This is a genomic window from Prevotella sp. P3-122 (genome assembly GCF_002251365.1).
GTDB lineage: Bacteria > Bacteroidota > Bacteroidia > Bacteroidales > Bacteroidaceae > Prevotella.
In genome coordinates this window covers 1-57,671 of the sequence record NZ_NPJH01000007.1, presented here as the reverse complement: position 1 = coordinate 57,671, position 57,671 = coordinate 1, and the positions used below count along the sequence as shown (strand labels likewise).

Annotated in this window: 54 protein-coding genes, 1 pseudogene and 1 other annotated feature (1 of these 56 running past the window's edge); of the genes and pseudogenes, 33 read left to right on the top strand and 22 right to left on the bottom strand. The window is 45.8% G+C overall.

Features of this window, described 5'->3' with window-relative positions; translation table 11 throughout:
* The 4 genes from serC to CIL02_RS01470 all read right to left on the bottom strand — a co-directional run.
* Positions 1 to 45 carry the 5' portion of a 3-phosphoserine/phosphohydroxythreonine transaminase gene (gene serC / locus CIL02_RS01485; protein WP_094398712.1) on the bottom strand. Its footprint begins 1,029 nt before the window's first position, so 45 of the gene's 1,074 nt are visible here — the first part of the coding sequence; its start codon is at positions 43 to 45; its stop codon lies beyond the left edge, outside the window.
* Between the two features lie 222 nt (positions 46 to 267).
* Complete coding sequence (locus tag CIL02_RS01480) at positions 268 to 1,593, bottom strand: DEAD/DEAH box helicase (protein WP_094398757.1); 1,326 nt, start codon at positions 1,591 to 1,593, stop codon at positions 268 to 270.
* A gap of 5 nt (positions 1,594 to 1,598) precedes the next feature.
* On the bottom strand, positions 1,599 to 2,789 hold the full coding sequence (locus CIL02_RS01475; RefSeq protein WP_094398711.1) for a lipopolysaccharide assembly protein LapB: 1,191 nt from the start codon (positions 2,787 to 2,789) through the stop codon (positions 1,599 to 1,601).
* Positions 2,786 to 3,934 (bottom strand): hypothetical protein, encoded by a 1,149-nt coding sequence (locus CIL02_RS01470; RefSeq protein ID WP_141210078.1) that lies wholly within the window; start codon positions 3,932 to 3,934, stop codon positions 2,786 to 2,788. Before CIL02_RS01470 ends, CIL02_RS01475 begins: the two co-directional genes overlap by 4 nt.
* 578 nt (positions 3,935 to 4,512) lie before the next feature.
* Between CIL02_RS01470 and CIL02_RS01465 the strand changes: the two genes are divergently transcribed.
* From CIL02_RS01465 to CIL02_RS01400, 15 genes are all read left to right on the top strand, one after another.
* A complete protein-coding gene (locus CIL02_RS01465; RefSeq protein ID WP_094398709.1) occupies positions 4,513 to 6,699 on the top strand; it encodes a Tex family protein in 2,187 nt (728 codons plus the stop codon).
* Positions 6,700 to 6,829: 130 nt separating this feature from the next.
* The gene (gene serS, locus CIL02_RS01460; protein ID WP_094398708.1) at positions 6,830 to 8,146 is read left to right on the top strand and encodes a serine--tRNA ligase; all 1,317 of its coding nucleotides are present in this window, start codon (positions 6,830 to 6,832) and stop codon (positions 8,144 to 8,146) included.
* 13 nt (positions 8,147 to 8,159) lie between these two features.
* The gene (locus tag CIL02_RS01455) at positions 8,160 to 10,517 is read left to right on the top strand and encodes a bifunctional dihydroorotate dehydrogenase B NAD binding subunit/NADPH-dependent glutamate synthase (protein WP_094398707.1); all 2,358 of its coding nucleotides are present in this window, start codon (positions 8,160 to 8,162) and stop codon (positions 10,515 to 10,517) included.
* A complete protein-coding gene (locus CIL02_RS01450; protein WP_094398706.1) occupies positions 10,514 to 10,876 on the top strand; it encodes a DMT family protein in 363 nt (120 codons plus the stop codon). Before CIL02_RS01455 ends, CIL02_RS01450 begins: the two co-directional genes overlap by 4 nt.
* 730 nt (positions 10,877 to 11,606) lie before the next feature.
* The gene (locus CIL02_RS01440) at positions 11,607 to 12,650 is read left to right on the top strand and encodes a hypothetical protein (protein WP_094398704.1); all 1,044 of its coding nucleotides are present in this window, start codon (positions 11,607 to 11,609) and stop codon (positions 12,648 to 12,650) included.
* Positions 12,651 to 12,718: 68 nt separating this feature from the next.
* Complete coding sequence (locus CIL02_RS01435) at positions 12,719 to 13,600, top strand: nucleoside phosphorylase (RefSeq protein WP_094398703.1); 882 nt, start codon at positions 12,719 to 12,721, stop codon at positions 13,598 to 13,600.
* A 30-nt stretch (positions 13,601 to 13,630) separates the two neighbouring features.
* Complete coding sequence (gene mnmE, locus CIL02_RS01430) at positions 13,631 to 14,986, top strand: tRNA uridine-5-carboxymethylaminomethyl(34) synthesis GTPase MnmE (protein ID WP_094398702.1); 1,356 nt, start codon at positions 13,631 to 13,633, stop codon at positions 14,984 to 14,986.
* A 353-nt stretch (positions 14,987 to 15,339) separates the two neighbouring features.
* Positions 15,340 to 15,639, top strand: coding sequence for a hypothetical protein (locus CIL02_RS01425; protein WP_094398701.1), 300 nt, complete (start codon positions 15,340 to 15,342; stop codon positions 15,637 to 15,639).
* Between the two features lie 10 nt (positions 15,640 to 15,649).
* Positions 15,650 to 16,090 carry a DUF4494 domain-containing protein gene (locus CIL02_RS01420; protein ID WP_141210077.1) on the top strand — a complete coding sequence of 147 codons (441 nt, stop codon included), beginning with the start codon at positions 15,650 to 15,652 and terminating at the stop codon, positions 16,088 to 16,090.
* Positions 16,091 to 16,134: 44 nt separating this feature from the next.
* On the top strand, positions 16,135 to 16,398 hold the full coding sequence (locus CIL02_RS16615) for an ArdC-like ssDNA-binding domain-containing protein (protein WP_240513490.1): 264 nt from the start codon (positions 16,135 to 16,137) through the stop codon (positions 16,396 to 16,398).
* A 156-nt stretch (positions 16,399 to 16,554) separates the two neighbouring features.
* Complete coding sequence (locus tag CIL02_RS16610) at positions 16,555 to 17,274, top strand: zincin-like metallopeptidase domain-containing protein (RefSeq protein WP_240513489.1); 720 nt, start codon at positions 16,555 to 16,557, stop codon at positions 17,272 to 17,274.
* A 36-nt stretch (positions 17,275 to 17,310) separates the two neighbouring features.
* Positions 17,311 to 18,534, top strand: coding sequence for a hypothetical protein (locus CIL02_RS16605; protein ID WP_240513488.1), 1,224 nt, complete (start codon positions 17,311 to 17,313; stop codon positions 18,532 to 18,534).
* Between the two features lie 13 nt (positions 18,535 to 18,547).
* Positions 18,548 to 20,134, top strand: coding sequence for a glucosaminidase domain-containing protein (locus tag CIL02_RS01410; protein WP_094398699.1), 1,587 nt, complete (start codon positions 18,548 to 18,550; stop codon positions 20,132 to 20,134).
* Positions 20,135 to 20,158: 24 nt separating this feature from the next.
* Positions 20,159 to 20,770 carry a hypothetical protein gene (locus CIL02_RS01405; protein ID WP_094398698.1) on the top strand — a complete coding sequence of 204 codons (612 nt, stop codon included), beginning with the start codon at positions 20,159 to 20,161 and terminating at the stop codon, positions 20,768 to 20,770.
* 11 nt (positions 20,771 to 20,781) lie between these two features.
* Positions 20,782 to 22,731 carry an ArdC family protein gene (locus CIL02_RS01400; protein WP_094398697.1) on the top strand — a complete coding sequence of 650 codons (1,950 nt, stop codon included), beginning with the start codon at positions 20,782 to 20,784 and terminating at the stop codon, positions 22,729 to 22,731.
* Positions 22,732 to 22,792: 61 nt separating this feature from the next.
* Here the strand turns inward: CIL02_RS01400 and CIL02_RS01395 are convergent, their stop codons facing one another.
* The 16 genes from CIL02_RS01395 to CIL02_RS01320 all read right to left on the bottom strand — a co-directional run bounded on the left by CIL02_RS01395 (position 22,793) and on the right by CIL02_RS01320 (position 39,088).
* On the bottom strand, positions 22,793 to 24,205 hold the full coding sequence (locus CIL02_RS01395; protein ID WP_094398696.1) for a serpin family protein: 1,413 nt from the start codon (positions 24,203 to 24,205) through the stop codon (positions 22,793 to 22,795).
* A 96-nt stretch (positions 24,206 to 24,301) separates the two neighbouring features.
* The gene (locus CIL02_RS01390) at positions 24,302 to 25,741 is read right to left on the bottom strand and encodes a transposase (RefSeq protein ID WP_094398695.1); all 1,440 of its coding nucleotides are present in this window, start codon (positions 25,739 to 25,741) and stop codon (positions 24,302 to 24,304) included.
* A gap of 141 nt (positions 25,742 to 25,882) precedes the next feature.
* Positions 25,883 to 26,500 (bottom strand): radical SAM protein, encoded by a 618-nt coding sequence (locus tag CIL02_RS01385; protein ID WP_094398694.1) that lies wholly within the window; start codon positions 26,498 to 26,500, stop codon positions 25,883 to 25,885.
* A 4-nt stretch (positions 26,501 to 26,504) separates the two neighbouring features.
* Entirely contained in the window at positions 26,505 to 27,116 is a 612-nt protein-coding gene (locus CIL02_RS01380) for a hypothetical protein (RefSeq protein WP_094398693.1), read from the bottom strand.
* A 41-nt stretch (positions 27,117 to 27,157) separates the two neighbouring features.
* Positions 27,158 to 28,120, bottom strand: coding sequence for an agmatine deiminase family protein (locus tag CIL02_RS01375; RefSeq protein WP_094398692.1), 963 nt, complete (start codon positions 28,118 to 28,120; stop codon positions 27,158 to 27,160).
* Positions 28,121 to 28,360: 240 nt separating this feature from the next.
* Positions 28,361 to 29,983, bottom strand: coding sequence for an ADP-ribosylglycohydrolase family protein (locus CIL02_RS16600; protein ID WP_240513487.1), 1,623 nt, complete (start codon positions 29,981 to 29,983; stop codon positions 28,361 to 28,363).
* A complete protein-coding gene (locus CIL02_RS01365; protein ID WP_141210076.1) occupies positions 29,976 to 31,103 on the bottom strand; it encodes a hypothetical protein in 1,128 nt (375 codons plus the stop codon). The genes CIL02_RS16600 and CIL02_RS01365 overlap by 8 nt, the downstream gene beginning before the upstream one ends.
* A 198-nt stretch (positions 31,104 to 31,301) precedes the next feature.
* The gene (locus CIL02_RS01360) at positions 31,302 to 32,039 is read right to left on the bottom strand and encodes an NUDIX hydrolase (RefSeq protein ID WP_094398690.1); all 738 of its coding nucleotides are present in this window, start codon (positions 32,037 to 32,039) and stop codon (positions 31,302 to 31,304) included.
* A 334-nt stretch (positions 32,040 to 32,373) separates the two neighbouring features.
* Entirely contained in the window at positions 32,374 to 33,723 is a 1,350-nt protein-coding gene (locus tag CIL02_RS01355) for an OmpA family protein (protein WP_094398689.1), read from the bottom strand.
* 52 nt (positions 33,724 to 33,775) lie between these two features.
* Entirely contained in the window at positions 33,776 to 35,233 is a 1,458-nt protein-coding gene (gene mobV / locus CIL02_RS01350) for a MobV family relaxase (protein WP_094398688.1), read from the bottom strand.
* A 263-nt stretch (positions 35,234 to 35,496) separates the two neighbouring features.
* Entirely contained in the window at positions 35,497 to 36,417 is a 921-nt protein-coding gene (locus tag CIL02_RS01345; RefSeq protein ID WP_094398687.1) for a hypothetical protein, read from the bottom strand.
* 75 nt (positions 36,418 to 36,492) lie between these two features.
* Positions 36,493 to 36,990 carry a hypothetical protein gene (locus CIL02_RS01340; protein ID WP_094398686.1) on the bottom strand — a complete coding sequence of 166 codons (498 nt, stop codon included), beginning with the start codon at positions 36,988 to 36,990 and terminating at the stop codon, positions 36,493 to 36,495.
* A 25-nt stretch (positions 36,991 to 37,015) separates the two neighbouring features.
* Complete coding sequence (locus tag CIL02_RS01335; RefSeq protein WP_027324284.1) at positions 37,016 to 37,423, bottom strand: hypothetical protein; 408 nt, start codon at positions 37,421 to 37,423, stop codon at positions 37,016 to 37,018.
* On the bottom strand, positions 37,413 to 37,775 hold the full coding sequence (locus CIL02_RS01330; protein ID WP_094398685.1) for a hypothetical protein: 363 nt from the start codon (positions 37,773 to 37,775) through the stop codon (positions 37,413 to 37,415). Before CIL02_RS01330 ends, CIL02_RS01335 begins: the two co-directional genes overlap by 11 nt.
* Positions 37,775 to 38,230 (bottom strand): hypothetical protein, encoded by a 456-nt coding sequence (locus tag CIL02_RS01325; protein WP_027324286.1) that lies wholly within the window; start codon positions 38,228 to 38,230, stop codon positions 37,775 to 37,777. Before CIL02_RS01325 ends, CIL02_RS01330 begins: the two co-directional genes overlap by 1 nt.
* 12 nt (positions 38,231 to 38,242) lie before the next feature.
* Positions 38,243 to 39,088, bottom strand: a complete 846-nt coding sequence (locus CIL02_RS01320; protein WP_240513486.1) for a hypothetical protein — start codon at positions 39,086 to 39,088, stop codon at positions 38,243 to 38,245.
* A gap of 603 nt (positions 39,089 to 39,691) precedes the next feature.
* Here CIL02_RS01320 and CIL02_RS01315 point away from each other — a divergent pair.
* From CIL02_RS01315 to CIL02_RS01235, 16 genes and pseudogenes are all read left to right on the top strand, one after another.
* Entirely contained in the window at positions 39,692 to 40,342 is a 651-nt protein-coding gene (locus tag CIL02_RS01315) for a recombinase family protein (protein ID WP_094398683.1), read from the top strand.
* A 5-nt stretch (positions 40,343 to 40,347) separates the two neighbouring features.
* Positions 40,348 to 41,148: a YqiA/YcfP family alpha/beta fold hydrolase gene (locus tag CIL02_RS01310; protein WP_027324289.1), complete on the top strand. Its 801-nt coding sequence runs from the start codon at positions 40,348 to 40,350 to the stop codon at positions 41,146 to 41,148.
* A 2-nt stretch (positions 41,149 to 41,150) separates the two neighbouring features.
* Positions 41,151 to 41,450 (top strand): thioredoxin, encoded by a 300-nt coding sequence (gene trxA / locus CIL02_RS01305; RefSeq protein WP_094398682.1) that lies wholly within the window; start codon positions 41,151 to 41,153, stop codon positions 41,448 to 41,450.
* Between the two features lie 4 nt (positions 41,451 to 41,454).
* The gene (locus tag CIL02_RS01300) at positions 41,455 to 41,751 is read left to right on the top strand and encodes a nitrous oxide-stimulated promoter family protein (RefSeq protein ID WP_094398681.1); all 297 of its coding nucleotides are present in this window, start codon (positions 41,455 to 41,457) and stop codon (positions 41,749 to 41,751) included.
* Positions 41,752 to 41,767: 16 nt separating this feature from the next.
* Complete coding sequence (locus tag CIL02_RS01295; RefSeq protein WP_170934978.1) at positions 41,768 to 42,403, top strand: HAD family phosphatase; 636 nt, start codon at positions 41,768 to 41,770, stop codon at positions 42,401 to 42,403.
* A gap of 4 nt (positions 42,404 to 42,407) precedes the next feature.
* On the top strand, positions 42,408 to 42,785 hold the full coding sequence (locus CIL02_RS01290) for a YccF domain-containing protein (protein WP_027324292.1): 378 nt from the start codon (positions 42,408 to 42,410) through the stop codon (positions 42,783 to 42,785).
* Positions 42,786 to 42,851: 66 nt separating this feature from the next.
* Positions 42,852 to 43,415, top strand: a complete 564-nt coding sequence (locus tag CIL02_RS01285; protein WP_027324293.1) for a flavin reductase family protein — start codon at positions 42,852 to 42,854, stop codon at positions 43,413 to 43,415.
* Positions 43,415 to 44,167 (top strand): MBL fold metallo-hydrolase, encoded by a 753-nt coding sequence (locus CIL02_RS01280; protein ID WP_094398679.1) that lies wholly within the window; start codon positions 43,415 to 43,417, stop codon positions 44,165 to 44,167. Before CIL02_RS01285 ends, CIL02_RS01280 begins: the two co-directional genes overlap by 1 nt.
* Positions 44,168 to 44,193: 26 nt before the next feature.
* Positions 44,194 to 46,107, top strand: coding sequence for an alpha/beta hydrolase fold domain-containing protein (locus CIL02_RS01275; RefSeq protein WP_094398678.1), 1,914 nt, complete (start codon positions 44,194 to 44,196; stop codon positions 46,105 to 46,107).
* Positions 46,108 to 46,137: 30 nt separating this feature from the next.
* The gene (locus CIL02_RS01270) at positions 46,138 to 46,851 is read left to right on the top strand and encodes an SDR family oxidoreductase (protein WP_094398755.1); all 714 of its coding nucleotides are present in this window, start codon (positions 46,138 to 46,140) and stop codon (positions 46,849 to 46,851) included.
* Positions 46,852 to 46,875: 24 nt separating this feature from the next.
* Entirely contained in the window at positions 46,876 to 47,433 is a 558-nt protein-coding gene (locus tag CIL02_RS01265; RefSeq protein WP_094398677.1) for an NADPH-dependent FMN reductase, read from the top strand.
* Positions 47,434 to 47,703, top strand: a complete 270-nt coding sequence (locus CIL02_RS01260; protein WP_094398676.1) for a DUF1294 domain-containing protein — start codon at positions 47,434 to 47,436, stop codon at positions 47,701 to 47,703.
* Positions 47,704 to 47,944: 241 nt separating this feature from the next.
* On the top strand, positions 47,945 to 48,124 hold the full coding sequence (locus tag CIL02_RS01250) for a transcriptional regulator (RefSeq protein WP_027324297.1): 180 nt from the start codon (positions 47,945 to 47,947) through the stop codon (positions 48,122 to 48,124).
* 229 nt (positions 48,125 to 48,353) lie between these two features.
* Positions 48,354 to 49,940 (top strand): DNA methylase, encoded by a 1,587-nt coding sequence (locus tag CIL02_RS01245; protein ID WP_027324298.1) that lies wholly within the window; start codon positions 48,354 to 48,356, stop codon positions 49,938 to 49,940.
* Positions 49,940 to 50,362 carry a hypothetical protein gene (locus CIL02_RS01240; protein WP_094398674.1) on the top strand — a complete coding sequence of 141 codons (423 nt, stop codon included), beginning with the start codon at positions 49,940 to 49,942 and terminating at the stop codon, positions 50,360 to 50,362. Before CIL02_RS01245 ends, CIL02_RS01240 begins: the two co-directional genes overlap by 1 nt.
* Positions 50,363 to 50,817: 455 nt before the next feature.
* Positions 50,818 to 51,833 (top strand): annotated as a pseudogene (locus tag CIL02_RS01235) (transposase).
* Between the two features lie 153 nt (positions 51,834 to 51,986).
* Here CIL02_RS01235 and CIL02_RS01230 read toward each other — a convergent pair.
* Complete coding sequence (locus CIL02_RS01230; protein ID WP_094398673.1) at positions 51,987 to 53,027, bottom strand: YafY family protein; 1,041 nt, start codon at positions 53,025 to 53,027, stop codon at positions 51,987 to 51,989.
* A 431-nt stretch (positions 53,028 to 53,458) separates the two neighbouring features.
* On the opposite strand from CIL02_RS01230, the gene CIL02_RS01225 reads away from it, so the two are divergent.
* Together CIL02_RS01225 and CIL02_RS01220 are read left to right on the top strand one after the other, a co-directional pair.
* Positions 53,459 to 54,631 carry an RtcB family protein gene (locus CIL02_RS01225; RefSeq protein ID WP_094398672.1) on the top strand — a complete coding sequence of 391 codons (1,173 nt, stop codon included), beginning with the start codon at positions 53,459 to 53,461 and terminating at the stop codon, positions 54,629 to 54,631.
* A gap of 102 nt (positions 54,632 to 54,733) precedes the next feature.
* Positions 54,734 to 54,817: a sequence feature (23S ribosomal RNA rRNA prediction is too short), on the top strand.
* Positions 54,818 to 55,125: 308 nt separating this feature from the next.
* On the top strand, positions 55,126 to 56,649 hold the full coding sequence (locus CIL02_RS01220) for a TROVE domain-containing protein (RefSeq protein ID WP_094398671.1): 1,524 nt from the start codon (positions 55,126 to 55,128) through the stop codon (positions 56,647 to 56,649).
* Between the two features lie 327 nt (positions 56,650 to 56,976).
* Here CIL02_RS01220 and CIL02_RS01215 read toward each other — a convergent pair.
* On the bottom strand, positions 56,977 to 57,671 hold a 695-nt coding region (locus tag CIL02_RS01215), incomplete at its 5' end, for an IS4 family transposase (RefSeq protein ID WP_141210075.1).

Sequence of the window (57,671 nt, the reverse complement as noted above, 5' to 3'; positions counted from 1 at the left end):
ACGCGGAAGTATTGAAGGACCCGCATTAAAGTTGTACTTCTTCATTTTAATGCAATTTTATTTGGTTATAAATTTACGACTGCGAATTTACGGTTTTTATTTCAATTACCCAAATATTTCTAAAAAAAATACGGTCAAGCAGGCATTTTCGTGACAATATGGATAGAGATTTGAATACGATTTGCATATAAATGTTTGGGCACATACGCTTATGCGCAAGTGCCCAAACGAATAGATGATGATAGTTTTTATAACAGAGAGTGCGTTTTATGCCTCTGGCGCTGCTATCTCGACAAGCGTCCTTAGCCCCTTTATTTTCTCTCCTCGAACTTTCTTTAGCATTTCGACTGCCTTGCTTCGGTTTACGGCCACATAACAATAATAGTCACGCACATCGATACGGCCAATATCGTCCTTGCTAAGCCCTCCTTTCTTACACAAAAATCCTACCAGGTCGCCCTTGCTTATCTTGTCCTTCTTGCCCTTACCTATATATAATGTAGTCATACGCGGGCGAGCGGGCATCCCCGTCGGAGATAGACTGTAGTTTGGGATGTCACCAGCAACATAGTCAGGTATCTTCTCTCCCGATGCAAGAATAAAGAAAGCCCTGCCATTCTTGTCCCATCTTGCCGTACGTCCTATCCTGTGAAGATATGCTTCCTTTGTCTCAGGCATGTGATAATGGATGATGTTTTCTACATCTGGTATATCAAGTCCGCGACTGCCAAGGTCGGTACTTACCAGTATGCAGGCCGAACCGTTGGCAAAGCGATAGAGCGCAGATTCACGTCCACGTTGGTCCAAGCCTCCGTGAAAAGCCGAAACAGAAAATCCTTGCTCGGAAAGATATGCCGATGCCCGCTCTACGCTCTCACGGTAGTTGAGGAATACTATTGTACTGCCGCTGCCGATACTTAGCAGCAACGAGCGCAGAGTCTCCAACTTGTCCTTCTCTGGACTGTCAACCCTGTACAGGGCTATCCGTCCGCTCACATTCTTGTTTTCTGACAGATAGTCAATTCGCCGGATGTTACCATGACCGACGAAGTGCGGTATCTCCTCAGCGTCAGTAGCAGAAAGAAGAATGCGGCGTCGGATATTTGGCAGTTTGGCCAGCAGACGAATCATCTCATCGCTAAAGCCCATTTCAAGACACTTATCAAACTCGTCGATAACAAGAATGCCGATTTGTGCAGGACTAATATTCCCCTTGTCGAGATGATCGTTCAAACGACCAGGTGTACCGAAAATCACCTGTGGGCAAACCTGACGTAATTGCCTGTGCTCGTCCATGGCAGGCCGTCCTCCATAACATGCAAGGCTTCTAATGCCTGACGACAATCCCTTCAGCACTGTGGCTGACTGTAATGCCAACTCACGACCAGGTACAACAACTACGGTCTGAAGGTCATCCGATGAGGCGTCTACAAGTTCTGTCAGAGGCAACAGGTAGGCCAGGGTTTTGCCTGTGCCTGTCGGAGAGAGAACCACAACGTCATCATTTGACGAGCATATCGTGTCAAGAGCATCCTGTTGCATTGCATTCAGCTCCTTTACTCCAATTTTGTCTAAATACTTTTTTATATCCATCATTCTTATCTTATGAGCTTGTCTATCTCGTCGAACTCCTCACCCATATTCAGGTTCAGGTATATCGTATATAGTGGCAGACTCCATTTGTCTTTCTGTTCGGGCAACTGCTTGCGTGCTTTTTCCAAATATGGTAAAGCCTTCTTGTACATATCAAGGATTTCATGCTTATGTGTGGTGCGTTTAGTACGCACATCCATAGCCACTCCCTTGTTGAAATATGCCAATCCGGCATTGAGCTGAGCCTGGGCAAGACTGTCATCCAGAGCTATCAGCCTGTCGCTTACCTTGATAGTCTCATCGTAACGTTCAAGATTGAGCAAAATAGTAGACTTTGCCAGTAGGAACACCTTGCTTAGGGAGTCTGACTGTAAGGCTTTATCAGCTACTGCGAGAGCCTCTGTCCACTCGTCAGCAGCACAATAGTGGTTGACAAGCTCGGAGAAGAAATAGGAATTAAGTGGATAACGCGAGAAGCCTTCCATCAATGCTTTCCTGTATCGGGTAGTGTCACCCTCAAGCTGGTATGTAGTGGCCAGGTATTGAAGCATGGGCTCGATGTGCCTCTTGTCCTTCAAAGCCAGATAGGTGTGGTGGAGGGTCTTGCGCGCATCCGCAAGCCTATACCCACAATACACAGCCCAATAGGCAGCCTGTGGCATGACCGTATCCTTCTCCGAATAAGCATAGTTCCTAAACATCGGACGGTTGGCACAATCTATATAGGTATCGAGATAGTTGTAAGCCTCATCATACTTCTGCTTACCTATAAGGAAGAGTGCTCCGTTATAGAGATTTGGTCTAAGCGTATTGAGCAGGTCAGCATGTTTCTTGCGATATTCAGGCTTTGACTTTCCTGTCTTGTCAGGTGCGGCATCTATCGAGTCGAAACGCTCCATCGCCAAAAACAACCTATGGGCTATATTCACAAGCGAGGCTGTATCGTATTGTTGCTTGAGATACAGTTTCTCATTTCCTTGCTCGTATTGTTTGCGTATGGCATCAAACAGGTAAAGCCAAATCTTCTTATTGCCGAGGTTGGCCGAATCCTTTAGCAGATTCTTCATAGACTGTTCCGTCTGCGGCAGGTTCCGGTTGCCTTTCAGGTTGTCCCGTGCCTGTGAGAGTTCTTTTTTCTGGGCTTGGCCTGCCATGGCAATCATAAGCAACGTCATCCCGAATATGAGTCTTTTCATCTTTTTCTTCTTTTTACTTTGCTTCCCCTTCTTGTACTTGTTTTGCCGCGTGACTTGGAAGCTTTGTTCACGCTATTGTTTTTCTTTGCCTCTGCCATGAGGGTTTTCTCTTCGTGAGACTCTAAGGCGGCCTTGACCTTGGCAAGCGGCTCACGCCAGTCTACCGTATAGCAGTTTGGATCAAGCATCGACGACTTTTCCAAATATAGCATTCCGTTTCTTGCGTCGTCTGCATTTTTACCTTCCTGGGCAAGTGCGCAATAGCATATTCCAATATTAAAAATGGCTTCGACGAATGTTGTGTCGATGGTCGATGCCATTCTGTAAGCTGTTATGGCATCCTTCCATTTGCGCTCACGCATTTCGCTCTCTCCTTTCAAGGCCCATGCGAACTTGTTTGTAGTGTCTTTTTTTATCTCGTCGTTTGCAAAGAGTCCCATCTCGTGCTCGTGTCCCGGACTGGCGAAATACTCCATAAGCATCTTAAAGTAGGTCTGGTTCTGCGGAGCCATGTCATGTAGCTCAAGTAAGGCTACAAGATATCTTGTAGAGTCAGCCTCCGTAATGGCGGTCTGCTTCATACACAACACTTTTATCTCGGCGGCCTCCTTGGCATAGAAGTTATCCTTCAAAGCCTCGTCAGCATAGCGGTCGGCATCACGATAGTTGCCATCTCCATATGCGAGCAGGGCCGCATAATAGGCCACTTTCCCTTTCTCTGCATCGGGTTGCGAGGCGAACATGCTGTTTATGGACACGTCCATGTACAGAGTGAAGAATTCGAGCGCAAGACTGTTGTTGCTATTTGAATAATGGTACATTCCACCTTCCAGCAAGACTGGTCTTAGGTCGAGTATGCGCTTGCAGTTTTCTTTGCGTAACCTTGGTTCGACACGCCCCTTACGGTCAGGCTTGCAATCATAATAGTCGCAAAGCAGCGATGTCTTGATAATATCAGATACGAGCTGGAAATATGTCACAGAATCACTTTTCTCGGACAGTTGTTCGAGAAGCATGGTTGCCTGCTTGGACAACACACGTGCCTTTTTGCGGTTACTGATGTCCTTAGCTCCACATTCCGGTAACAATTCGGCTGAGAATAACAGGAACATCATGACAATTAATATCTTTTCTGTTCTCATCATCTATAATTATCCTTCCCCCCCTGCTAACATTAATAACGTTCCAACCACTATACTTATTGCTAAGAACCTTTGTTATTTAACAACCATTATGATTAACATTCAATTTTGAGATCATTTTTATGGTTCATCCGACATTTCGTGTGATACCCAATAGCAGTGTGGTCTGTATTTGTCACCTTCATAGCCGATAAGATTGTAAATCTTGTCTGTGGCGTATTCATATTTGCGGTTCATGCTATATCTCGAGTGACAATATATTGTTGCGTGGTCAATGCATATATATATCATAGCCGATAAGATTAATAACCTTAGTGGCTTAAGGTTATTAACCTTTCAGCCGTAAGGTTATTAACCTTATCAAGGATGCAAACGTATTCATGTCCTATGGCAAACTATTTCACCCACTTCAGTTAATAATATACTTCAGGAATAATATATAATGCGTCACTCCATATTTCTCTGATGAACCTTTTTTATTTCGCACATTTCCTCAAAAGAATAACAATTTCTTTATATCTACAGACTCATAATTCGTTTTTTTTATGTACATTTGTACTCAATTTTATTAAGCATGTACAATGAATATATTCACAGACATCATAGCAAAGGAACTGCAACTCCCGTCTGCGCGCATCGCTAACACTATTCAGTTGCTTGACGAGGGGTGTACCATACCGTTCATCGCAAGATACAGAAAAGAACGCACAGGTGGCTTTACTGACGAGCAGGTAACTGAGATAAACGTCAGGTATAGGAAACTAAAGGAAATGGGCAAACGCAAGGAAACCATCATGGCAACCATTGAGGCTCAAGGGAAGTTGACCGACGAGATAAAGGGAAAGATTGAGAACTGTTGGGACGCAAACATTCTGGAAGACCTGTACCTGCCTTTCAAGCCCAAGCGTCGCACAAGGGCGCAGGCAGCCAGAGAAATAGGATTGGAACCGCTTGCAGCAGCCATAATGCTCCAGCGTGACAATGACATTGAGTCAACGGCTAAAAGACTCATAACCGGGAAAGCATTCAGGGAACAACTTCAGAAAATGAAGGTGGATGCTAATGCTTTCGGTGTTGCCGACGCTCTGAACGGAGCCAAGGATATCATAGCCGAGAACGTCAGCGAGGACGAGGAATGCCGCAATATCCTGCGCAACTCCTTCAAGCGTGAGGCTATGATAACATCCAAGGTGATAAAGAGCAAGGCCGAAACCGACGAGGCACAAAAGTACAGCGACTACTTCAACTTCAGCGAGCCTCTGGCAAGATGCAGCGGCAACAGACTATTGGCGATGAGGCGTGGTGAGGCTGACGGCATACTGAATGTTCACATAAGTATTGTCGGCGACTATGCTCTGGAGCGCATTCGCAGACGCTACATACATGGCCGAGGGCAATGTTCACAGCTTGTGGGAGAGGCTATTGACGACTCTTACAAGCGCCTGCTCACACCAAGCATGGAGAATGAGTTTGCTGGGACAAGCCGGGAGAGGGCTGAGGCAGAAGCCATAGAAGTGTTCGCTCGAAACCTCAGGCAGCTGCTCCTTGATGCGCCGCTCGGACAGAAACGCGTGATGGGAGTAGACCCAGGCATCAGGACTGGATGCAAGGTGGTTATGCTCGATGAGCAGGGAAACCTGCTGTATCACGATGTAATATATACCTTCCCACCCAAGGGCGACAGCCTGAAAGCAGCATCAGCGTTCGCCACTCTGGCAAGGAAATACAGCATTGAAGCTGTGGCTGTCGGCAACGGTACGGCAAGCAGGGAGACTACGGACATTCTCAAACGTGCCATGACAGACATAACAAGTGGTCAAAAACCACACGTCTACGTTGTTAGCGAGGATGGCGCATCTGTATACTCTGCATCGAAGAATGCAAGGGACGAGTTCCCAAACGAGGATGTGACAGTAAGAGGGGCTGTGTCGATTGCCAGAAGACTTATGGACCCGCTGGCAGAACTGGTAAAGATAGACCCAAAAAGCATAGGAGTAGGACAATATCAGCATGACGTAGATCAGGCACAGCTGAAGCGAAGCCTCGACATGACTGTTGAGAGCTGCGTGAACTTGGTTGGTGTAAACCCTAACACGGCAAGCCAGCAGTTGCTTACATACGTGAGCGGACTGGGGCCTGTGCTGGCAAGGAACATTGTGGAATACCGCAAGGCCAACGGCAACTTCACTTCCAGAGCCCAACTGAAGAAGGTACCCCGACTCGGTCCGAACACATATACCCAATGTGCGGGCTTCCTGCGCATACCCAACGCACGCAACCTACTAGACAACACGGCTGTTCACCCCGAGCGGTACGACACGGTAAAGACCATGGCTGCCGACTGCGGTTGTACAGTGGCCGAGCTTGTCAACGACAAATCAAGGCTAAAGAGCATTGACCTGAAAAAATACGTAACTGCCGATATGGGACTGCCAACCCTGAACGATATCATAAACGAGTTGGAGAAACCAGGACGCGATCCGAGAGGTCAGGTGGAGATATTCGATTTCGACAGCAACGTCCATACTGTTGATGACGTAAGGTCAGGCATGCTCCTGCCCGGTATCGTCACCAACCTTACAAAATTCGGGGCATTCGTAGACATTGGCGTTCATCAGGACGGGTTGATACATATATCACAAATGGCAAACAGGTATATAAGCGACCCCTCGGAGGTACTAAGGCTGCATCAGCACGTAATGGTAAGCGTTCTGGAAGTAGACACAAGGCGACACAGAATTAGCCTGAAGCTGGAGCGGACTTTATAAAGCAAATCTTTCATGCAACTCCTGCAAGAAGGACAAAATATAGCAATAATTTTGCCGTTTCAGATAGATTTTGTATTTTTGCAAGCAAAATATGAAAGAAGAACAGAAATAAATCAATATAACACTAATTATGCTTACACTTAAACTCATCAGTGAGGAAACTGAACGCGTAATCAAAGGCTTGGAGAAAAAGCACTTCAAGGGTGCAAAAGAAGCCGTAGAGAAAGTTCTTGAACTCGACAAATGTCGCCGCGAGGCACAGCAGAAGTCAGACAAGGCAAAGCAGGAAAGTAAGAAGATGGCTGCCCAGATAGGACAGCTCATGAAACAGGGCAAAAAGGACGAGGCTGAGGAGATTAAGGCTCAGGTGGCTGTGCTTAAAAGCCAGGACAAAGCCATGGAGCAAGCTATGGAAGAGGCAGAGAGGCAGACAAGGGAACTGCTTTGCACTATTCCAAACATACCATACGACGAGGTGCCTGAAGGAGTGGCGGCAGAAGACAATATCGTCGTAAAGAGCAATCTCAAAGAATGCGACGGAACTGATACCGTGGGCAACTGGACTCTAAACCCCGAGAACGCTGAGGCCAAGCAGCCACATTGGGAACTGGCAAAGAAATACAATCTTATTGACTTCGACCTCGGTGTGAAAATCACAGGAGCAGGCTTCCCTGTATATATAGGTATGGGCGCGCGCCTGCAGAGAGCTCTCATCAATTTCTTCCTCGATGAGGCAAGGGCTGCCGGATATACAGAGATTATGCCACCTACAGTTGTAAATCAGGCATCAGGCTACGGCACGGGACAGCTGCCTGACAAGGAGGGACAGATGTATCATTGTGAGGTTGACGACCTGTACCTCATCCCTACTGCCGAGGTTCCCGTAACAAACATCTACCGCGACGTTATCCTCGACGAGAAAGACCTGCCCATCAAGAACTGCGCATACACACAATGTTTCCGCCGCGAGGCTGGAAGCTATGGCAAGGATGTTCGCGGACTGAACCGCCTGCATGAGTTCTCGAAGATAGAGATTGTACGCATCGACAAGCCTGAGCATTCAAAGGAGTCACACAAGGAGATGCTTGAGCACGTGGAAGGTCTGCTCAAGAAACTGGAGCTGCCCTATCGCATCCTACTGCTCTGTGGGGGCGACCAGTCGTTCACATCAGCCATCTGCTATGACTTTGAGGTTTATTCCGAGGCTCAGGGCCGCTGGCTTGAGGTATCATCCGTGAGCAATTTCGACACTTATCAGGCCAACCGCCTGAAATGCCGTTATCGCCATGCCGAGGACAAGAAGATAGAGCTTTGTCATACACTCAACGGCTCAGCTCTCGCACTGCCCCGCATCGTGGCCGCTATTATTGAGGACAACCAAACACCAGAGGGTATTCGTGTGCCAAGAGCACTCGTACCATATATGGGATGCGAGATTATTAATTGAAGATTGATTGGAAATGAACAAGATAATTGCAAAAAGACAATTCTCGGAGAAAGTATTCCTGTTCGAGGTTGAGGCACCTTTAATTGCGAAGAGCCGCAAGGCCGGAAACTTTGTAATCCTGCGCATCGGGAAGAATGGCGAGCGTATGCCGCTTACCATTGCCGACGCCGATACCGACAAGGGAACTATTACGATAGTTGTTCAGGAAGTCGGCCTGTCATCAACCAAGCTGTGCCAGCTCAATGAGGGCGACTACATTACCGATGTTGTCGGTCCGCTGGGCAACCCCACACACATCGAGAACTTCGGTACCGTTATCTGTGCCGGCGGCGGTGTGGGCGTGGCTCCCATGCTGCCTATCATCAAGGCACTCAAGCAGGCCGGCAACAGGGTGCTCTCTGTTCTGGCAGGACGGAACAAGGACCTAATCATTCTTGAGGAAGAAGTAAGAAAGCACTCCGACGAGGTTATCATCATGACCGATGATGGCTCATACGGCGAGAAGGGTGTCGTAACGGTCGGTATCGAGAAATTCATTCAGCAGGAGCCACATATCGACAAGGCTTTTGCCATCGGGCCTCCGATAATGATGAAGTTCAGCTGCCTGCTTACCCAGAAATATGGTATTCCCACCGATGTGTCGCTCAACACTATCATGGTCGACGGAACAGGAATGTGCGGTGCATGCCGACTGACTATTGGCGGAAAGACCAAGTTTGTCTGCATCGACGGACCGGAGTTCGATGGTGCACAGGTAGACTGGGACGAGATGTTCAAGCGAATGGGTACGTTCAAGGGTGTGGAGCGTGAGGAAATGGAGCATTTCCAGGAGCACGTAGATGCAGCCAACAACGTACAGTCCGCTTCAGGAAAGACTGCAACGCACGAGGATTCACCCTACGACGAATGTGAAGCCGACACTACCCTACTCACCAACCGCGATGCTGATTGGAGAAAGGAGCTCAGAACATCTATGAAGGCTTCCGAGCGCAAAGCAATTGCAAGGGTTGTCATGCCTGAGCTTGACCCAGAATACCGTGCGACAACAAGACTGGAGGAGGTCAACAAGGGACTGACTCCAGAAATGGCACTCACCGAGGCGAAGAGGTGCCTGGACTGCGGTAAGCCAACATGCGTGGAAGGATGTCCGGTGAATATCAATATCCCGTCGTTCATCAAGAACATAGAGCGAGGACATTTCCTTGACGCAGCCAAAGTGCTCAAGCAGACATCCGCCCTGCCTGCCGTGTGCGGACGAGTGTGTCCACAGGAGAAGCAATGCGAGAGCAGATGTATACACACCAAGATGGGAGAGCCTGCCGTTGCCATAGGATATCTGGAAAGATTTGCTGCCGACTATGAGCGTGAGAGCGGAAACATCTCGCTGCCGGATATTGAGCCAGCCAATGGCATAAAGATTGCAGTAGTAGGTTCCGGACCTGCGGGATTGAGCTTTGCTGGAGACATGGCAAAGAAGGGCTACGACGTATACGTATTCGAGGCTCTGCATGAGATTGGTGGTGTACTGAAATATGGCATCCCGGAATTCCGTCTGCCAAACAAGATTGTAGACGTCGAGATAGAGAACCTCAAGAAGATGGGCGTACACTTCCAGACCGACTGCATCGTAGGCAAGACCATTAGCGTACAGCAGCTGGAGGAGGAAGGCTTCAAAGGTATCTTTGTAGCTTCTGGCGCCGGTCTGCCCAACTTCATGAATATTCCTGGAGAGAACGCCATAAATATCATGTCTTCAAACGAGTATTTGACACGTGTGAACCTCATGGATGCGGCTAATCCGCTCACCGACACACCAATAAACCTCGGAAAAAAGGTTGTCGTGGTTGGTGGAGGCAACACAGCCATGGACTCTTGCCGTACAGCCAAGAGGCTTGGGGCTGATGTGACATTGGTGTACCGCCGTTCGGAGGCAGAGATGCCAGCGCGACTTGAGGAGGTGAAACACGCCAAGGAAGAGGGGATAAACTTCCTCACCCTGCACAATCCTAAGGAGTATCTTACAGACGAAAATGGTGCAGTTAAGGCTGCCGTGCTCGACGTTATGGAACTCGGCGAGGCTGATGCCAGTGGCAGACGAAGCCCTGTGGTAACAGGCCGTACTGTTACGATAGAGTGCGACCAAGTGGTGGTGGCCGTTGGCGTGTCTCCAAATCCGCTCGTGCCAAACAGCATCGAGGGACTGGAGCTGGGACGCAAGAACACCATAGCCGTAAACGAATGCATGCAGAGCTCACGTCACAATATCTTTGCAGGAGGCGACATCGTACGTGGTGGAGCTACTGTCATCCTGGCCATGGGCGACGGACGCAAGGCTGCCGAGAATATGGACAAGAAACTACGGGAAAAATGATATACACCATCCTGTTGCTCGTGCTCAGCAACATATTCATGACGCTTGCATGGTACGGGCATTTGAAACTTCAGCAAACAGGGGTCAGTTCCGACTGGCCTCTGTTTGGTGTAATTGTCTTCAGCTGGCTCATTGCTTTTCTGGAATACTGCTGTCAGGTTCCAGCAAACAGATACGGCTTCGTGGGCAATGGCGGACCATTCACGCTTGTGCAACTAAAGGTCATTCAAGAATGCATCTCTCTCATAGTCTTTGCCGTCATAGCCAACATTCTCTTCCAAGGACAATCATTACAATGGAACCATCTCGCAGCCTTCGTCTGCATTGTTGCCGCAGTTTACTTCGTATTTATAGAATAAGAGTCTGTCTTTCTTAACGGTAATCAAACACCATCCTCATATCTTTCCCTCTGAGCAAAAATTTCTGATTTTGATTAACTACTAGGGTGTACAGTTTGATGTGTAAAAATTGAATATCCTAATTCTGAACTACATGTCGGTAATTGTCGCGCTGTAAGCTCAAAAGCGTTATCACGTCTCAGTGGAAAAAACATGGGGATGGGACTCCTAAATGAAGGCAATGCTTTGCGTTGGCGGATGCAATGCTTTGCGTTGGCGGATGCAAAGCTTTGCGTGGACGATTGCAATGCTTTGCGTGGACGATTGCAATGCTTTGCGTGGACGATTGCAATGCTTTGCGTGAGAGTTGGACTGAACTGGCACAGAAAAGTCTGTCCTATTCTGGATAAGATAAAAGGGGGAAAGACTCACCCTACGGGGCACTTAGCCCCCAGGAAATTTCTACTGAACCGTTATCCCTCCTCTGTTGTTGTCTATGCTTTTGCTCTTACAGCGTGGGATTATTGAGATCCGTTAATCTAATCGCTGAGCAGTTACAAACAGGTGTGTTTCTGTTAAACTTTACAAACGACATACGTGCGTCTGAAATTATTTCTTTATCTTTGTATTTATAAATGATTAACTACAAAACCACGACATGAAAACCAGAATATTCCTTATATTGTTCGCTTTTTCGTTTTCTCTCCCGATTCATGCACAAAAGCGGAATACAAAGCAACAAAAGGCTAAGGTGGAAGAGAAAGCACATAATCCGGGACTGGAGCTGTATAAATCTATGATTTCATCAACGGCCAAGCTGCTGTTCGTCGACAGCATGGTCGTTGACAAGAACGACTTCATAAGGCATATTCCACTAAACAGAGAATCTGGACGCATAGCTATGAGGGACAGCGTGTTCTCACTTTATGAGAATGAGCTTGCCGACAGAAGATATATTGCAGATGGGGACTCTGTCAAGTCAGCCATCTACACGCAAGACTTTATTGGAGGCAACTGGACAGCACCAAAGAAGGTTATTGGCTCATCAAACAACTTCCCCAGAGTAAACTACCCATTCCTCATGGCCGATGGCGTAACCCTTTATTTCGGAGCCCAGTGCGAGGAGTCAATGGGCGGATATGACCTGTTCTTGACAACATTCGACCGCGATAACGGAACATTCTACACTCCAGAGAACATGGGCTTGCCATACAACTCTACTGCCAACGACTACATGCTCGCAATTGATGATGTCGACACGCTCGGATGGCTCGTTACAGACCGGAGACAACCAGAAGGGAAGGTTTGCATATACACATTCGTACCAACACCGTCACGCATTGGATTTGATGGCGACATGACCGACAAGGAGATTGAGCCTTACGGCAGAATACTCAAAATTTCAGACTCGTGGAAGTTCGGAAACCGCAAGGCTGCGCTAGCACGTATTGAAAACCTAAAAAAGCGCAACCAATCCCACATGACTACGGGAAACGACGTTTGCCTCATCCCAATCTCGGACAACATCGTATACACGTCTGGCAACCAGTTCAAGTCACCAAGGGCATACGAGCTTTATAAGCAGATGACCACCAAGAGGCAAAACCTGAAAAAAGGACAATACAACCTGGAAGTTATGAGAAGGGAATACCACAACTCCGACCAACAGGGAAGAAGAACACTCGCGCCACACATCACCGAGGCTGAGGCAGATATCGAGCAACAGGAACAGGAAATTGCTTATCTTGAAAAGACCATCAGAAACATTGAAATAGAACATATCAACGGCAGATAGCCAACACTATGATACTGACGAAATAGCTTGTGACCCTACCCTACAACAATAATAAAAATGTAATTGTCATGGAAAAGAAACGTTTTGCTGAATCTGAACTTATCATAAACGAAGACGGAAGCGTATTCCACCTTCACGTAAAACCAGAATATCTCGCCGACAAGATTATAGTAGTTGGCGATCCAGGACGAGTAGCTACCGTAGCAGCACATTTCGACACAAAGGAATATGAGGTGCAGAGCCGCGAGTTCCATACCGTGACGGGTACATACAAGGACAAGCGGATTACGGTTATCAGCACCGGCATTGGCTGCGACAACATCGATATAGTAATGAACGAGATTGATGCTCTGGCTAACATCGATTTCAATACCAGAACGGAGAACGACAGCCACCGAAGCTTGGAAATCGTTAGAATAGGAACATGCGGAGGACTGCAGCCGTTCACGCCTGAAGGAACATTCATCTGCTCTGAGACGTCCATAGGTTTCGATGGCCTTCTCAACTTCTATTCAGGACGAGACAGCGTCTGCGACTTGCGACTCGAAAGAGCACTCATCAGCCACCTCGGATGGACTGGCAATCAATGCCAGCCCTACCCCTACGTCATCGATGCAGACAAACAGCTCGTCGAGAGAATTGCTGCCAACGACATGGTAAAGGGAATAACCATAGCATGCGGTGGATTCTTCGGACCACAGGGCAGAGAACTTCGAATACCACTGGCAGACCCACGCCAGAACGAAAAAATTGAGAGCTTCGAGTATCAGGGCAGAAGGATAACCAACTTCGAGATGGAAAGCTCCGCTCTCGCCGGGTTGGCCAAGCTTATGGGACACAAGGCTGTAACAACATGCATGGTCATAGCAAACAGGCGGGCGGGAAAGGCCAATACAGGATATAAGAACACAATAGACAACCTCATCGAGACCGTTCTCGACAGAATATAATTTTTTTCAGAATACTTTAGCCAACAGCTCATGCCATCATCAACAATTTGTGCACTCGCCACTCCAGCAGGAGGAGCCATAGGGATAATCAGAGTTTCAGGAGACGATGCCATAGGAATAGTCGACAGAATATTCAGGCACGGCAAGAAACAACTCTGCGAGTGCAAAGGATACACAATACAGTACGGACGCATAAATGATGCCGATGGCAACATGCTCGACGAGGTGCTTGTAAGCGTCTTCCGTGCTCCAAGCTCATATACAGGAGAGGACTCTGTTGAGATAAACTGCCACGGCTCGCTTTTCATCTTGCGTGAGGCCCTCAGAAGCCTGGTTAAAGCTGGATGCAGACAGGCCAGACCTGGAGAGTTTACACAGAGAGCATTCCTGAACGGAAAGATGGATCTCAGTCAGGCTGAGGCAGTCGCCGACCTGATAGCATCAACCAACAGGGCAACACACAAAATGGCTATAAGCCAACTTAAGGGATGCTTCAGCAATGAACTCAAACAGCTTAGAGAACAGCTGCTTAACATAAATTCCCTTTTGGAACTTGAACTCGATTTCTCTGACCATGAGGAACTGGAATTTGCAGACAGGACGGAACTTCTTTCACTTGTCAATACCGCAGACTGCAAGATACAGAAATTGGCAAAATCTTTCGAAACCGGAAATGCCTTAAAAAAAGGAATACCTGTAGCCATCGTTGGCAAAACCAACGTAGGTAAAAGCTCCCTGCTGAATGTCCTCCTGCAAGAAGACAAGGCCATCGTATCAGATATTCATGGTACGACAAGAGACTGCATAGAAGATGTTGTCGACATCAATGGCATATCCTTCAGGTTCATAGACACAGCAGGCATACGAGAGACCGAAGACACCATAGAGCGCATCGGTATTGAACGTACTTACAGCAATATAAGCAAGTCTACCATCGTCTTATGGGTTGTCGATGAGCAGCCCACCGGGACTGAGGTTGAGGAAATGATTGACAAAACCGTTGGGAAAAAACTTATCATAGTCAAGAACAAGGCCGACCTAAATATTCAATACCCCACCCCTGACGATATTCCATTCGTTGAGATAAGTGCCAAGAAACAGTTAAACATCAATGCACTTATCTCATTGCTCATTAGAACTGCTGACATACCAGAAATTAACGAAAACAGTATTATAGTAAATAACATCCGTCACTACGAATCTCTAATCCGCTCGCACGAGCATCTCGCCCGTGTCCGCCAATCTCTTGAAGCAGGCCTCTCTGGAGACATTGTTTCCGAAGACCTTAAACTCGTTCTCTTAGAGCTCGCAGATATCACTGGTGGCCTCATTTCCACCTCCGAGACCCTTAACAACATCTTCTCCCATTTTTGCATCGGGAAATAGACCGCCTGACCATACTTGCAAAACGTTTTTGTAACTGCTTATAAGCCACCATTTTGGTGGCTTTTTTCGTTTTAACACTTTCCATTTGTAATTTGTTGATACCAGTTTTTCGAGGTAACTTTGGCTCAAATTTTGTTCCTGCGTTTCAATCGTGCGAACAAATGGAATAGCAAAACGCTATGTAGGACACCTCGTGAGAAATACTGAGAATCCTCCATTATCCGTCACAACCGCTATGTAGGGCACTCGTGAGAAATACTGAAAAAATGTGATAAAGACTGAGACAAAATCGGGGGTCTTTTACAGCAAAAAACATCAGAATTGCAAGCGTAAAATGGAGATAATTAAAGAATGTGGAGTATGCGGAAAAGCGTTCGTTGCTTCCAAAATGTCGTTCAAGTACTGCTGTCGAGGGTGTGAACGTGTCGCATTTCGGAGACGCGAGGCGGAAAAGAAAAAAAAGGGAGAAGGAAAATGCCGAATCTCTTACACTTCCTGACAGGGTTGTTGATGCCTACGCACAGGGAGCGTTACCACTCAACACCCTCGCCAATGCTGTATTGGCAAGGCATGACCAGATGCGCCAGATGGCATCTGAGAACTATGAGGCAAACGAGCGAGAAACTATTGTAAGACCACTTGCTCAAAGATAACAGATCAGATATGAAAAGATATTGGTATAAGTTTCGTGTCAAGTACGGCAAAGTTCTCGACACGGGAAAGCAGAAGAAAGTCAGTGAAGAGTATCTTGTCGATGCAGAGAGTTTCACTGAGACGGAGAAACGAGCCACCAAGGCTGCTACCGACCTCATTGGTACAAGAGACTTCGACATCACGGCCATCTCACGTGAGCCCATCACTGAAATCCTCCACGAAGAGGAGAAAGAAGACAATCACTGGTACAAGACCGTTGTATCATTGGTTAGTGAAGATACAGAGACTGGGGTAAAGAAGTTCTCGCCGCAGACCATCTATGTCAATGCCTCCAATACCAAAGAGGCAGACCGTCTGCTCAGGGAACACATGTCGGACACCCTGTCCGATTGGGAAGTAAAGTCCATCACAGAAACAAAGGTACTTGGAGTGCTGGGCTACAAAGGATAACTAAGACAGCTGAATTATGAAAGAAAAAAAATCAACAAGAAAAGATGGCCGCAGAACGTCAGGTGGAACTATTCACCCATGCTTTTGAGAAAGCCAAGGATAATGGTGGCGTTTGGTTGGACAACAAAGGCCGTAAGGTTCCCGGACTCTACCAGAAGCATTTGCAGGTATCACCCTTCAATGCCATCATATTGGGTATGCACGCAGACCAGCACAACAACAAGACCAACCAGTACACCCTGTTCTCTGAGGCCAAAAAGCGAGGCGAATCCGTACAAACCAAGGAAAAAGGCGTGCCGTTCCTATAGTACAGCTGGAACGAGTATGTCAGCAAGAGCAATCCCGAAGACAGGATTAGCCGTGCCCACTACCAAGCCCTGACGGCAGAACAACAGTCCGACTACAAAGGCATCCGCACCCGTGAGGTTCGTGCCTTGTTCAATATAGAGCAGACTACATTACCCATGGTTGACAAGACTTCCTATGAGAAGGTGGTACAGGACTACGGGCGGTTGGAAGACCGTGCCGATGTGGCAGCAGCCTCAGAAGAGATCCGACATAGAGTAGAGAATTTGTTGGCAAGCGCAGGTCAGTATATGGTTGAAATCCGTCCCGACTCATCTGGAGTGGCACATTACGACAGCACGAAGGATGTCATCTTCTTGCCAAAAGTCTCATCCTACGAGCACTACGAGGACTACGCAAGAGATGCCGTTTCTCTCCTCGTCTATGCCACAGGTCATCAGCAACGCCTTGCTCGTGAAGGAATGTCGGTTAAGAACGGCAAGACCTCACCGGAAGATGCCGATAAGCAGGAACGCCTGGTTGTAGAGGTTGCCACTGCCGTCAAGTTGCAGGAATTGGGCATTTCGGCAAAACTCTCTCTCGAAAGCATGAAAATGACCGATTATTGGTCAAGGGAACTCAGAGAAAACCCCTGTCTGGTGGACATCGTCGAAAGGGATGTCAACAATGCCGTTGATATGCTCCACAAGGCTGAAAGAGGAGAGAAAGTAGAGCTCAACAGCCAGGTAGCACAGAAACAGATTAACGCCATCCCCAGCATCCTTCCGAAGCATTTCTATGTGGCAGACGAAATCAAGACCTTGCCTAACAGGAACACCAAGGAGTTTGTCATCGTCAAAGACCCCAGCAGCAAGATAGCTGACGTGGTGCTTCCCTAAGGAGCGTCGTTGGGTGCAGACAATGATATTCCAGGAATGAAAAAAGGACGTATCGAACATGCTTTGCAGAAAGAAGGTTATGACACGGTCACCTTCTACAATGCCGATGGCTCCATGGGCTATCGTCCTGACGACAGTTTCTTTGACGGAAAGGCTGTTTCTGTTGCCCGGCTCAACAAATGGAACTTAGACACCATCACCCTTCTCGACGTGTCGGATGCCGTCAAGCGTTCTGGTGCCGTTGACTTCGAGAGGATTCTCATGATGCGGGACGATGACGGCAAGTGGGCACTCTACATGAAGCCAGAGAACGAGAAGAGTTTCTGTGTCTATCCTGACAAAACAGATGTCAACCTCTTTTTCACGACCGTGAAGCAAGGTAACGAGGAAGTGACAGAGTCGATGCGTCAGGATATGGCGCAGAAATACTACCTTGCCACCACAGAGAAGCCCGAACAGAGGGTTGACATTTTCAAGAGCGATGCTACTCCCGAAGAACTCAACCAGATTGAGAGAGTCAACATCTTCAAGACCAAGGCCACCGAGACACAACCCAGTGTTATCCTCTGCTTGCCTACGGTAAACGGAGAGAAGCTCAAACCTCGTGAGGTCACCCCCTCTCAATGGCAACGCCTTTGGCTTGCGGATGACATGCAGGACTACAAGAAGCATCTTGCTGCCAGTCTCTTTGCAGATGTTCTGCGTAAGGGTCGCACAGATGCTGTCGCTGTAGGTACAGACAAGTCCGAGCAGGAGGCACAGACTGAGGATGTCGCTCAGAAGCCTGTTCAGCAGGAAGATAAGACAGAGGAGGATTCCAAGAAGGAAGAGAAGCAAAAAGAAGAAGCCAAGGAAGAAACGACAAAGGCAGAGACCAAGGCGGTGGCTGCTGCCAGCCTCTCTCCCATGCTTAAACAATTCTACGACCTCAAAGCCAAACACCCGGATGCCATTTTGCTGTTCCGCTGTGGTGATTTCTATGAGACATACTGCAATGATGCGGAAAAAGCTTCCAAAATACTTGGCATCACACTCACCAGGAGTAATCGCACCAAGGACATTGAGGGCAAGCCGCTCAGCATGGCAGGTTTTCCATACCATGCCCTTGACACCTATCTCCCCAAGTTGATTCGGGCGGGCGAGCGTGTAGCCATCTGTGACCAGTTGGAGGCTCCTAAAAAAAATCAGGAATCCGCTGAAAACCAAGTGGTGGAAAGTGCCAGGCAAGAAGAAAGCAAATCATCTGGAAGACACCGCTAATGTTTAGACCGACATGTCAAAGAACAAAGAATACATAGAGAAGTATGCAGAGTATGCCATGGAGCAGATGCGCCGCTATGGCATACCTGCTTCTGTTACGTTGGCACAAGGCATCTGTGAGAGCGCAAGCGGACAAAGTGAACTGTCTCGAAAGGGCAACAATCATTTCGGCATCAAGGCTACTTCCAGTTGGATTCAGAACGGAGGCAAATACCTTGTTTATACCGATGACCGTCCAAATGAGAAGTTCTGTCAATATGCTTCTGTGGGAGACTCCTACGAGCACCACTCCAAGTTTCTGAAAGAGAACAAGCGGTATGCAGCCCTCTTCAAACTCTCCCCTGACGACTACAAGGGATGGACTGCTGGTCTGCAGAAGGCAGGCTATGCTTCCAGCGGCAAGTATGCTTCCACGCTTCAAAGCATCATTGAGGCTAACGACTTGCAGAAATATGACCGCATGGTGATGCAGGAGATGCAGGCGCAAGGCAAATCCTTCGGTGTTGCAGCCAACCCTCGTAGCAACGAAGGGCAGACAGCTCAAACTGCTAAGACGGACTCAGAGAACAAGCATTACTCTTATCCCTTGAAGCGCAGTGAATTTATGCTTGTCACCTCGCCGTTCGGAATGAGGGATGACCCAATGAATCCTGGTACAAAGCAGATGCACAAGGGCATTGACATCCAAGCGAAGCATGACGAAATCCTTGCTACAGAAGACAAAGGTAAAGTCATCAAGGTGAACAACAACACTGATGGTGGTGCCGGTCGTTATATCACTGTAGAATACAACAGACCGAATGGCAACAAGTACCAATGCACGTATATGCACCTTAGCCGCATTGATGTCAAGGTTGGCGATGAAGTGAATGCGGGACAAAAACTTGGCATGTCTGGGAATACTGGCACAAGGACAACAGGCGAGCACCTTCATTTCAGCGTCAAGAGTGTGTCATCGGATGGCACGAAAAGGGATATAGATCCAGCTGCCTATCTGGCGGAGATTTCTCAGAAAGGAGGAATTACTCTCCAGACCCTGTATAACGGCAAGGATATAACAGCCCAGTATAAGGCACAAAATCCAATAGATGTAAACAGTGATAGAGAGGTTGCAAGCAATCCAGAGGACTGGATGAAGAAATTGCTGTCTTCCGAAGACAGTGGCGTTAACATGCCTCTTGGAGACCCTGTGATAGAACTCATGATGACTATGTTCACCTCCCTCATGGCTCTTGCATTGCAGATTGACAACAAAAGTGAGGAGGAGAAGATGCAGAAGGCAACGGAAGCTGCCATCACCAAGTCCATCGACCTCACCTCTCTTCTTCCCTCTCATAGAATTTGTTCCATCACTCTACAGGGTAACAAGCCATTCCTTCAAGTGGACAATGGTAGCGTGCAGTTTTCCCGTGAGCTTACAAATGCAGAAATCGTTAAGATACAGCAGACCCTTGGCAACACAGCGTTAAGTCAAGAAGAAAAACGAAGAACCATTGCCACCATCATCAACTCCGCTGTTGTCTCTCACCAAATGTCTCAGAATTATGAGAATGGCATGGGTGCTCAGGCAGACAGACAAGAATCAGTTCAAATCAGATAATTCGTACAACAAAACAATTCTATTATGATCAAATGTAACGTAACAGTATGTGGCACCGTATCACGCCAGGCGCAGATTCGTGCCAACAAAGAAGGGAAACAATTCATCTCGTTCGGAGTGAAAGTCGTTATCCCTGCCAAATCAGGCATCAACAAGACGATTGAAATCAGTGTTGCCAAAGACACGGACAGCCAAGGCGAAGCCGTCAATTATCCTGTTGGTTCACGCATCGAGGTGGCTGGTGTACTCCAGTTTCACAAGAAAGGGGATATTGTCTATTACAACCTCTCCGCTACAGGTGTGAACAACTTCAACGCCAGTAGTCAGGACGCTATCACTGGCAGCATGGAGTTTCGTGGTACCATCGGGAAACAGGTTGATGTGAAGACGGACAAGAAGGGCAATCCCTATACTCTGTTCTCAGCTTACAGCAGTGAGAAAAACGGTGATGCTTATGCCTACACATGGGTGCGTTTCATGCAGTTCGGTTCAGCAAAAGAAGAATGGGTACAGGCAAAAGCTGGCATCAATGCCAAGGGAGACCTGCAAATAGGAGTCTTCAATGACCGCATAGACCTGACTTGCCGTGTGACAGAACTCACACAGTGGGAGAAATCTACCAATCAGTCTAACTAAACGAAACTGATATGACAGGACAAAAGAAATACAATACAGATGGAAAGACCAGTGAAGACAGGGCTCTCGATCTCTTTGCCGACATGATGATTGAACGCATCAAGTCGCTGAGCAGCAAAGATGGTTGGAAGAAGCCCTGGTTCACCGAGGGCTCGCTGTCATGGCCAAAGAACCTTTCTGGACGTGAATACAACGGCATGAACGCCTTGATGCTTATGATGCACTGCGAGAAGAATGGGTACAAGCTCCCGATTTTCTGTACTTTTGACCGTGTCGCCGGGCTCAACTTCACCAAGGACAAGCAAGGCAAGAGACAGCAGGCGAAAGGCAATGGTGGTGAAGCTTTGCCACAGGTAAGCATTTTAAAAGGCGAGAAGAGCTTCCCTGTCTTTATCACCACCTTTACTGTTGTGGACAAAGAGACCAAGGAGAGGGTGAAATATGATGACTATAGACTGATGTCAGAGGAACAGAGACAGAAGTATAATGTATATCCAAAATTGCAGGTTTACAACGTCTTCAATGTCTCGCAGACCAATCTTCAGGAAGCACGTCCCGAGCTGTACAAGAAACTCGAGGAATCCTGTAGGCAGTCAAAACCGATGGAAATGGGCGAAGACTTCTCTTTCCCACCTGTGGACAAGATGATTAAAGAGGACGGGTGGATTTGCCCCATAAAGCCAATCTTTGGAGACTCTGCATACTATTCCATCAGCAAGAATGAGATTGTTGTGCCAGAGAAGAAGCAGTTCAAGGATGGGGAATCATTCTACTCCAATCTCTTTCACGAAATGACCCATTCCACAGGTGCAGAGGGGCAGTTGAACCGTATCAAACCTACATCTTTCGGTTCTGAAGAGTATGCCCGAGAGGAGCTTGTTGCTGAACTGACTGCTGCCTTGACAGCACAGCGATACGGCATGACCAAGCACCTTAAGGGTGATTCCGCTGCCTATCTGAAATCCTGGCTTGACTCACTGAAAGAGTCTCCTCAGTTCATAAAGACCACGTTGATGGACGTGAAAAAAGCCAGTTCGATGCTCACACAGCACATTGACAAGATGGCGTTGGAGATTGAGAAGGAAGAATCCGTCAGGCAGGATAACGGAAATGGAAAAAGCTATCTGTCTGTAGAGGACGGAGACCATGCTGTCTTAGCCTATAATGGTTCCGCGGTGTACATCCAGCATCATGAGAAGGAGGACTCTGTGAAAGTCGCTGTCCCAACGGATAAAGGACTGGAGGTAAAGTTCACCCTTCCCTATGACCACACCAAAGACCTTGACCGAAACTTTCAGGAGGCTTTTGCTCAATACAAAAGTCAGACGGAACCTTCCGAAACGAAAGAGAAGGTCTATTATGCGTCCGTTGCCTATCTGCAATCGACCGATGACACCTCGGAATTGGACAAGCTGAAAGAGCGCGGTGACTATGATGGACTGCTGAGACTTGCCAAGAATTACTATGACGGAAACGGCATGGATGAAGAGCAGACCTATAAGAAACCATGTCAAAACAGGGGCGATGACCTGCTGATTGAGGACAAGGACTTCGCCGTAGTGTATAACGGTAGCGTGGGAGGTACTTATGAAGTATTTGCCAAGTATTCAGAGCAGGATGTCCGCAATCATATAACACGCTATGGCATCGGTCGTGCCAGTGAGGATGTGAAGGAGGTTGCACGGGAAATGACCCATGAGGCATTTACTGCAATGGCTACACGTAAGCTCCCCATCTTGCACATGCCTAATGATTCTCTCCTCTATCTTCAGTACAACAAGGAGAAGGACAGCATAGATGTTGGAACCGTAACAAATATCGGATTATCTGTTAAGCATTCATTTCCCTACGACCACGACCAATCCATGGACATGAACATTCAGGGAGTCCATGAACAACTCCAGGACATGAAGGAATATCAGCAAGAAGAGCATGTAGCTAAATCAGCCTTTCATCGGTAAAGTTTTACATGTCAACGAACAATTATCAGCCGCAAGATGTGTTGTCTTGCGGCTGATTATGTTATTTCAGGTTCTTTACGACACCCATAAAGAGCAATTCATTATATTCGCCTGTTATTGCAAACGCAAATGGTCTGTCTAACCTCATTGTCAGAGGTTGCAGCATTTCATCTGGCGGCGGACATCCCAAGTCGCATTCTGCTATGGTCAGAGCGGCTGCTTCAGTACCTTCTTCCTCCACGTTGATGACGCACTGCTGCTTTATCTGACTGATCTGCGCAGGTTCGTCTGTTATCTTTGGGAAGCAATCATCCTTGTCAAACATGTTTCCAAGTCCCAACTCACGCAGAACATCTTCAAATGATAGCGTGTTGTCGAATCGGAAGCGTGGCATGTAAAAATCCACTTCGCAAATGTCGGTCTCATCATCCACCCAATCAGCCGTTTCCATAATGCTTTCAATGCCTATTCCCTCTTTTGGCAGCACCAAGACCATGTTATGTGCATGATCCCGATAAGGCAGACGAATGACCTGATATTTTTCTGTCTCAGCGTATTCTGCCTCTTCAATGTTCTGATACATCATCTCAACGTCTGTCTCTGAACCATCTTCGTTATAGAATGTGTCCGTTTCAGTATAGTCAGGGTCGAACGGAGATTCCCATTTCCCATTCATGTAGATGGCATCAAGTACAAGCATCAAGGCATCCTGACCGATTTCTGTGTCGAGAGACTTTATCATCTGGTGGGTGTTGTCAGATACCCATTTGTCTATGTTCTGTTTCACATGCTCCTTCTGAGCAAAGTTGGCATGATGAGCCTCTGAATCATAACCATGTTCAAGTACGTCAATATAATCCTCATGAATGGTGCCCATTGACTTGTTGTACCAGATACTTGATGCGTGCTCCAGCCTAAAGTTCTCATCATAGGTGGGTTCCAGATTGCTATTAAACCCAAGGATAAGTTGATTAACCCTTTCATAGATAGGGCTATCATAATCCATTCCTTCCTGAAGCATTTCAAGCATACGGCATAAACCAACGGGCGAGAAGACAATGTTACCATCCGTCTTTGCCAATAGTTCTCTTGCAATGATTGCTGCAAAATCTGAGTTTGACGGAGCTGCAATGTCACCCATCAACCTCATAGGTTCACTGGGAGGTACAGGCATACCTTGTAAGAATACCTCTTCTTGCTTTTGGGGTATTTCTGGACAAATTGGCTCGATGTCAAATGCTTGACGCAATTCCGCTTCACTCATCAAACCATCTACAACAACAGGTTTTCCTTCCTGTTCCCGTTGGTTAATGGATTCCATCAGGTAACGTAGCTCAGACTCGCATTTGGGACAAGTACCGGGGCAATCGCCCTTGTGGGTACACTCTTCTATTTCAAAAGGAATCTCGTTTGCATCTGCTATGCGCTTGCGAAGATTCTTCAGTGCTTGACAAATTCTTTTTCCAGTTTCCATGTCTAATGATTTCTTACTAAAGTTTCCCACCCTTTATATGGTGGATTAATTTGATTTAACTAATTGAATATATGTTTAATATGTTATACATAATGATTACGCAGCTTCCTCGTACTCTTCCAGTGCGTTGAGCATAACCTCGTACTTGGTAAGGGATTTCTCGTCTCTGATGAGGGTTTCTACGAGTTCTTCGGCAGAAATACCGATAAGTTCCGCAAGAGCCTTCATTATACGCATGATTATATCAAGGATGCGCTTCCAAAGTGTAAGTGCCATCAAGTCCTCACGCTGATGTTCAAACAGAGCCCCGTAGGTCTCATAATCATTAAGTCGTTTGTCCACCGCCATTACGAGATAGGTCATATAACAGAGTGTACAATCCGCAACCTGACCATCAAAGTCACGTCCCTGGTATGTGCCGAGTCCAAGATACTGCTTGCTCTCTTTGTTCAGTACTTCAATGTTCCATCTGATCTGGTATGTCTCAAAGCACTTCTCAAAGTTCATGGTAATATCAGAGGTGATAAGGATGTTCCAATTATGGTTCATACCGTACTTTACAAAGAAGATGCGTACAACCTCTTCACCCATGAAACCTGTAACGTAGAAATACTTGCAGTTGTACTTCCTGCAGTTCTTTGTCTCGGTACGTTCATAGCGAGCAATGAGTTCGTAGGCATTCTCAAGGAATCCGCGTACCTTGTAACGTTGCTTGCCCATCTTTGCCATACCGAGGAAATGTACCTTGCCACCTCCTATGGTGCGTACGTCATGGATAAATTTCTCTGAAGTGTACCAAGTGTCACAAAGAGCATATGCGGCACGAATGCCTGCTTTCCATGCACGCTTCATCATTTCAATGGCAGCATCATTCTTTTTGGAGTCTAACTCTTTGAATCTCACAGCGTCAGCATTCTCACTGCTGCGTTTCTTTGAGTACTGACGAGAACATTCTTCCTCACTGAGACCGTAATTCTTCTCACTGCCTTTCTCACGATGGAGTGTAAAGTCAACGGGTATGGTTGAGCGTCCGTCGAAGAATGCAAGCAGGTTGAGTTTGAAGCCAAGGACGTATTTGTGGGTGACATGGTCAAAGACACGACTGATACCCTCAATGCTGAAGCCCGTCTTCTCCAAAGTCGTATCATCTATGATGTAGCACTTGGGCTGTTTCGTTTCCTCGGCATTCTCTTTCTTGAGGATAGCAAGGAAACGTACTGCCATACGAAGGAGCAAAGTACGCCAATCCATTGTCTCACGATTGAGCATGCGGTAGTAGCAGTTCTTGCCTGTTGTCAGGAGGTCATGAAAATTCTTGCGGTACATGCTGAAGATGCTCTCACCGTTGATGCGGAAAAGGCACAATGCCATGATGAGCTGAACGGCAGAAACGCCTTGCTGCTTCTCCATATTGAGACGGCGGAGGGTTTGGGCAAGACCGAACTGACCGAAATTCGAAAGAATATCGTGGTTAACGTGATCTTTATCGTTCAGAAGTTTGTACATCTCGTGAATTTTGTCTAAATTTGCAGTCATAACAGAAGTTGAATTAGGTTTTGAAACTTGTTGTTTGATCACTACAAATTTACAAAATTTTCTTCAATTTCTGTTATTTTTTGACCATTATTTTACATCTATTTTTACATTCTAAAACCACCTTTCAAAGGGTGGGAAACTTCAGTTTCTTATTATGTAGGTAAATCTATCAATGTCTCGAACTCCCATCTTTTTCAGGATGGCAATACTATGCTCTACATCAGCCTCGGTATTGAACGATGGTATCAACGGTACTCTAACTGTAACACTTGCTTTATTATCAATCAGATGCTGAAGATTTTCGATGACCTGCCTGTTGTCAGCCCCTGTATATGCCTTGTATATTTCGGGATTCATGTCTTTGATGTCCACTATCCAGTGGTCAACAATTCCCTCCAGCATCTCCACAAATATCAGCGGCACATTGAGCGAGGTTTCAATGTTAATTTTCCATTGATGCCCATTATCCCTGCATATCTTATGAAAGTGCAGTATCTCTTTACATGAGAGCAGAGGCTCACCACCACCGAACGTCACTCCGCCACTGGTTGCACGGAAATAGAGATCATCCTGCTTCACATGATTGTACAGTTCTTCGGGAATAAATCTCTTCCATACCCCATTTAGATATAGAGCCTTTGGATTCAGGCAATACTTACAGCGCAAAGGGCATCCGTGGAATGCCACAAGTGTTGTCACACCTGCACCGTCCACACCGATGCGATGTCTGCTGAGTCCTATGAGAACAAATGATTTCATTTGCTCAAAGTTTCACGAATGAGAGTTTACCTGGCAATTCTGTGCATGGAATGTCCTTAACGTCACCCAGATAAGCTCTAAGGAGAAGTTCCTTATCTTCTTGTCTTACTTGGACACCATGATTTTCTGTCATCTTACGAACCCCATAACGAACCGCATAGAATACATCTTCAATGTAAGGTGTTTCTAATGGTTCAAGAATAGGTGGCTGATTATCGACATTAGCCTTCTTCGGAATAACGGCATCGTAAAGAAGAATCGGACCATGTTTATATGCTTTACAATTATCTTTGCCTACAACATATCCTCCTCTAATCAGAATTGAAAGATAAAAATCCTCGCTGTCAGATAAACAAATATCTATCCCCGCACCATGAAGGTATAAATTGTTGAAATTATTCTTTTGACGTTCTCGACCATGCATAGTCGTATCAATATATCCGACACCTTCGTTCTTATAATAGATTTCGATTTCTTTCATCTGGACGATATTATCAAAAACACGCATTTGATAATTGCATAGGATGTATTTCTCCAGATTTTGAAGAACCTTTACGATTTCTTGTCTGTCACTGATTTTAATGAGTTCATGAACTCTGTTTAGTATGTTATTCATAATTGCAAATTGTTAATTTTGTTAAATAGATTATATATCTCTTACTGATAATGAGGACAATCCATGTTGTCTTCAAGATCGGCTAATGGTATATGCGCACCCTTGCAAAGATTCTTCTGATAGTTTTCCTTGATCGTCCATGTCAGACAATTCAATGCACCTCCATGTTCCTCAATGAACTCACGCATCTGCACCTGATAGATATGGCCTTTGTATTCAGGGAATAACTCCTTGTATTGCTTCAAGGCTTCTGCGTCCGTGATGGTATTGCCTATGCCAGGGATTATGATGAAGTCTTGCGTTTGTAGGCAGTTGATATAAGCCCAGCTCAAATCGTCATATTCACTAAGCTCCAGTTCGATAACATCAAAATGTTCACTGAGAGCATCGTACATCTGTTCTGCAATTTTCTCGTCATACAATTCAAGGTTAACCAAGACTTTGGGTCGTCCCAACGTATTGTAGCCAACGTATCTAACGATACCATCTGTATGTCCGAAAGTGTCTTCCTTGTCCCAAGGGAGCCATACAATAATCAGATTGGGTTCAAGAAATGCGTCTTTGAAAAGCTTTTCTATCTGCTTTTTACAGAGTTGTGGATTCTCAGCTAACACCTTTTCGGTCATAACGACGAATGCAGTCTCCTCGTGCTCCTTATTTCCTTTACAGAACACCAAGTTGCCTCCATCAAGAATGATAGGTATGTTTACAATTTTGTATTTCTGTGCAAAAGGGCTGTTCTTGATAACCTTATCAACGTCAGTAATGTATTTCTTTTTGTCTTGCAGATAATCCGGATTGAAGATGAACCTCACGAACACATCTTCATCCGCCTGTGCAGGCATGAAATCTCTGACCCAATAGTCTTTTGTATGACAGACCATTCCCACAGCTTTGTGATATGACCTCAATACGCCATGCAATTGTTCTTTTAACTCTGGGTAGTGCCTGAAGAGCAGACTTGAGAAAACCGCCAAACTCTTTTCTTTTTCTGTAATTATCATATTGTTTTTTTTGAATGAAACATGATGATTTGTCGACTAATCACGGTACAAAGGTACATCATTTTGCCTCTCAAAAACAAGAATTTTTCGTTAAATCGGGTTAAGCTTTTTTGAGCATTTATTTACTGATTATCAATATATTATATTATGTTTTTATTGTATTTTATTGTTACTTTTTAGAACATTGGGAGTCAGATGGTTGAGAGATTCAAGAGTCATCTGTTTAAATCAAAGTTTGCCTCAAATAAAAATTTCACCAGACCTGACCTTTCTGACCAAATCTTCTTTGGGAAACTCTGGATTGTACCATTTATATGACACGATTCTACCATGCTCCCTGTCGAACTTATTTATTATATCTTTCATGTCCTCGGGCAGTTTGTTTATGCCAAATTCATATAAAGAAGCAGGTATCTGGTGGTAGTATGCTCCTGCTATGGCACCCGTAATCGCCCCCATCGTATCAGCATCACCTCCAAGAGAGATACAGAGTCGCAAGGCATCTTCATAGTCTTTGCTATCAAGGAAAGCAATGATAGACTCTGGCACTGTACCTTGACAGCTACCGTCAAAACTGTATGTAGGACGAATATCATCACAGGTTCTATTCAAGTCATAATCGAATGTCTCTGCTATGTATCGACGTATTTCTTCCTTGGTGTGTCCTGTGCGTGCCAGGAAGATTGCCGCCGCAGTTGCCTGAGCACCTTTTATTCCTTCCGGATGGTTGTGGGTAACCTCTGCGGACTTCTTCGCGACCTTCAAGGTCTCTTCCAATGTAGAGAAGGCAAAGCCAACAGCAGCAACTCGCATAGCAGCTCCATTGCCCCAGGATTTATAGGGCTTCGGATTGTCAGAGTGCAACCACTCAGAAAACATATTGCCGTAGGCTCCCATAGGATGAGGGTATTTGTGTCCCCAAGCCTGCATACGGGCGACCAGCCCTTTCTTCGTCAGCTTTTTGTCGTTCAGAATCCAATCTGCTACGGCTATGGTCATGATGGTATCATCCGTATAGTCCATTCTGCTGTCCTGAAGAACGATGTCCGTGCTCTTGTTTGGACTGAACTCATAGATGCTACCTGCAATGTCTCCAAGAACTGCGCTTATCAACAGCGGATTATAGTAGTTCAATGATACATTGCGTGGTTCATTAACCTTTATCCGTGTATTGGTATAGTCAATGCTTTCATACCATCGTCTGAAGGTATCAGGCGTTTCTCCATATCCCCAATGGCAGAAACGGTTGAATAGAATGGCTTTCATAGAGATAGGAACTCCATCGTTAGCATGGAAATCCCCAAGACCATGCTGAATGTAACATATCGTTTCACTGTAAAGACCATTCTCATTGCCAAAATGAAAATAAACCCAATTTTTCTCATACATGTGTCCTACGTGCGCCCCATAATCCTCTGGAACATTTTTGCCATAATAGAAGCAATGCTTCAAGTAAGGCTCCAAAAGGATGTCGTAGAACTTCTGAGGCAGGTATATGTTGCTTACGGGAACCGCCTTTCTGAAAAGAGGGGCAATCTCCTCGTCCTTGAAACCTGCGATACCGCATCCGATACGTGTAACGAGAAACTTCATATCTGGATTTCTCTCAGCAAAATTAATAAATTGGTTAACGTATGGTCTGATAGTTTCAACACCTCCCTGCATGGTCGGTATGGCATAGGACTGGCCTGTAAGTCCTACACCAACGCCCCATTCAGCACCGAATTTCTTGTGAGCGGCTCTTGCTGCACCGCCCATGTGATGACCAGCGAGGTTGCTGCCAAATACGAAAATCTCACCCTTTTCAAGAACATCTATTCTCTCTGAGGCAATATTGGGGTCCTCTGTTCTGTTTTTATTCATGTTTGTTAGGCTTTAATATATTGACAAGTTTGTCGAATCCATTGTCTTTTTTGAGGTTCCCTCGTGTTATCTTCTGAGACATCCCTTTATGCCCCTTGGTAATCAAGCGACCTTCTTCTTCCAGTTTATTCCACACTTCTTCACCAAAGGTTTCCTTCCAGAGGGACTCAGAGCGTAGAATGAGAAAAGTCTTGTCTGTTTTCGTAGCAAGATACTTTGCCAACAGGTTGGTGAATATCGTCGAAGGCAAATGCTTTATACCTGCTGAGTACCTGAACTTCTCGGAGTGATAGCCGATGAGCTGAAAGAATGCAATGTCATGGTAGATAGGATGATATATCTCTGATGAAGGACTTCCGTATGCCTCCATTGCAAGTTGCTCAAAAGCCTTCTGCCAGTAATAATCACCTTGAACTCTCGAACATTCATATCCGTCATAAATGCCTTCTCCCTGAAAGGTCAATGCGTTTCTCATTAAGCTCAGCAACTGCTCTTTTTGGGCTGGTATCATTGCCATACACTGAGTTTTGTTGACCTTCTCCACATATCCAGGATTCAACGTCAGAATGACAACCTTGGCATCGAGAAGATTACCTGAGAATGGCATGGGAGGTACACCCACAACATACTTATACTTTGATTCAACTTTATTGTTGAAATCGTGAATGAATGAGTCATCGCCTGGATATATGCGTTCATCCTCTTCCTTGTCAGACCATAGTGTATACCCGTAAAGATCCTCGGCAAGCATTGCCCATCCGTTTTTCAAGTCCAGGTTGTACTTCTCTACTTCAATGTTACGGAGTGTTTCCTGAGAGGTTGAGATATACTTGATAAAGTCACGTTTTAATGTTGGCGAATTGGCATAGCGTGAGGCTATCTCATTGTAGCTATAATGCACATCATCGAAATGACACACTACCTTATCATCATTGACATTCTCCTCCCAATAGCGATAGAGTATCTCTTCTGTCAGTAACTGAAATAATTTCTTGAAGCTGTTGCTTTCTGCTAACTCTATCGTAAAGATGTAGTTTTCGTCAATGCGCAGTAGTTCGATATAGGAAGCTATACTCTGCTTTGCCGTATTCTCATAGCTCTGATAAGCAGGGTGTTCCATGTGTCGCTCTATGTCTTCCAAAAAATCAGGCAATAGATTTGCTCCACGCTTTAGCCGATAAGCTAATTGTGCAATTTTTGTCCAAGGATCAGTCTCGGAGTATTCATGCGCACAGCCGTCTATGTAAGAGCGTACCGAATGAGGTAAACTCAAATCCGAAGTTCGGATTACTGTAATTGATTTCATAACCAGATATTATTAAAAGTCAAAAGGATATTTTCTCCATTCCTTGGATGCACTCGCCTTATCAAACGCTTCTTCGTCAAAAGAATACACATAGAGGGTACGTTGGGAAGCAACTTCATCCATGTCACCAGGAAGCATAGTATTGCATACGCGATTATCTTCCTGTTCTTTTTTTGATAGAAAGCCAGAAGCCTCCATCTTACGCATGAAGTTACGCCGGTCGTACTTCTTCTCATGTATCAGTTCGTAGATACGCTGCAGTTCGTCCATCTTAAACTCATTGTCCAATAGTTTGAAGGCGATGGGCGACACTCTCAGTTTCTCCTGTAGTTTCTTTCTCGCCATACTGATAATCTCAGCATGATCAAAGGCTAAAGGTGGCAGGTGATTCCACTCATGCCATTGCGCCTTGTTTGCATCGTCACCAGCCAACACCTTGAAGTCATTTTTGCTCACTAAGGCAAAGAATGCAACCGTCAGCACCCTTTCACGAGGGTCACGATTGACACCGCTGAATACATGGAACTGCTCCAAATAGACATCTTTTATATTTGTCTCTTCGCAAAGTTCTCGTTTGGCTCCCTCCTCGACCGTTTCGTCCATACGGAGGAAACCTCCTGGCAAAGCCCAACTCCCTTTATATGGTTCCAGACCTCGCTCTATGAGGAGAATATTTATGCTCGACCCATCAAAGCCAAATATTACACTGTCTGTAGTGACAGCAGGATGAGGATATTTATATGTGTACATACTACATGGTTTTTCAATTACTGGTGCAAAGATACTGCGTTATTTTGACGCAACCAAATATTTTGGCGTAAAAATGACGCGATAAGCGAAAATTTTGATTATTCCGAGCTTTTTGAGCATAAAAGGAGAAGAATTATTCGGTATCTTCTGTAATGATGTCACCATAAAAGCAAAGGTGCCTACTCATCACGAGCAAGCACCCAGTTATTATGAAAAAAAGTTTTTAGTGCGTTCAATATTCATGGAACAGGCATTGTCTATGACTATGTACACATGTATAAGTGTGTACATGTATTCATTAACACACGACTGAACGCCTGCTTCAAGCATTTGACTACTTGGACAGAACCACGATAGTGAATCGGTTGGCTTCATTCGCTTCGTACTTGTCTATACCGCCATAGTTCTTAATCTGTATCTGGGACTCTTTTATACCCCGTTCCACGAGACACTTGGCAATATAGTTGGCACGTCGTTGCCCGAGTTCCTGGTTTCCTGACTGAGTACCTGTAGCACTGTCTGCTGCACCTGATATTGACACTTTCAGATTCTCATCTTTTGCGATACGTGCAATCTCATCGAGATTGACCATTTGAGAATCGTCAACGAGTTTGTCCGAGTTGATTTGAAAGAAGAAATACACAGGTATTCCCAGACCTATTCTTATCTGGTTAGTGTGACCATCTTCATCTGTCAAACCCTCATTCTTACCATTGCCATCCGCTTTCCAATCCTCAGAGTCCATGTTGCTGTCCTGTAAGTTTGAAGAGCCAGACATGGAGAGACGGGCACGGAGAGAGTTGAGACCGCTGTAGCTGTTTTTCGGATAGATGGTTTTGACATCATCTTCTCCAGCCAGTCGTTTTTGAAGACGGGCATTCTCCATTTTCATCTGGTCGATGTAGTCTCTCAGATATACATTTTCCTCAATATAGGGAGCAGCGTCAATGACACGCTTCCATCCTGTCTTGCCAATGGTAAAGGACAAGCCTGCTGAGACGGTTAGCATGTGGTCCCCGAATTTTGTTGAGGTGCCGATGTCATCAAAGTTCTTGGCTGTTGTCATTCCGCTTATCCCGGCAACGAGATGAAGACGGTCATTGAGGCGGTATCGTGCCTCGATACCATATGAAAAGGCGAACGGATGGCTGCCACTTGAACCTCCTGAGCAAGTACATGAGCCCGACCAGTCAGAGTTGTGTATCATACCAACTCCAAGATATGGTATCACATCCCAAAGAGGTATTCCATTCTCGTTACAGCGTATGCCGGATGTCAGGTTATACATGAAGTCAGCGTGAATGAACTGATATTTCATGCTTTTGAACTCAGCATTCTTGAATGACAGTCCTTGGAATCCTATACGTCCACCGATTGCGGGTGTGAACCACTTGCCGAGTTCCACCTGCAATGCAGGCTTCACTCTGTCGAACACATCCCCACAACCGATGGGCGACCCAAGAAAAGCAGAAGCCCCGCCCTTTACTTCAATGAACCAATTTCTACCCCAGTTGGCTGCTTCGCTGACATTCTTGAGATATGTAGGATTGCCAGACAAGAGCATAGGCTCCTGACTGAACGATTTCTGATGAATGATACTGTCCTCATACTGGTGGACAGGTTCTGCCTTTATCGTCATTGCTGCAAGGCAGGACATAGATATGATAAGAATTTTCTTTCTCATTTTGTGTTATGGATTTAATTGTTAATACGAGGTGTAAACAAACGAGCTGATGTCACATTTTCTTTTTTCTGATGACAGAAGGCTTGCACATCTTACGAGCCATGGCCAGGCATCGGCGTGCCCACTCACGGTCATCTTCATCGGGACGTTGTCCCCAGCCGGAACTGGGACCACCTCCACCGCCACCATGAGTCTGAGCGATGGTTGTAGCATCATCGATGAAGCCACATACCAGATTGAGCGCAACCTTTACGACATGGTTCCCTTCCTCTGCCAGCTGCATGAGCAATGTACCGTCGAAGTCGAGCTTGACATTATCTGGCAGTTTGGGGAAACGCGAAGTGAACTCCTGTGCCATCGTATCAAGGATGACACCATTCAGATGATAGCTCATATTGTGAGCCCATGAAAGTTCAGACCTGTTGGCTTTCTCTTCCAGTTCACTTGCCTGCTGCTCTATCTCCGCCTTATCCTTGCGGAGAGTGTCAAGCAACTGGTTAGTCTCATCGAGTTTCTTCTCTTTGTCTGCCAGTTTCGTCTCAACCAAGGCCTTCTGCTGCTCCAGGTGCTGAATCTTACGGGCAATCCCCGCACTGATGCTATCGCTGTTGGCTTGCAGTTCACGTAACGGTCGGAGCTCATCCTCCAGCCTTTCCTTCTCTGCCTTCAGATTCTCTATCATAGAGGTGAAGGACTTCTGTTTTTTCTGGGCAATAGCCAGTTCGACATTGAGGTCTTTCAGAGCTCTTCGGGTGTTATCCATCTGAGCTTCGAGTGTCACACATTCGTTGGCGAGCCATCGCCGGTACTCTTCCGTCGAGCGGTGTCTGGCACCAGTCTCTGTTATCGACACCCCTCTTGTAAGACCCCATTTCTCGTTCACCTTTGCCAGCTCATCATGCAGCGCAAGCATGTAGTTCTTGAAATCAACACGGTTCTGACCATGGAAGATTTTCTTGAATGCGAACTTCTTTTCCTCGTCAATAGGAAGAAGCGCACAATGCACATGAGGGTTTTTCTCGTCACAGTGGACAATGAACGATATGATGTTTTCTTCACCATATTTGTCAGCCACGAAACGATAGATGTCCTTTGCCCATTCCTCTATCTCTGGCATTCTGCGGATATGCTCATTGCCCTTCTTACTCTCGAAATCTACCTCTTGGTTGCCAAAGGCTAACTCACGCATACGTTCTGTAGAGCCACCGAAGATGAAGTTGACCACTGTTCGGTAGCGTGGTTCATCCAGTCCTTCGTTGGGGTCTTTGATGCCACGTGAGGCAAGATTTTCTGCCATACGTCTTGTTAACGGACGGCTCTTGTCTATTGGGGTCACGATGCCACCCCTCTGGATCTCGAAGTTGAGATGTTCGCGGCTTCTGTCGTAGTTTCCCTCACGCATAGCCTGCTCCCATCCCTTGTCCGTCCATGCCCTCAGCTCCTCGTTGCTTGACTGTGCAAGCCCCTTGGAGGTCTTGATGTCCATGACTTGTTTTCCTGCTTTACTCATATTCAAATGTTATTATGATACCATCTTCAAAGCCTTTTTTCAGTCGGCTAAACAACGTCTCTTAGATGAGCATTTCTGACCCAGCTTGCTGTTTATCTGGTCAGCCCTCCCGACAACGTTAGGAGGTCGGGGTATTAGGCTTCCCGAGACTGAAAAAAAGTGGCACGTGCAAGCACGCTGCCTATCGTTGCTTAACTCCATTCAGCAAAGTGCCTACGGAGCGTCTGAAACGCTTTGGCGAGATGGTTATTATAAAGGGTGATTCAATAGTCATTGTTTTCAGCAGAAGAAGAGACCGAAGGGGGCTGGGTCGGTGGCTGCTTATGTCCGCTAATTGAGGGAAATGGAGGGTTATCGTAATAGGTGGATTCAACACCTGAGCTGTAATGCTCGAAGATGCAGTCCATGAGAATTACCTCACCCTTTGAATACTCCGATGTCACTTCTGCCATATAACTTGGCTTGCTGTTGGTGCGTAGTGCAGCAGCCATGATGCCAAGTGTAGCAATCACTTTGTGCCAGTCCCAGACATGGTCTTTACCGAACAGGAGCCCGACCGAGTCTGATAACTCTTCAGGCAATTGTTTGTGTGCATCGAGGACATGAAGCATCGATACTGCCAGGCCGTCGAATATGACAGTCTGCTCATTAAGCACGTGTCGTGCAGGTATTCCGCCATTCCCTTCTTTCTTCGCCATGTCCAACTTCAAGGCATAATACCGGTTGTAAGATTCCGCCACCTCCTTTGCTCTTGTCCTGCCTTTGAGATAGCGCACAAACTGCATGGCACAGAAGTCAAGAATATCGTCTGGTGTCTCAACAAAGAGAGACAGACGCTGTGAGAGGTTGACCGAAAAGATGAAGCTCTTGGAGTAAGGCTTGGCAGAAATATGTCCGAGGTTTGCCAGCCCTGCGATAAATTGCCGTACAGTGGCACGCTGCCATTTCCATTGGCGTGAAAGTTCTGAGATGGTGGCAACGAACTGGCCAGGCAGCAACTGCAACGCACCTTCGGCTTCAGGTGTGGCGTATGCACCTGCGGATGCTCTGGACAACAGGTCGCAATAGGCTTCGAGCTTGCTGTAACGTTCCTCCGATTTGGGTTTGAGAAACTCCAGCAATGAACGATCCACACTTTGTGGAGTCTCTCCCTCAGAAGAGACATGTTTTGATGATTGGTTCATTTGAGTCATTCTTTAATTTGATATGTTATTTACCAGAGCAAGTGTTGTCTAATCTCTGCCACAAACAAGTGGCATTTAATAGTAGTTTTTGAATATCTGTTCCAACCGTTCTTCATGCTTTTTGAGCGGTTTGGAATCATCGCAAAGCGCAAGCACTTTTTCAGATGGGTAAAAGACCGCTGCCATACTGAGTGTGAAGAACAGATGAAAGACACTGTTCATATACGGAATGGCATAGCAGACCATTGCCACAAATACAGTGAAGAACCAAAGCCGCTTCCTCTCATGCAACAGTCTCAGTGCGCTAACCATAATCTTTCTGGATATAAGAATCAGAGTAATGAGACTGGAGAGAGCCACAGCTATGTTCGGGTCTGTCATACAGCAGCACCAGTTGATGAAGATGAGAAGGAACGTAACCATGCTGACATAGAAAAGCTTGCTGTTACGGAGTGAGACCATCTTCCACATGAATGTTTTCATAAACTTGTATTCCTTCTTGTATAGACAGAAGAACGCCACCAAGAGCAGGAAAGGGAAGATGAAACGAATGATGGTAAGAGTCAGTGTCATATTTAATCGTTATTTTATTTGAGGATTATTTTGAGGCAGATTCCAATGACTCCAGTCGTGCAGCAATGTATCTGTTCAACTGGATGTTATAACTGGGAGACATCTGGTCAATCTCTGGGTCTTTTGAAAGCTTTTCATCTGCCTCAATCAGGAGACGAAGATACAGATCGACATTAGAGCCATGGTCAGTCTGAGCGTGGATGTCCTCCTTCTCAGTTTTTAGTAGAGAGCCGACAGGCTGCATTGTATCGGGGTCAATATCATCGGGCAACTGATAAGCATTCCGAATACTACGCATGACCAACAGACAGAAGAACACAATCAGGCACAGTATGGATTTGGCCATCAGGTTCAAGTCAAACACCATCATTGCAAGCACACTTAGCACTATGATGGTAATGTAGAAGGCATATACCTTTTTCTTAGTATTCATAATCGTCGAGTTCAAGTTTTATTATTCCAAAAGATGCTTTTTCGATAATGTATTCAACATCACGCAATGTGAGGGCATTCCTCTTGACACGTACAGATGCGGACGGGTCTTTCCTGCACAGGGCTGCCACTCCTTGGTTCAAGTCATATTCACTTATATTCCATGTGCGTGATTTGATGAAAGAGTAATGCTCTCTGTAACTTTGAAGAGTGATAGCCTTGTAGAACAGGGTTTTCAACACACCATCCTGAGGTATTCTCATCTCTATAAGCCTTTCCGTGTCTATGACCTTTATCCATGTCCTGTTTTGATGTATGATGTCAGCTATAAGATAAAACGTTCTTTTCTCCATCAAAGACCGCAGTTGAAGTCGTTCATGATTTGAACATGTTCACGTTTCACCTTGAAGGTTCCACGCTTCTCGTGAAGACGTAGGTCTTCAAAGAGGTCAGCTGACATCACCTCAATGGAGTTGTATATCGTGACATTGAGCTGGTGGACAAGTCCGTCAACATGTGTCTTGCAGTTAATCTTGAACATCCGTTCCGTGACGGGGAAGCAGTAGGCGCAGCTCTCATGGCCGAAGACCGTATCAACTGGTGGTTCCAGATGATAGAGGATGGCAAGATCAGCATTCATTTCCAACATTTCCAGGACATTCTCCATAGACTGAGGCTTGGGAACGTCATACAGAAGAATGGCGTAATCCTCATAGGAAGTGACCTTGCTGAGGAAAACATTATCTATGAGATCTGGCAGGATTACTGGTCCTGACGTTTTGAATTTGTAGATGGCTTCCTGTAACATTTTCGAGGTTGATTAGAGAGTTGATATGTATAAACGCATGAGCTGTGTTGGCAATTTATCGGACAGTTCCTTGTCTAAAAGATGTTTGCTGTCAAGCCTTGAAACAATCGCCTGGAAGTCCTTCGCAATATCTGTCATGGCTTGTGACTGTTCGGGAGTAAGCATTGCCACGCCAAAGGAATCCATCGACAGGTACGGCTGGAGCATCATCCACAAATAGGCATTGGCTTGAGGAGCATCTTTTATCTTACCTCTTTTTAGTACCTCGTGGCAGATCTTTGCATTGAGAATCAATCGGCGGTTGGTTCTCATGGACATATAAACCAGTGCTTCCTCTGCGGAAATTATCTTCTTGGAGGCATTTGAATATACATTTGTACAGATGTCGGTTGTCAGGTTCGTAATGCCAGTCATATTCATTGAGGAGCATTTGTCAAGATGCGCAAGAAAAGAGCGGAAGTGTCTGTCCTCATTGGCTATGTAATTGAGGAACTCTTTCTTTGAATGGATTCCCATCCTGTTCACCTCAGAAAGGTACTTGGAGTAGTCTGCAAGTATCTCATGTACATCTTTATTATAGATTGGATTCTTATCCAAGCTGGAATAGAAATTACCAGCAGCCTGTTTTAAGGAATCAAGTCCACTCTCTTCAGCATATTTAGATGTGTGTAATTTCACGTATGCCACATCGCTCAACGTGCATTTATCAGCCAGTCTTAGCAGAGCCGTGCGGATGGAGTCCGTGTTTTCCGCAAACACCATTGACAAGCCGGCATGAGCTGTGAACGCTGGGTCTTTCTCGATGTAATGAAGGACTGTATCTGACAACTCTTGCCACTGGTTGATGTAAGCAGCCATTTGTTCAGAATTGACTACTTGTTGTTCCTGTATGGAATGAAAGAAGCTATTATATTTCCTCAAAGCGTCCTCAGAAGACTCAAAATCATATTGAGTTCCAGTAGAACACGAAGAGGAAATAAATAAGGTACATAAAAAAAGCAAGTGAAAGATTAAACTCTTATGAGTCTTTTTTCTTTCACTTGCTTTACTTTCTTTCATTTCGCTTTTGAGACCTGAAGCAGAAGGGTTGCAAAGGCAACGCTGATAATGGAAACAGTGTGGTATTATCCTATATTTCATTGGCATTTATGTGTTAAATTCGAGTGCAAAGATACGGATATTTTTCCATACCACAATGAAAATAATGCCACTTTAAATTATTTTGTTATTCATACTCTATAAAGTATGATAAATTACCAACCATGGAAAGCATTAAACAAGGTTAAATAATCAAGAAAGGTTAATTATATTGCCTCAGTATGATTATTATTCTGAATATAATTTGTAACTTTGCACGCAAAATAGAATGATGCGTATGACCAAACCTCACTACCACAAACGGATGGCTGTAAGGTTAGGTTGTATCTAACCATCATAATATCAGATAAATACCTTTTTACAATGGCAAAAATTGGCTACATCATGGCTATCTCCCAGTACGACAGACTGGAGGAAGACCGAAAGTGGATGAACGACTATGGTTGCATCCGTATCGTTGAAGAAAGTGACGAGAACGAACGCAACAGACCGCTCTGGAAACAACTGATGGTTGCCCTGCAAAGGGGCGACGAACTTGTTATATCCAAGTTTTCCAATGCCTTGCGTGGCAGTCGGGAACTGGCAACATTTCTGGAATTTTGCCGAGTCAAGGTCATCCGTATTGTAAGCATCCATGACCAGATTGATTCAAGGAACGAGCTGTTTCCCGAAACAAGGCCGTCCGATGTATTGGAAATGATGGGTGCTTTGCCGGAAGAGGTTCTTGCCCTGCGTAAGTCTGCGGAGCATGTCGTCAATTTACAGGAGAAGATGATAGTGTCACTACCTACCGTCTCGTCAGCAAAGATGCAGAAGCTCGACAGAGAAAAGACAGTCATCAACCTGTATGTTGCAGGTCATCCCATTGATGAAGTATGGAGAGCCAGCGGTTTCAGAAGCCGAAGCTCTGTGTTCCGCATACTGAACAAGCATGGCATCAAGCTGAACCGTGGCAATCATTCTGGGCCAATCAAGAGAAAGGGCATATCTGACAATCCACAAGACAAAGAATAAATAGCATGAAAAAGATACTGTTCCTACATGGTTTCTTTGCTACTGGCAGCTGTCCGATGGCGAGAGTACTGAGGGAGGCCTTTGATGGGCAAGCCATCGTGCTGACTCCCGATCTGCCTCTCCATCCCAAGGAAGCACTGAAATACATACGCATGCTTATCGACAAGGAGAAGCCAGACCTGCTCATAGGCAACAGTTGCGGGGCTTTCCTTGCACAGATGCTTTCTCCTGTCGTTGGCATCCCTGCCTTGCTCGGTAATCCTCATTTCAAGATGACGGACTTCCTGAGAGAACGCATTGGCGAACATGAGTACAAGGCTCCGCGCATGGACGGTAATCAGACAATAGTCATCAACGAATCACTCATCAATGAGTTTGAGCAGCTCGAAGCCTTACAGTTTGACTATTGTAATCCGTATTACAAGGATCGTGTGTGGGGACTATTTGGTGAACAAGACACACTGGCTCATTTTGAGCCGTTGTTCTTGCAGCACTATAACAACAGCTATCACTTCCCTGGCGGACACACGCCCACAGAGCAGGAAGTCAGGACTTGGTATGCCCCGTTGGTACAGAAGATGCTCATGGAGTATTCAGTTAAAGAAGAAAGATTTTTCCGTCACTTCAAGGGAGGAATGTACAAGTATATCCATTCCGCATATGACAGCGAGACTCAGGAACGCATGGTAGTATATCAAGCATTATATGGTGAGGAAGCATACTGGGTTCGTCCCGAGAAGATGTTTTTCGAGAAAATAACAAGAGACGGAAGGACATTTAACCGATTCACAGAAATAGACAGATAAAGATGGAAACATTCAAAGACGTTATATCAGGCGACCAACTTGTCTTGGTCGATTTCTTCGCCACATGGTGCCAGCCATGCAAGATGATGCACCCCATCTTGGAGCAGGTGAAGACAGTGCTGGGTGACAGAATCCGCATCATCAAGGTGGATGTAGATAAGTACAGCGTAACAGCAAGCCAATACCGCATTCAATCCGTGCCTACGCTGATGCTCTTCCGAAACGGAGAAGTATTGTGGCGCACAAGCGGTGTGGTAGATAAAGCCGAACTGCTGGCTACGCTTGATCCATTCTTAAAATAAAAAGATGAAAAGAATAAAGGAAGAGCAGCGAGTTGTGGAGCAGATGATACGTTTGTACTGCAGGAAGAAGGAGGGCAATAATGAATTATGTCCTGGGTGCCAAGAGTTGCTACAGTACGCTACTGCAAGACTGGAACGCTGTAAGTTTGGCGAGAACAAACCAACTTGCAAAAAGTGTCCCATCCACTGCTATCGTCCTCAGATGAAAGAACGAATGTGCAAAGTGATGCGCTGGGGTGGGCCAAGAATGACTTTGTATCACCCGGCAGCTGCCATCAAGCATGTCATAAGAGAATTGTAACAATAAGAAAATGAGCATGAAACAGATAGAAACACTCGTCTTTGATTATGGAGGTGTCATCGTGAACATTGATGATGCTTCTGTTGTGAAATCCATGGAGAGCCTGGGCGTAACGGCGTTCAAGCGACTAATCCATGTCCGCAAGATCAAGAGACTGATGCACCAATATATTAATGGTCTTGTAGCGGAATCAGAAACATTGAAAGAGATGCTGAGTCTTTGCCGTAAAGGAACCACAACCGAGGATATTGAAAAAGTGCTCGAAGAGCTGTGTGGTAATCTGCCCGTAGAAAGACTGGAAGCGTTAGTCAAACTTCGGAAGCAGTACAAGGTCTATCTGCTCAGCAACATCAACGACACGCTTTGGCAGAAGTCGGTCTGTCTGATGAAGCAGCATGGATATTCCACGGACGAGTTGTTTGATGAAGTATTCCTCTCATACGCCATGCGGAAGGAGAAGCCATCCGTCGAAATCTATGAAGAGATGACGAAACAGACTGGATTGAATCCTGCCACCACCCTCTATTTCGATGACCGTGCCGAGAATGCCGAAGCTGGCAGAAACTTCGGCTTCCAGAGTGTACTGGTAAAGACCAATCATCTGGAGGAGCATCAGGAATGGCAAGAAATTAACAAGAATACAAAAGAATAATTTTATGCGCATAATAGGAAACTTACTTTGGTGGCTCTTCGGAGGTCTCGAAGCTGCCATCGGTTATTTCACCGGGAGTCTGGCTCTTGCATGTACCATCATCGGCATTCCCTTTGCAATACAGACATTCAAGATTGGTCTGCTCTGCCTATGGCCTTTTGGTTCTACGGTAAGAGAAACGAACAGTCCAACTGGTTGCATTCGCATCCCGCTGAATTTACTCTGGCTGATTTTCGGAGGTTTGTGGGCTTGCATCATGCATCTGTTCTTCGGCTTTCTCTTATGTATAACCATTATCGGCATTCCTTGGGGAAAACAGCATTTCAAGATGGCCGGGCTTTCGCTCGCACCATTCGGCAAGGATGTGGAGTTGGGAATTTAAAGTGATACAGATTGCGCTGATGGCGTATTTACACATGAATAGATAACAAAATAAAGAACGAAGCATATGAAAAGTTTTGCACCAAAGCCGTGGGTAGTACCACAGCCTGTGCTGATTATAGGCACATATAATAAGGATGGAGTTGCCAATGCAATGAACGCTGCCTGGGCAGGACAGTGGGACATGAAAGAGATTATGATCTCGATGGGAAATCACGTTACCACAGACAACCTAAAAAATGGCGGTGAGTTTACCGTTGCATTCGCTACCAAGAAAACCATGGTGGGTTCTGATTTCGTGGGTATTGTTTCTGCCAAGAACGATCCAAAAAAGATGGAGAAAACAGGATGGAACATCAAGAAGGCAACTATGGTTAACGCTCCCGTATTTACAGATTTTCCTATGACTTTGGAGTGTCGCATCAAGGAAAAGATTGACGAGTCGGAAGAGGGCTATTACATCGTTGCAGAGATAGTCAACATCCTTGTGGATGAGAACTATCTGGCAGAGGATGGCAAGCCCGACATGGAGAAGATGGAACTCATCGTGTTCGACCCGATACATCATGGTTACATCGAACTTGGCAAGACCATTGGAAAGGCATTCTCAGACGGTAAGGCTTTGAAATGATGACACTCAGATACATCTTCCATAGTGGCTTCCTTATTGAAACGGCTCGGTGCATCCTGGTCTTTGACTACTGGATGGATCCAGCCGATGTCATGAGTGGGTACATGAATACATGTAAACATGTGTACGTGTTTTCAAGCCACTTCCATGAGGACCACTTCACAAAAGAAATCTTCAAGTGGAAGAATCGCATCCCCAATATCACATACATCCTGTCAAAGGATATACTCAAACGAAGAAGAGCGCAGAAAGAGGATGCCGATGTATGGATGGCCAAAGGAACGGTATGGGAAGACGAGAACCTGAAAGTGTCAGCCACGGGCAGCAATGACAGTGGCGTGAGCTGGATTGTTGAGACAGAAGGTAAAACCATCTTTCACGCTGGTGACTTGTGCAACTGGTACGCACGCTTTCTTGTTGACGGCACGCCTGAAGGAGAGGTCTTCAGTGAAGAGTTTGGTCAATACATCAATCCTGTGGCAGAGGAGAAGCGGTTCCTTGGTGAACTTAAAGACATCCGAAAGATTACCGACTCGTTTGACCTTGTGATGTTTCCAGTGGACGGACGCATTGGCAATGGCTATACGCTTGGAGGGCGTCAATTTATCGACCGCTTCAAGGTTGGGATGTTTGTTCCAATGCACTTTGTCATGAGTGGGTTTGAGAGTGCGTGGCGCATGGAGCCTTTCTGCAAAGAAAAGGATGTCCCCTTTTGGTGCATCGGGCACGAAGGAGACAGCATAACAATATAATATTAACACATTAAATCGTTAAAACAATGGACGCAAAAGAAAAAGTATTAGCAACAATGAAAGAGGCAGGTCAGCCTCTTAACGCAGGTAAAATCGCAGAACTCAGCGGTCTCGACCGCAAAGAGGTAGATGCAGCCATGAAGCAGCTGAAGGCAGAGGGCGCAATCGTCTCTCCTGTTCGTTGCAAATTCACCCCCACGGGAGGAACTCAACGAGTGAGCGAAATCCTACTCTTTCTGCTTCTCACCTTTTTCCTGGCTTACATCCAGACTACAGAGGCGAAAAGTCAATCCCCATGTCTTTCATATGGGGCAAGCATTATGAATGGAGAATTATATTGCGGTCATCAGGAGGATAGTGCTTTTGCCATGCACAGCGTCATGAAATTTCCACAGGCTTTATACGTAGCAGACTACTTGCACAAGAAAGGACTGACACTGAGCGACTCTGTTCTTGTACACAAGGACAGTCTGGACGCTGAGACATGGTCGCCTATGCTTTCAATATTTGAAGGTATGCGTTATTTCACATTTGCAGAGTTAATAGAATGGTCATTGAAACAGAGCGACAATAATGCGTGCGACCTTTTGTTTGCATCATGCGGACAGCCGGATGCAGTAGAGAAATATATCCATACGCTTGGATTCAAAGACATCCATGTGCAACTGACGGAGAAGGAGATGAAAAAGATTCCTCATAGAGCCATAGAAAACTCAGCCACTCCAAAAGAAATGGCAAGGCTCTTGGAGTGGTTTTATCTTCATAGGGATGACAACAAGAATCTCTCCTTTATCTGGGATACAATGGCTGATTGTAATACGGGTCAGCAACGCATAGCAGCAGTCTTGCCCAAAGACGGCAAACTGATTCACAAGACAGGTTCTGGTTTTCCTTCTTCTGACGGAAGACAAGATAGAAACGATGTTGGGATCGTTCTGTTGCCCGACGGTTCTCACTTATCAATTGCCATCTTCTTCCCAAAGTCAAAAGAGGAGAAAGAGGTGGCAGAGGTAGCAGAACAATGTTTGATGCGCATCCAGGCAGATGGATTTCTACGTAACATGCCGTCAGACCTACAACACAAACAGACATTGGCTATACTCAGAGCTATAGATGGAGATAACAAAGAGTTGACAGCTGTCCGCAATGCCCGGAATGCTCCACCCAAGTATTCTGACCATGTGGAAACAAAGATGATTACCCCATCCATGCGCCTTTATGAGCCCAAGGGAAGTCAAGACCAACGCCTTCCAGTCTTGTTGTATCTGCATGGAGGAGGCTGGACTTTTGGGAGCATCAATAGTTGTGGAAGGTTCTGTGATGCCCTGGCTGCATCGGGCAAGATGAGAGTTATAGCTCTTGACTATCGTTTGGCTCCAGAGCACCCTTATCCTGAAGGACTGGACGATTGTATCTCTGCCGTCAATTACATCATCAACCATGCTGCAGAGCTGCATATTGATGTCAACCACATCACCATTGGCGGTGACAGTTCGGGAGGCAACCTTGCCCTGGCCACAGCTTTGTCAGAAACATGCCGCGGCAAAATAGAATCCTTGCTTCTGTTCTACCCTGTGACAAAGGCTTTTGACGATGGTTCGGAATCATGGAAGCAATATGGTAAAGGCTTTGGTTTGGATGCCGAAATCATGGAAGCTTTCAATCGGGCGTACACCATCAATGCAGACAATCGCTGTTCCGCCATCAGCGTAGGCCTGTGTAGTGATGAAGAGTTGAATATGCTTCCGAGAACTTTACTCATAGCTGCAGAAAGGGACATTCTGCGCGATCAAGGATTGAATCTTGCAGAAAGAATGTGCGGAAAGATACAACGGATAGAATATAAAGGAGCCGTACATCTTTTCATCACAGTTCCCGGGCAGGATACGGCATTTGACAGAGCAGTCAAAGATGCCATTGGATTTATATGTAACAAATAATTGAACGTCTACTACAATAAGATAACCGCTATGGAATATAAAGATAAGGTGGCAATCGTGACAGGCGGTGCGCATGGCATCGGCAAATGTATCGCAGAGGAGTTCCGAAAGAGAGGGGCTTCTGTTGCGGTCATTGATGTGCGAGAGGGAGACCACTTCGTTGGGGACATTTCCAAGAAGGAGGTGCTGGAAGCCTTTGCCGATGAAATAATCGGCAAATACGGTAAGGTGGATTATATCATCAACAATGCCCTTCCTCTGATGAAGGGGTTGGATGAATGTACGTGGGAGGAGTTTCAGTATGCCTTGACAGTCGGGATTACTGCACCTTTCTATCTTGTCAAGCTGCTTGCTCCGTATTTTGCCGTAGGAGCATCGATAGTAAACATATCATCCTCGCGCGACCGCATGAGTCAGCCGCAGACAGAGAGCTACACTGCTGCTAAAGGAGGTATTGCTGCCCTCACCCACGCCCTTGCCGTCACACTTCGGAACAAGGCAAGGGTCAACTCCATTTCGCCAGGATGGATAGACACTGATTATAAGGAGTACGATGGCGCAGATGCGGTGCAGCAGCCTGCAGGACGTGTTGGCAACCCGATGGACATCGCCAATATGGTGCTGTTCCTCTGCTCCGACAAGGCAGGATTCATCACAGGCGAGAATATCTGCATCGACGGTGGCATGACCCGGCAGATGATTTACCATGGCGATCATGGTTGGACATTAACCGAGATGCAATAATGAAAATCAAAATATACGAAGACAATGAAGAAGATACTTTTTATCATCGGTTCCTTACGCAAGGAATCGTTCAACAAGAAGCTCGCAGAAGAGGTGGAAGAGATGCTTGCCGGGCGTGCGACGGTGGAATATCTCGACTATTCGGATGTGCCGCTGATGAATCAGGACATCGAGTTTCCTGCGCCCGAAGCGGTCAAGAGAGTGAGGGAAAAAGTAGCAGAGGCGGATGCACTCTGGATATTCTCTCCTGAATACAATTACAGTTACCCAGGTCATTTGAAGAATCTCATCGACTGGCTGTCACGTCCGCTCATAGCAGGAGATCGTCAGACTCCGCTTGCCATCAACGGCAAGAAGGTGGCTCTTAGCGGTGCTGGTGGCGCATCGGCAACATCCAAGTGCCGTGAGAAACTTACCGAACTGCTCACGCTGCCGTTTATCCGTGCAGAAGTAATGACAGAACCTCAGACTGGCATCCAACTGAATATGGAGGCTTGGACGGAAGGGCGCATGATACTGACCGAAGCACAAAAGAAGAATCTGAGATTGCAGGTGGACGCTTTCCTTGAATACATCGGATAAATGGAAGAAATCATCTGTTATCTCCTTGCAATCAACATTGCCACATTCCTCTTGTACGGCATTGACAAGTACAAGGCAAAGAAAGGCAAATGGCGCATATCAGAAGCTACACTACTGACGATGGCTGCCATAGGTGGCAGTATCGGAGCATGGGCAGGTATGCGACTTTGGCATCACAAGACGATGCACAAGAAATTCAAGTATGGCATACCTTTAAAAATCATTATGCAGATTGCCTTAGTGGCCTATCTGCATACAATCATATTATGACCGTACCGAGTATTGAATCATCTACACGAGAAGAGCGTTTGAATTATGTCCTGAATGAATGGAAATGCTTACACAACTGTGAGTTGTGCGGCAAATGCCATGTTCTTAAAGGCCGATGCGAAGAATTGCTCTATGCCGACTATATAGACGGCAAGCGGTCGTATATGGATATAACATTGGAAATAAGAAGCAACAGATGAGTCTATGACACTAGATACAACCTATAATAATCGTTAAAACAATGGACGCAAAAGAAAAAGTATTAGCAACAATGAAGGAGGCAGGACAGCCTCTCAACGCAGGTAAAATCGCAGAGCTCAGCGGTCTCGACCGCAAAGAGGTGGATGCAGCCATGAAGCAGTTGAAGGCAGAGGGCGCAATCGTCTCTCCTGTTCGTTGCAAATGGGCACCAGTAGAGTGATGGTACAGGACTCGACAACATATTATGTATGGATAGGCGGGTCATGTGACTACGGTCATAAAGAACCGACGCACGAAGCAAGAGCAGAATCCCAAGCTCGCTTGGGTTATGCCTTGCAAGAAGGAGGAAGACGAAAGTTAACGTGCTGGTGGTACATGACATGGCAACATAAGCATCAAGGAAATAGCAAGGATATGCGAGACATATCATCTTAACAATCAATAGTATTATGGCCGAGGACAACCGTACATATATAGCCATCGACCTGAAATCGTTCTTCGCCTCTGTGGAGTGCGTAGAACGTGGTCTCGATCCGCTCACCACCAATCTTGTTGTGGCAGACGTGAGCAGGACAGAGAAGACCATCTGTCTGGCTGTCTCCCCTTCCCTCAAAGCCTACGGCATTGGAGGAAGGGCACGACTGTTTGAGGTTATGCAGCGGTTGCGTGAAGTTAACCGACGAAGGAGCGAGCGGAGAGCCGAGCTTGCTCGGGCTATCCCGAGCGAGGAGGAGGAAGACGCAGTCAACAATGAGCGAAGGTACAAGAGCCCTTTCTGTCGCCTGACTGGAAAGTCGTGGAAGGACGAGGAACTCAAAGTTCACGAAGATTGGGAAGTTGACTACATTGCTGCCCCTCCTCGCATGGCCAAATACATTGAATACAGCACACGTATCTATCAGATATACCTGAAATACGTCGCTCCAGAGGATATTCACGTTTATTCCATCGACGAGGTCTTTATGGACGTAACGGCTTACCTTGACACATACAGGATGACGGCACATGAACTTGCCATGACCATGATACGTGATGTACTGAAGAATACCGGGATAACGGCTACTGCCGGCATCGGCACAAACCTTTACCTCTGCAAGATAGCCATGGACATCATGGCAAAGAAGGCTCCTGCTGACAAGGACGGTGTGCGCATTGCGGAACTCAATGAGATGAGTTACCGGGAACAGCTGTGGGACTATACCCCAATCACCAAGTTCTGGCGTGTGGGCAAAGGCATAGCAGAAAAACTTGCTCAATATGGTATGTACACCATGGGCGATGTGGCTCTCTGTTCCGTAGAGCGTGAGGGACTGCTTTACAAGCTCTTTGGTGTAAATGCGGAACTCCTTATCGACCATGCCTGGGGATGGGAACCTGTCACGATGGACTATGTGAAAGCCTATCGACCTGAGACCAATTCGCTGAGCAGCGGACAGGTGCTTACAGAGCCCTACACATTCCATAAAGCAAGGGTCGTTGCCCAGGAGATGGCGGATGCCGTTGCTCTCGACCTTGTGAGCAAACGGCTCGTTACAGACCAACTGGTGCTGACAGTAGGCTATGACATCGAGTCTTTGACGAACCCAGACATTCGTGACAGCTACCATGGCGATGTCACGACAGACCATTATGGCCGTCAAGTACCAAAGCAGGCTCATGGAACCGCCAACTTGGACAAGCACACTTCATCTACCAGACAGATTATGAAGGCTGTAGCATCCCTCTACGACCGGATTGTCAACCCCAACCTGCTGATACGTCGCCTAACACTAACAACCAACCATGTCATCAGTGAAGAGAGTGCCAGAACAACGAGCTCCACTCCCATACAGTTAGACCTGTTCACCGACTATGAAGCATTGGAGGCACAACATAAAGCCGAGGAAGAGGCACAGGCTAAGGAGCGAAGGATGCAGGAGACACTGCTGAGTATCAAGAGCAAGTTCGGCAAGAACTCCATACTTCGGGGACTAAACCTTGAAGAAGGGGCTACAGCCATAGAACGCAATAAACAGATAGGAGGACACAAAGCCTAATGGATAAATACGCCCATATCATTGACTTGCCCCACCATGTATCAAAGGTCAGGCCACAAATGACCATGTATCAGCGTGCAGCTCAGTTCGCTCCCTTTGCGGCTCTAACAGGGCATAGTGCAGCCATCAGTGAAACGGCAAGACTGACAGACAAGGCGATAGAACTCTCTGAGAGTGAGTGCGAAGTGCTCAACCAGAAAATCACATTACTTTTAGCGCACCTCGACGGACATCCGTATGTCCGCATTACATACTTTGTTCCTGACTTGCAGAAGGAAGGTGGCAAATATGAGACACATTCGGGTCTCATCAAGTCCTGGGATGAGTACGAACAAAAGATTACCTTCGACGACAACACGCAAATCAAGGCAAGTAAAATCATTGATATAAAAGGAGAACTGTTCGACAACAGAGCATTTTGAATGTCCATCACCGATTGAAATGTAGCCACATTTTAGCAGTTAAGAATAAAGACTGGTAAAAGCTGAACAACTAATTAGGATGTCCAGTTCGTTGTGCAAAAATTGAATATCCTAATTCTGAAGTTCATGTCGGTAATTGTCGCGCTGTAAGCGCAAAAGCGCATAGCCCAGGGTAGAGCGTAGCGACACCCTATGTTATTTCATGTAGTTGATGGTCGCCCCTGCTAAGGGCAAAAACGTAGATAACGGCAGGACAAATTACTCTTTTGCCCTTTGCCTTTCCTTGCAGCCGGCGACCTTTGGTTCAGGGCGTTGCTACTGATATTTGTACATCAAACTGTACACCCTAACTAAATAGACAGAATAGTTGGACTAAATAGAAATGCCTATTTTCCTGAAACATCGTACCTTTGCACCCAGATTCAAACATCGTTTAAAAAAAACTTAAAGGTAATATGAGAAGTAGGATTGAAGGGCTCACACCTTTTGGAGGCATTTTTTCAATCATGGAGCAATTTGACTCCATGCTTTCACTTATTATCGACCATACACTTGGTCAGAGATGCCGCAGTATTATCGGCTATCAATACAGCGAGATTGTCCGTTCGCCGATGAGCGTGTACTTCTGTGGAGGCTCATGCGTGGAGGATGTAACATCGCATCCAATGCGCCATCTCTCATATCATCCAATGCTACGTACATGCAGTTCTGACACCATCCTCAGAGCCATCAAGAAACTGACACAGGATAACATCTCCTATACTTCTGATCAGGTCAAGACCTACGGTGAGATAGAGAAGCATTGTACGCACTTCTACATCCGCGCCAACAGATGCAGTTCGCTCTACGATGACTTGTTTGCACTGAGGGGATGGAAGACGGAGGAAATCGGGCGGCATCCAGTTTGAACTCAATTCTATTCTCGTTGAGAAATGGGAAGACAAGTGCTATCGTCTTGTCATTCAGAGACAAAGACGTACAAACGGTGATCTTGACTTATGGGAAGGTGAATACACTTACCGTTGTATTCTGACAAATGACTATGACTCATCTACAAGAGACATCGTCAAATTTTACAACAAACGTGGTGGCAAGGAACGTATATTCGATGATATGAACAACGGATTAGTAATGCTACCTTCGTTTCTTGCGCTCGGCATAGTCCAAACAAGTTTGTCCTCTGCGCTCGCTTAAAGAAACGTTCGACTGGAACAGGCTCCCAAAGTCGTTCATGGCAGAGAACACGGTCTTTCTTCTGCTTACGGCATTGATACACAATTTCTATAAGACCATCATTAGCAAGCTTGACACCAAGGCTTTCGGGCTCAAGGAAACGAGTCGCATAAAGGCTTTTGTCTTCAGCTTCATCTCCGTACCTGCCAAGTGGATCATGACAGCAAGGCAATACGTGCCGAATATCTACACAGAAAACCGTGCCTATGCAAGACCCTTTATAACTGAATTCGGGTAAGAGTTTATTCTTTGTGGTTAGAACCTGTGTATTGCCTCAAGTCGCATTGTGGGGTAAGGGGGGATGGAGTACCGAATCGGACAATACGCGCGTTTCAACTATCATGATTGACGTGTCCAAGCACTTTGCTGCCATGAAGAGTGCTATTGGAGATTACTTGCGGATGGGAGGTTCTACATTTTCATCATACAAATCAGCTGCTTCACGGAGTTTTTCTCGCATATAAGCACATGCTTGGCGTGGGTAGATGATCTTGATGCCAGGACCATAAGACATGAAGACGGAGTACATCTCGAAGTTGATAACAACCTCAATTTCAAAGATGCAGCTACCGTCTTCTTCGTTTCTACGTTTCAATTTCTGCGAAGGGTGAACTGGTTTTGTCATGATATACTGACTCTGTTCGCGCGATGCCCAGAACTTAATGCGTCGTGGGGTGTTCTTGATATTCTTACTCACTCCAATCACATCGTCAAAGAAGTGTTCTGAGTCGAAATCTGGATTCTCACGAAACGGCACATCCACGGGTTCTACGCTAACGATACGGTCGAGAGCAAGATTGAAGAGCAAGAGGTTTGTTGCCTTACTACCAAAGAGAAACCAGCGGTTGCGAAACTCCTTCAGAAGGTAGGGACAAAGGATGTACTCCTGTGGCTGGCGAGCTGAAAATGCCTGATACATAATACGCAATGTCTGCTTGTGGGCGATGTAGTTGTACAGTGGATTGAGGAGTTTCAACCCCTTCAGATCAGGCACGTTATCAAAGTGAATAATCGGCTTACGGTTGTTCTGACTAATAGATAGTTTGTCCTGAAGACGACTTACCACATCACTCATTTCCGAGAACTGATCGAAGTCCTGAAGCTGGCGAAGCATATCCACAGCCTCCTGCATCACCTCATAGTCATTCTGTGACAATGGCATATCAGTAATGCTATAATCCTTGTCGGCATAACGATAATACTTATGCTCATACACCTCGATTGGAGCATTATAGCCGAGTTTATCTGAGCGCATCATCTGAATATCCCCCTGGACAGTACGTACAGACACACCTTTTCGGATGCCTTCCATATCATAGAGAGCATCACTACAAGCATCAACCAAGTCTTCGAGTGTCCAACGGCGATAGCGGTTGCGAAGACAATTATCTATGGTTTTGTAACGAATGAGAGCGTTCTTATTTGCTGGCATGGTCAAATGATATTTAGTTGCTTTTTACGTATCTCAACAATGAGATCATTTACGAAACCCACATCCACTTTCTCACGGATAGTAGAAGTAGCCATAAGCTGGTTCATATGTTCCTGATCAGTTTCAAGTCGTTCGATAAGTTCGTTGGTGCAAAATTACAAAATATCTACTCAATCTATTTGCGCAGTTCACGGAGAATGCACTTTTTTCATTGATTTTTAGCAGATTTTTGCAGTTACGCAGAAAGATTGCGTAGTGCGTATCTAACTTTGCACTCGGAAATCAGAGACGGGCACCGAGCAAGCTCGACAAGCCCTATTTCTTTCGTGCGAGGATGCTTCGCACGTTGTCACTCGCAATCCGGAACACCAGATGTGTATAGAAATGAGCTAACGCACCACACATTATTAATATTATTAAGAAAGAAAACTATGGAAGTTAAAATCATCAACAACCGTCCTGTTAAGATTTGGACGAACGATGTGGAGGAAACGGCAATGCGTCAGATAGAGAATCTGACCACCCTACCCTTCCTCCATCATCATTTAGCAATCATGCCTGACGTTCACGCTGGTATGGGAATGCCAATCGGTGGTGTGCTGGCATGTGACGGCGCAGTAATACCGAATGCCGTTGGCGTGGATATTGGTTGCGGCATGTGCGCTGTAAAGACCAATTGGAAGATGGAAGATCTGCCGCCACATGTTATCCGTAAGGAAATCATGAAGGGCATCCGTGCAAGAATCCCACTCGGAATGGAGCATCACAAAGAGGCTCAGGATGCAAAGTATCTGCCACAAGGTCACGATATTGATAAAATGGAGATTGTAAAGCGTCGTCAGCATTCTATACTCCATGAGGTTGGTACGCTTGGAGGCGGCAACCACTTCATCGAACTTCAGAAGGACGAGGAAGGAAATCTTTGGATTATGATCCACTCTGGTTCACGTAACCTTGGAAAGCAGGTTGGAGATTACTATAACAAGATTGCTGTCTCGCTCAACGAGAAATGGCACTCGGTTGTATCACCAGAAATTCGCCTGCCTTTCCTTCCTCATGGGACAAGAGAGTTCGGGGCATACTGGAACGAGATGAAATACTGCATCGACTTTGCACTTTGCAACCGCAGGCTCATGATGGAGCGCATACAGGAAGTCATTGCTGATTCTCTGAAAGGCATTGAGTTTGAGCCAATGATCAACATTGCCCACAACTATGCGGCCTTTGAGCACCACTTCGGCAAGGACGTAATTGTTCATCGCAAGGGAGCGACACTTGCTCGTGAAGGTGTAATCGGCATCATCCCTGGTTCACAGGGTACTGCTTCATACATAGTTGAAGGCCTTGGCAATCCAGATTCATTCTGCTCTTGCTCACATGGAGCTGGTCGCGTATTATCACGTAAAGCAGCAATCAAAACCTTGGATATGAATGCAGAGGTACGCAACCTTGAAGCAAAAGGCATCATTCATGCAATCCGTTGTCAGGATGACATGCAGGAGGCATCTGGTGCTTACAAGGATATTGACACCGTCATTGCCAATGAGTCTGATCTTGTAAAAGTAAAGACGAAGTTACTTCCAATTGCTGTGATAAAGGGATAGTATTTCATTATACATATACTCTAATTTGACACCTTAGAGGATTATCGTAATTTTGCACCACGAAACCGATTGCCGTAGAAAAGAATTACTTCTCATGATGGTCTGGTCTTGATGACAGCTAGGATTTAGGCTTAGAGGCAGCCATAATTTAAAGAATGCGTAACAGCTCACTAGTCGAATGACCGGCACCCAGTTGTCTGGGTGGACTAAACTTCTTTTCAAGTGTTGCATCGGTACATAGAAACATGCCAACTGCCGTAGTGAAGACTTACTTCGAGTATGTCTAGTTACCATAAACAGTCTTTGCGTTAGTTGCGTTGGCTTAATACATACCAGTTGCCGTAGTAACAGATTACTTCGCGATCCAGGTAGCCTTATCCTAACAAGGAATGATGAACGGGAGTTCCTTACTCCCAGAATTCAGAAAGGGCATATAAAAGAGCCGTTACGCCTGTTGCACTGGTTCTATTTTCAAACATTTAACAACAAACATTATGTCAAAGTTTAACACTATCGTCAAGGAAGAGTCACAAGTACTCAACCATGAAGGAGCTGAATCATTCAAGCTCTCTCCAGAGATGGAGTTGTATACCGCCGTCGTTACATCTTCACTCTCAAACAAATTCTATGAGACGGCTGAGGAGCAGATAAATCGTATGTCTGCACTAATCAGCAAGTGTGACCATAAGTTTGTTGCACAGCTCGCGGTGTATGCACGTACGGAAATGAATCTCAGAAGCATACCATTGTTCCTCGCTGTGGAACTTGCCAAGTTGCATAGCGGTGACAATCTTGTGAGTCGCACCATTGAGAAAGTCGTTCTTCGTGCCGACGAGATTATGGAACTCCTTATCTGCTACCAGTGGCGTAACAAGAAGGAAGGGATAAAGAAGCTTGCTCGTTTGTCGCACCAGGTTCAAGTAGGTCTTCAGCAAGCATTCAACCGCTTCGACGAATACCAATTTGCAAAATACGACCGAGACAATCTCGAAGTGAAGCTTCGCGACGCCCTGTTTCTGGTACACCCAAAGGCTAAGGATGATGCTCAGCAGGAGTTGTTTAACAAGATTGTAAACAAAACTCTTCAGACACCATATACTTGGGAAACAGAATTGTCGGCTCTTGGACAGGAGAAGTATGAGGATGCAGAGGCGAAAAAGGCTGCATTTGCTGAAAAATGGACAGAACTCATTGCTAGTGGCAAGTTGGGTTACATGGCTCTGTTGCGTAACCTCAGGAACATTCTCGAAGCTGATGTTGATGACAACACCATCAAGGATGTTGCGGAACGCATTGGCGATGCTCAAGAGGTCTTGAAGTCGAAGCAATTTCCATTCCGTTTTCTCTCTGCTTATCGAGAACTGAAGACTGTATGCAACGGCAAAGTCCCTATAATTATGGATTCGTTGGAATATGCGGTACAAGCTTCTGCACAAAACATCAAAGGATTCAGAAAAGAGACTCGTGTTCTGATTGCTTGTGACGTATCTGGTTCGATGTATACTCCAATAAGTCCAAAAAGCTCTGTGAAGAACTATGACATCGGACTTGTACTTGCAATGTTATTAAGAAATCGCTGCGAGAATGTAGTGACAGGTATCTTCGGAGATACTTGGAAAGCCGTTGCTATGCCTTTACGAGGTATTCTAAGTAATGTTGAACAGATGTACAAGCGTGAAGGCGAGGTAGGTTATTCTACTAATGGCTATAAGGTTATTGAATATCTTCGTAATAAGAGCATTCAGATGGACAAGGTGATGATGTTTACCGATTGTCAGATGTGGAACAGTTATGGCAGCGGTCAAACGATTCAATCGGAGTGGAAAAAGTATAAAGAGATTGCACCTAAAGCGAAGCTCTACCTCTTCGACTTGAATGGCTATGGACAGTCACCATTGAATTTGGTAGACAATGATTTAGTTCTCATTGCTGGATGGAGCGACCGAGTATTTGATATGCTTGATGCTATCGAGCAAGGTGGTAACGTTCTTGACCAGATCAAGGAAATTGAATTATGAGGAAAAGTCTGCTGCCGTAGTATGGAGATACTTCGATTATTCTAGAGATTAGCTTACAAAGCACCAGATTCATAACCTGGGTAACACTCTCCATGCGATTGTTGCGCAGACTTTCTTTTCTGATTTACTCCATGAGTAGAACAAGGTTAGAAACCGATGTTAGCTAAAATTCTACTCTTGATTGTACGAACATAGTCCAGAAGGATGGTCGGGTTAATAGCCTTGCCATCCTTTTTGGTTGGGTTTATCAGAAATATGGAGTAACGCATTATAATATATTATTCTTGAAGTCATTAGTGTCCCGTTAAAAATGGGACGAAGTTAAATTTAATCAAATAGTCCCTCAAAGAGGGGATAATCGAGTTCTTTGACATCGTTGAAATTAGTCTTTTCGAAGAGATCTCTCAGTGGAGTCTTATCCGTTAGTGAGATGCTCAAAATCTGCAGGACCTCATAGGTTGACCGCTTTAGTTGCATGTCGTGTTGGACGATGGCGACAAGGCAGTAAGTTATGATTGCAGAGCAAATTTGTATTCTGACAGCGTTTTCTGTAGTGCCCCAGAATTTCTTAATTTTGGGATGCTGCTTGAGCCACTTGAAGAACAACTCAATCTGCCATCGGTTCTTGTAGAGATTGGCAATTTCGAGAGTGGTAAGATGGAATGCATTCGTCAAAAATGCGAAGTCTCTATCTTGCTCGTCATCGTGAAATCTCACAAGTCGAAGTTTCTCAGGACACTTCTTCTGTGTGTTCACATCCGTGAGTTTAATAACGGAATCAGAAAGCACATCCTTAGGCAATCTACGTTTCCATTTCGTACACTTGTACTGCAAGTTCTTCTTCGCCCGAACCACGAAGTATGATTCATTCAGACAAATCTTGTAGAGTTCCTTGAATGCATTGTAGCCTCGGTCAAATACATAGTATGAGCCTGATTCATAGGGAATCTCCTTCATTGCCTTTGAATCGTGTACCGATGCAGTCGTAATATGGAAGAAAGCTGGGACCTGAGACTCTAGAT

Bases quoted from the DNA above. Each gene is read 5' to 3' on its own strand.
- trxA (WP_094398682.1), top strand. From the start codon at position 41,151: ATGGAAACATTCAAAGACGTTATATCAGGCGACCAACTTGTCTTGGTC.
- CIL02_RS01435 (WP_094398703.1), top strand. From the start codon at position 12,719: ATGGAAAAGAAACGTTTTGCTGAATCTGAACTTATCATAAACGAAGAC.
- CIL02_RS01220 (WP_094398671.1), top strand. From the start codon at position 55,126: ATGTCAAAGTTTAACACTATCGTCAAGGAAGAGTCACAAGTACTCAAC.
- CIL02_RS16605 (WP_240513488.1), top strand. From the start codon at position 17,311: ATGAAAAAAGGACGTATCGAACATGCTTTGCAGAAAGAAGGTTATGAC.
- CIL02_RS01400 (WP_094398697.1), top strand. From the start codon at position 20,782: ATGACAGGACAAAAGAAATACAATACAGATGGAAAGACCAGTGAAGAC.
- CIL02_RS01360 (WP_094398690.1), bottom strand. From the start codon at position 32,039: ATGTACACATATAAATATCCTCATCCTGCTGTCACTACAGACAGTGTA.
- CIL02_RS01470 (WP_141210078.1), bottom strand. From the start codon at position 3,934: ATGATGAGAACAGAAAAGATATTAATTGTCATGATGTTCCTGTTATTC.
- CIL02_RS01375 (WP_094398692.1), bottom strand. From the start codon at position 28,120: ATGATAATTACAGAAAAAGAAAAGAGTTTGGCGGTTTTCTCAAGTCTG.
- mobV (WP_094398688.1), bottom strand. From the start codon at position 35,233: ATGAGTAAAGCAGGAAAACAAGTCATGGACATCAAGACCTCCAAGGGG.
- CIL02_RS01285 (WP_027324293.1), top strand. From the start codon at position 42,852: ATGAAAAGTTTTGCACCAAAGCCGTGGGTAGTACCACAGCCTGTGCTG.
- CIL02_RS16610 (WP_240513489.1), top strand. From the start codon at position 16,555: ATGGTTGACAAGACTTCCTATGAGAAGGTGGTACAGGACTACGGGCGG.
- CIL02_RS01275 (WP_094398678.1), top strand. From the start codon at position 44,194: ATGGACGCAAAAGAAAAAGTATTAGCAACAATGAAAGAGGCAGGTCAG.
- CIL02_RS01280 (WP_094398679.1), top strand. From the start codon at position 43,415: ATGACACTCAGATACATCTTCCATAGTGGCTTCCTTATTGAAACGGCT.
- CIL02_RS01355 (WP_094398689.1), bottom strand. From the start codon at position 33,723: ATGAGAAAGAAAATTCTTATCATATCTATGTCCTGCCTTGCAGCAATG.
- CIL02_RS01315 (WP_094398683.1), top strand. From the start codon at position 39,692: ATGGCAAAAATTGGCTACATCATGGCTATCTCCCAGTACGACAGACTG.
- CIL02_RS01395 (WP_094398696.1), bottom strand. From the start codon at position 24,205: ATGGAAACTGGAAAAAGAATTTGTCAAGCACTGAAGAATCTTCGCAAG.
- CIL02_RS01385 (WP_094398694.1), bottom strand. From the start codon at position 26,500: ATGAAATCATTTGTTCTCATAGGACTCAGCAGACATCGCATCGGTGTG.
- CIL02_RS01390 (WP_094398695.1), bottom strand. From the start codon at position 25,741: ATGACTGCAAATTTAGACAAAATTCACGAGATGTACAAACTTCTGAAC.
- CIL02_RS01335 (WP_027324284.1), bottom strand. From the start codon at position 37,423: ATGAATACTAAGAAAAAGGTATATGCCTTCTACATTACCATCATAGTG.
- CIL02_RS01340 (WP_094398686.1), bottom strand. From the start codon at position 36,990: ATGACACTGACTCTTACCATCATTCGTTTCATCTTCCCTTTCCTGCTC.
- CIL02_RS01330 (WP_094398685.1), bottom strand. From the start codon at position 37,775: ATGGAGAAAAGAACGTTTTATCTTATAGCTGACATCATACATCAAAAC.
- CIL02_RS01265 (WP_094398677.1), top strand. From the start codon at position 46,876: ATGAAGAAGATACTTTTTATCATCGGTTCCTTACGCAAGGAATCGTTC.
- CIL02_RS01310 (WP_027324289.1), top strand. From the start codon at position 40,348: ATGAAAAAGATACTGTTCCTACATGGTTTCTTTGCTACTGGCAGCTGT.
- CIL02_RS01320 (WP_240513486.1), bottom strand. From the start codon at position 39,088: ATGGCTGCTTACATCAACCAGTGGCAAGAGTTGTCAGATACAGTCCTT.
- CIL02_RS01450 (WP_094398706.1), top strand. From the start codon at position 10,514: ATGATATACACCATCCTGTTGCTCGTGCTCAGCAACATATTCATGACG.
- CIL02_RS01290 (WP_027324292.1), top strand. From the start codon at position 42,408: ATGCGCATAATAGGAAACTTACTTTGGTGGCTCTTCGGAGGTCTCGAA.
- CIL02_RS01325 (WP_027324286.1), bottom strand. From the start codon at position 38,230: ATGTTACAGGAAGCCATCTACAAATTCAAAACGTCAGGACCAGTAATC.
- CIL02_RS01260 (WP_094398676.1), top strand. From the start codon at position 47,434: ATGGAAGAAATCATCTGTTATCTCCTTGCAATCAACATTGCCACATTC.
- CIL02_RS01455 (WP_094398707.1), top strand. From the start codon at position 8,160: ATGAACAAGATAATTGCAAAAAGACAATTCTCGGAGAAAGTATTCCTG.
- CIL02_RS01380 (WP_094398693.1), bottom strand. From the start codon at position 27,116: ATGAATAACATACTAAACAGAGTTCATGAACTCATTAAAATCAGTGAC.
- CIL02_RS01345 (WP_094398687.1), bottom strand. From the start codon at position 36,417: ATGAACCAATCATCAAAACATGTCTCTTCTGAGGGAGAGACTCCACAA.
- CIL02_RS01225 (WP_094398672.1), top strand. From the start codon at position 53,459: ATGGAAGTTAAAATCATCAACAACCGTCCTGTTAAGATTTGGACGAAC.
- CIL02_RS01365 (WP_141210076.1), bottom strand. From the start codon at position 31,103: ATGGAACACCCTGCTTATCAGAGCTATGAGAATACGGCAAAGCAGAGT.
- CIL02_RS01475 (WP_094398711.1), bottom strand. From the start codon at position 2,789: ATGAAAAGACTCATATTCGGGATGACGTTGCTTATGATTGCCATGGCA.
- serS (WP_094398708.1), top strand. From the start codon at position 6,830: ATGCTTACACTTAAACTCATCAGTGAGGAAACTGAACGCGTAATCAAA.
- CIL02_RS16600 (WP_240513487.1), bottom strand. From the start codon at position 29,983: ATGAATAAAAACAGAACAGAGGACCCCAATATTGCCTCAGAGAGAATA.
- CIL02_RS01270 (WP_094398755.1), top strand. From the start codon at position 46,138: ATGGAATATAAAGATAAGGTGGCAATCGTGACAGGCGGTGCGCATGGC.
- CIL02_RS01420 (WP_141210077.1), top strand. From the start codon at position 15,650: ATGAAAAGATATTGGTATAAGTTTCGTGTCAAGTACGGCAAAGTTCTC.
- CIL02_RS16615 (WP_240513490.1), top strand. From the start codon at position 16,135: ATGGCCGCAGAACGTCAGGTGGAACTATTCACCCATGCTTTTGAGAAA.
- CIL02_RS01410 (WP_094398699.1), top strand. From the start codon at position 18,548: ATGTCAAAGAACAAAGAATACATAGAGAAGTATGCAGAGTATGCCATG.
- CIL02_RS01245 (WP_027324298.1), top strand. From the start codon at position 48,354: ATGGCCGAGGACAACCGTACATATATAGCCATCGACCTGAAATCGTTC.
- CIL02_RS01465 (WP_094398709.1), top strand. From the start codon at position 4,513: ATGAATATATTCACAGACATCATAGCAAAGGAACTGCAACTCCCGTCT.
- CIL02_RS01240 (WP_094398674.1), top strand. From the start codon at position 49,940: ATGGATAAATACGCCCATATCATTGACTTGCCCCACCATGTATCAAAG.
- CIL02_RS01300 (WP_094398681.1), top strand. From the start codon at position 41,455: ATGAAAAGAATAAAGGAAGAGCAGCGAGTTGTGGAGCAGATGATACGT.
- CIL02_RS01480 (WP_094398757.1), bottom strand. From the start codon at position 1,593: ATGGATATAAAAAAGTATTTAGACAAAATTGGAGTAAAGGAGCTGAAT.
- CIL02_RS01250 (WP_027324297.1), top strand. From the start codon at position 47,945: ATGGACGCAAAAGAAAAAGTATTAGCAACAATGAAGGAGGCAGGACAG.
- mnmE (WP_094398702.1), top strand. From the start codon at position 13,631: ATGCCATCATCAACAATTTGTGCACTCGCCACTCCAGCAGGAGGAGCC.
- CIL02_RS01230 (WP_094398673.1), bottom strand. From the start codon at position 53,027: ATGCCAGCAAATAAGAACGCTCTCATTCGTTACAAAACCATAGATAAT.
- CIL02_RS01405 (WP_094398698.1), top strand. From the start codon at position 20,159: ATGATCAAATGTAACGTAACAGTATGTGGCACCGTATCACGCCAGGCG.
- CIL02_RS01295 (WP_170934978.1), top strand. From the start codon at position 41,768: ATGAAACAGATAGAAACACTCGTCTTTGATTATGGAGGTGTCATCGTG.